Source organism: Arthrobacter sp. AD-310, assembly GCF_054656615.1.
Window position 1 is genome coordinate 80,352 of record NZ_BAAHNO010000009.1, and the last position, 56,003, is coordinate 136,354.

The following is a 56,003-nucleotide window of genomic DNA, read 5'->3' on the forward strand; positions in this document are numbered from 1 at the left end:
GATTGCCGGCGGCGGAGGTTTCAGGGTGCCGCTGATCTACCGGGCACTGGTGTCGGGCCGCTTTTCCGGGCTGGTCACCGAGCTGGTTCTGTACGACGTCGACGCCTCCCGGCTCGACGCCGTCACCGCCGTGCTCCGCAGCATGCCCTCGGGGCCGGGCGTCCGCCTGCCGGTTCAGTCCACCACTAATCTTCCGGAAGCCCTGGCCGGGACCTCAATGGTGTTCGCCGCCATCCGGCCGGGCGGCACAGCCGGGCGGATGGCCGATGAAAAGGTGGCCCAGGACCTGGGACTGCTGGGCCAGGAGACCACGGGTGCCGGCGGCATCTCCTACGCGCTGCGGACCATCCCGCACATGCTGCACCTGGCCCGCCTGATGCGGGAGCACTGTCCGGAGGCCTGGCTGATCAACTTCACCAACCCGGCGGGCATGGTCACCGAGGCGCTGGTGCCTGTGCTCGGCCGCCGGGTCATCGGGATCTGCGATTCCGCCGGCGCCCTGGTACAGCGGGCCGCGCGCGCCGCCGGGGTCCCCCTGCCCGAGGGACGGCTCGACGGCGCGGGCTACTACGGGCTGAACCACCTGGGCTGGCTGTACAAGCTGGAGTCCGGCGGCCGGAACGTGCTGCCTGACCTGCTCGCCGACCCGGCTGCCCTGAAGACCTTTGAGGAGGGGCGGCTGTTTCCGCAGCCCTTCCTGGCTTCATTGGGCGCGCTGCCCAACGAATACCTCTACTACTATTACCGGCTCGACGACGCCCGGCTGGCGATGCGGTCCATGGCCAGGACACGCGGGGAAACCATCCATGACCAGCAGGCCGAACTGTACCCGCGGCTGGCGGCTGCAGGCGGGGAGGCGTTCCGGCTGTGGGAGGAGGCCCGGCGGTCCCGGGAGGAGGGCTACCTGGCCGAAGCCCGCACCGGGGGTGAGCAACGGGATGAGGACGACCTCGCCGGCGGAGGTTATGAGCGCGTGGCACTGGCCGCGATGAAAGCCCTCTCAGGTGCAGGGGACACGCAGCTTATCCTGAACACCCGCAACACCTTCCCGGACTCCCCTGCCGCCGGAAGCGAGCCTGCTGTCGAAAACAATCCCGGGGCTCAAGCACCCCCACCCACGCCGGCCATTCCCGGGCTGCCCGCGGACGCCGTCGTCGAACTACCCTGCACCGTGACCCGCGACGGCGCGCTGCCGCTGCCCCAAAAGGCGCCGCCGGAACCGCAACTGGGCCTGCTCCGGCGGGTCAAGGACGTTGAGCGCCTCACCGTCCGCGCCGCGACGCACGGCGACCGGGACGCCGCCGTTGCCGCGTTCGCACGGCATCCGCTGGTGGATTCGGATGACCTTGCCGCGCAGCTGCTGTCCGGGTATGAACGCGCCTTTCCGGCCCTGCGGCAGCTGTGGCAGGCCGGCGGGAGTTAACACACGCAGGCGGCCCCAGGGGAAGGAGTAGTGTTTTATCGGACACGCACTGATCCGGTGCAGATGAGACGCGCCGGTGGCCGGAAGGAGGTCCCGTGGCATTGATCCGCAGGGTCGCTTTACTCTCCCTCCACACCTCCCCCATGGAGCAGCCCGGGTCCGGTGACGCGGGCGGCATGAACGTCTACATCCGGGAACTGGCCTCCGCCCTGGCCGAAGCGGGCGTGGAAGTGGAAATCTTCACCCGCGCCACCTCCGCCCACCAGCCCGCCGTCGAACATCCCGACCCCGGCGTATGCGTGCACAACGTCCTCGCCGGTCCTCCGAAGAAAATTCCTAAAGAGGAACTGCCCGAACTGCTGCACAACATGGTGGCGGAGATCGAGGAGATCCGCCGCCGCCAGCCGCACGGCCGGTACGACGTCATCCATTCGCACTACTGGGTATCCGGAATCGCGGGCCTGGAGCTGTCGGAGCTCTGGGACGTACCGCTGGTCCACACCATGCACACCATGGCCAAGGTCAAGAACCTGCTGCTGGAATCCGGCGAACAGCCCGAGCCTCGGCGGCGTGAGCTGGGTGAGCACCGGATCGTGGACGGTGCCGCCCGGCTGATCGCGAACACCAGTTCCGAGGCCGCCGAACTCGTGTCGCATTACGGGGCCACTTATGACCGCATTGATATCGCCCCGCCGGGGGTTGACCTTAGTACCTTCACGCCCGCGTTCCGGGCCCGGTCCCGCTCCGGGCGCGGCATTGGCCCGGGCACGTTCCACCTGCTGTTCGCCGGCCGCATCCAGCGGCTGAAGGGCCCCCATGTCCTGGTCAAGGCCGCCGCGCTGCTCCGGAGCCGCCGCCCCGACATCGACCTGCGGCTCACGATTCTGGGGTCGTTGAGCGGGAACAAGGAGTTCAACCTGCGGCGGCTGGTCGCCGAGGCGGGAATGGACGACGTCGTCACGCAGCTTCCGCCGGTCAAGGCACCGGAACTGGCGGACTGGTTCCGGGCGGCCGACGTCGTAGTGATGCCGTCCTTCAGCGAGTCCTTCGGCCTGGTGGCCCTGGAGGCGCAGGCCTGCGGGACGCCGGTGGTGGCCACCCGGGTGGGCGGCCTTTCGCGGGCGATCTTCCACGGCCGGACCGGGCTGCTGGTGGATGGCCACCACGCCGCGGACTGGGCCGACGCATTTGAAGCCCTCTACGACGACCCCGTCACCCGCGAGGACATGGGGCGCGCCGCCGCCATCCGCGCCCAGAACTCCGGCTGGGCCCGCACAGCTGCCATCACGCTCGAAAGCTACCACGCCGCCGTCGACAACCATGTGGTGCCGCGGCTGGTGCCGGCCGTTCCCGCATCCTGAGTCTTTCTTGCGGCGGCGCTCTTTCTCGCGGCGGCGTTCTTTCTTGCGGCGGCGGGCCTGCGGGTACCGCAGCCGGGGTACGGTAGCTGTGACTGGCCAGGTACCAAGCCTGCGACGGACACGGCGCGGACAAAGGCCGCACCGGAAAGGACAAGGATGTCTGCTCTTCCCTCCGACCTTGAGATTGCACGCGCGGCCCGGATAAGGCCCATCGGTGAGATCGCTGCTGCTGCCGGTATCAACGGCGACGCCATTGAGCAGTATGGCCGGTACAAGGCGAAGATCGACCCGACCCGGCTGGACGCCCCGCCTCCTGGTGGAAAGGTGGTGCTGGTTTCCGCCATGTCCCCCACGCCCGCGGGCGAAGGGAAATCCACCACAACCGTTGGATTGGCGGACTCACTGGCCAGGGCAGGGCACAAGGTGATGATTGCCCTCCGCGAGCCCTCGCTCGGGCCCGTGCTGGGCATGAAGGGCGGGGCCACCGGCGGCGGAATGTCCCAGGTCCTGCCGATGGACGAGATCAACCTGCACTTCACCGGGGACTTCCACGCCATCACGTCCGCGAACAACGCCCTGATGGCCCTGGTGGACAACCACATCTACCAGGGCAACAAGCTCAACATCGATCCGCGGCGCATCACGTTCAAGCGCGTCCTGGACATGAACGACCGCGCCCTCCGCGAGGTCGTGATCGGACTCGGTGGGCCCCGGCAGGGGGTTCCGCGGCAGGACGGGTTCGACATCACCGTGGCCTCCGAAATTATGGCCGTCTTCTGCCTGGCGACGGACCTCGCGGACCTTCGCGGGCGCCTGGGCCGGATCACGTTCGGCTACACCTATGACCGGGTGCCGGTGACCGTGGCCGACCTGGGTGTGCAGGGGGCACTGGCCTTGCTGCTCAAGGAAGCCATCAAGCCGAACCTGGTGCAGACCATCGCGGGCACCCCGGCGCTGGTCCACGGCGGGCCGTTCGCCAACATCGCCCACGGCTGCAACTCGCTGATCGCCACCCAGACCGCCCGGCGGCTGGCGGACATCGTTGTGACCGAGGCCGGGTTCGGGGCGGACCTGGGGGCGGAGAAGTTCATGGACATCAAGGCGCGCGTCGGCGGCCTGGTGCCCTCCGCCGTCGTGGTGGTGGCCACCGTGCGTGCGCTGAAGATGCACGGCGGTGTGGCCAAAGACCAGCTGGCACGGCCGGACGTGGCCGCACTCGAATGCGGGGTGGAGAACCTGCGCCGGCACATCAGGAACGTCGAGAAGTTTGGCGTTGTCCCGGTGGTGGCTATAAACCGGTTCGATACCGATTCCGGCGAGGAACTCGACTGGCTCCTCGCATGGTGCGCGTCCGAAGGCGTTCCGGCCGCCGTTGCAGACGTCTGGGGACGCGGCGGGGGCGGGGACGGCGGCGACGAGCTTGCCGCCTTGGTGGCGGATGCGGTGGCCCGGCCTGACAGTTTCCGGCACCTCTACGCCCTGGGGCTCCCTGTTGAGGACAAGATCAGGACCATCGCGCAGGAGATCTACGGGGCCGACGGGGTGGAGTTCTCCGTCCCGGCCCTGAACCGCCTTGCCGAGATAGAACGGAACGGGTGGGGCAGGCTGCCGGTGTGCATGGCCAAGACACAGTACTCGTTCACCGACGATGCGACCCGCCTGGGCGCTCCGAAGGGGTTCACCATCCATGTCCGGGACCTGCTCCCCAAGACGGGTGCGGGGTTCATCGTGGCGCTGACCGGGGCGGTAATGACCATGCCCGGGCTGCCCGCCGTCCCCGCTGCACTGCGCATGGACGTGGACGACGCCGGCAACCCCATCGGCCTCGCCTAACCCTCGTTGCTCTATCACTTTTGGTCCCTAAACCCTGGTTTTAGGGACCAAAAGTGATAGAGCAACGAGGGGTGTGGATAACTTCAGCAGCGTCTTCCGGGGCCGGTAAGAATGTTGCCCATGCGATCAGTCGAACCGCTGCCGGCCCACCTGGCATCTGTTCCGTTTACAGTCCAAGAGGCGAAAGCGGCGGGCCTCAGCAGCGGACGCCTCCGGTCATCCGATCTGGCCTCCGCGGGTCGGCTCTTGTACCTGCCGTCGGGTTGGGAATACGAACTCCCAGGATTGGCCCGCGCGTTGTCCGCGGCGACGCCCGGGGCATGGGTTTCGCATCTGACGGCGGCAGTACTTTTGGGTCTGTGGCTCCCGTCCTGGTTCCAGGACTGCAGGGAGCTGCACCTGAGCAAACCAAAGTCTCTGCCGCCGGTCAGGCGCGACGGCGTGGTGGGTCATACCGTTCTCGCGTTCGACGAAGAGATCATGATTCATGAGGGCATCCGGATGTCCACTCCTGCCCGGACGTGGCTGGACCTTGCCCGGCTAGTTCCCCTGGAAGATCTGGTGGCGGTTGGCGACCAGTTGGTCCGGCAGCCCAGACCCGGCTTGGAGGTGCGGGCGCAACCTTGGTCAACTGTTTCCGGGCTTAAACAGATGGTGGCCAGGCATCCCAAGATGCAGGGCATTGTGAAGGCGCGCGCCGCCGTCGACCTTATCCGCCCGGGCGCAGACTCCGCACCCGAAACGTTTCTGCGACTGGCCCTCACCGCAGCGGGGCTCCCCGAGCCGGAGCTGCAGGTTCAGGTTAGCCCGGGAAATCCGTTCTCTCCTGCGGCCGATCTGGGCTACCGCCGGCAGCGGATCGCCATCCAGTACGACGGCGGCCATCACCTGACGAGGGAACAGCAGACCAGAGACAATCGGCGGGACGCCTACTTCCACGCGGCAGGCTGGCGCTACTTCAAATTCAACGCGGACGACCTCGCCCAGGACTTCCGGCGCGCGGTCCGGCAGGTCGCAGCTGCCCTCCGGAGACCCTAATCCCCCACTTGCTCTATCACTTTTGGTTGCTAACCCGGAGTTTTAGGGACCAAAAGTGATAGCGCAACGAGGTTAAACGCGTGTTGCCCTATCACTTCTGGTCGCTAAACCGGACGTTTAGGGACCAGAAGTGATAGGGCAACCGGCAGGAGGGGTTAGCGCTCGAGGTCGCCGCGGATGAAGGCCTCGACCTTTTCGCGGGCGAGGTCGTCGTTGAACTGCTCCGGCGGGGACTTCATGAAGTAGCTCGATGCGGAGAGCAGGGGGCCACCGATGCCGCGGTCCAGGCCGATCTTGGCGGCGCGGATGGCGTCGATGATGACGCCGGCGGAGTTCGGGGAGTCCCAGACTTCCAGCTTGTATTCCAGCGAGACGGGGGCGTCGCCGAAGTTGCGGCCCTCGAGGCGGACGAAGGCCCACTTGCGGTCGTCGAGCCACTGGACGTAGTCGGACGGGCCGATGTGGACGTCCTTGGCAGCCAGTTCGGCTTCAACGTTGGAGGTCACGGCCTGGGTCTTGGAGATCTTCTTGGACTCCAGGCGGTCGCGCTCCAGCATGTTCTTGAAGTCCATGTTGCCGCCGACGTTCAGCTGGTACGTGCGGTCCAGGGTGACACCGCGGTCTTCGAACAGCTTGGCCATGACGCGGTGCGTGATGGTGGCGCCGATCTGGCTCTTGATGTCGTCGCCCACGATCGGGACACCGGCAGCGGTGAACTTGTCAGCCCACTCCTTGGTGCCGGCGATGAAGACCGGCAGGGCGTTGACGAAGGCGACGCCGGCGTCGATGGCAGCCTGGGCGTAGAACTCTGCGGCTTCCTGGGAACCGACGGGCAGGTAGCAGACCATGACGTCGACCTTGGCGTCCTTGAGCGCCTGGACTACGTCAACAGGCTCTTCCGTGGACTGCTCGATGGTCTCGAGGTAGTAGCGGCCGAGGCCGTCGAGGGTGTGCCCGCGCTGGACGGTGACCCCGGTGGGCGGGACGTCGGCGATCTTGATGGTGTTGTTTTCGCTGGCCGTGATGGCGTCGGCGAGGTCGTGGCCGACCTTCTTGCCGTCGACATCGAACGCGGCGACGAACTCGACGTCGCGTACGTGGTACGGGCCGAACTCAACATGCATGAGGCCCGGAATGGTGGCCTGGGGGTCGGCGTCCTTGTAGTAGTGGACGCCCTGGACCAGCGATGCGGCGCAGTTGCCTACGCCGACGATGGCAACACGGATCGGATGTGAAGACACGGAACTCCTTTGAGGACAAACATCAGCCGGCCGGTGGTGCGGCAGGGAGTGCGGTGGCGGCTGGCTGGCACGGCGCCGCGCGGCGCCTCTTCATAGTACCCAACAGAGCGGGGCCGGGTATTGTTCCGCCGGCCCCGCTCCGTAATCAGGGGAATTCTCAGACGGGCTGTTTCCACAGGTTAATGTCCGATTCCACCGCGAACTCGTCGATGGCGGTCAGTTCATCGGGGGTGAAATCCAGGTTGTTGATTGCGGCAAGGGAGTCCTCCAGCTGCCGGACGCTGGATGCGCCGATCAGTGCGGAAGTGACCGGCGGCCCCTTGGGCTGGTCACGGAGGACCCACGCGATGGCCATCTGTGCCAGCGACTGCCCGCGGCCTTCCGCGATCGCGTGCAGCCCGCGGATGCGGTCCAGCTTCTCATCAGTGATCAGGCCCTGGTCCAGCGATTTGTGCTGCGCGGCCCGGGAATCGTCGGGAATGCCGTTGAGGTAGCGGTTGGTGAGCATGCCCTGCGCCAGCGGTGAGAAGGCGATGGAGCCCGCACCCACCTGGTCCAGGGCCTCGTAGAGGTTGGGTGATCCGTCTTCCGTCCAGCGGTTGAGCATGGAGTAGCTGGGCTGGTGGATCAGCAGCGGCGTCCCGAGGTCCTTGAGGATCCTTGCGGCCTCGAGGGTCTGCTCCGGCGTGTAGGAGGAGATGCCGGCGTAAAGGGCCTTGCCGGAGCGCACGGCATAGTCCAGGGCGCCCATGGTTTCTTCCAGGGGCGTTTCGGGATCCGGCCGGTGGCTGTAGAAGATATCCACGTAGTCCAGGCCCATCCGCTGCAGCGACTGGTCCAGGCTGGAAATCAGGTACTTGCGGGAACCCCACTCGCCGAACGGGCCAGGCCACATGTAGTACCCGGCCTTGGTGGAGATGACGAGCTCGTCGCGGTACGGCTTGAAGTCGTCACGCAGGTGTCTGCCAAAGTTGGTTTCGGCCGATCCGGCGGGCGGGCCGTAGTTGTTGGCAAGGTCGAAGTGGTTAACGCCGAGATCGAAGGCGCGGCGGAGGATGTCGCGCTGCTCGTCGAAGCGCTTATCGTCGCCGAAGTTGTGCCACAGGCCCAGCGAGATGGCCGGAAGCTTCAGTCCGCTGCGGCCGACGCGGCGGTAGGGCATGGAATCGTAGCGGTCCTCCGCTGCTGAATAGGTCATGGGTTCCATCCTGCCAGCTGTGACGGGCGCTACATTACAACGTAGGAAAAATTACGCCGCGGGCTGACAGTTGCAGCCCGCGGCGTAACGTGGATGGTGCATTCTCAGGACTTGACGATGGCCGCGCTCCAGGGAGCCAGGGCGAGGGTTTCGCCTTCCAGGCCGGTCCCCTCATCCGTGGAAAGCAGGACGGAACCGGGCACAGCATCCAGCCGGACTTTCGCGCCGGAGAAATTCAGGAGTACCTCAACGCTCCCCCGCCGGAACCGCAGCCAGCGCTCGTCGTCGTCGAACCTTACCTCTGTCTCCCTAAACCCAAGACCGGCCAGTTCGGGATGCTCGCGGCGCAGGGCCGTCAGAGACCGGTACAGCTCCAGGAGCCGGGCGTGGTCTCCGGTGGACGCCTCGTCCCAGTTAAGCCTGGACCTGCGGAAGGTTTCCGGGTCCTGGGGGTCGGGCACGACGGCGGGATCCCACCCCATGCGTTCGAACTCCTTGATGCGCCCTTCCGCGGTGGCCTTGCCGAGCTCGGGTTCGGGGTGGGAGGTGAAGAACTGCCATGGCGTGCTGGCGGCGAACTCCTCCCCCATGAACAGCATCGGCGTGAACGGCGAGGTGAGGGTCAGGACCGCAGCGACGGCCAGCTGCCCGTGGGACAGCGACTGGGAGAGCCTGTCGCCTGTGGCACGGTTGCCGATCTGGTCGTGGTTCTGGTTGCACACCACCAGCGCGGCCGGGTGGACCAGCGAGGTGTTGATGGGCCGGCCGTGGTGGCGGCCGCGGAAGCTGGAATAGCTGCCGTCGTGCAGGAACCCGTCCCTGAGGACCTTCGCCAGGACGGCCAGGGTCTGGAAGTCCTCATAGTACCCGGTGGTCTCACCGCTGACATTGACATGGACGGCGTGGTGGAAGTCATCGCTCCACTGCCCTGCCAGCCCGTAGCCGTTGGCGTCCCGCGGATACAGCAGACGCGGGTTGTTCAGGTCCGACTCCGCGATGAGCGTCCTGGGCAGCCCGGTCTCGGCAGAAACCGCGTCACCCAGGGCACCGAGCTCCTCGAGGATGTGCACAGCCCGTTCGTCCCGCAGCGCGTGTACGGCGTCGAGGCGCAGGCCGTCCACGTGGTAGTCCCGCAGCCAGAGCGCCGCGTTGTCCAGGATGTACTCGCGGACCACGTCCGAGCCGGGGCCGTCCAGGTTGACGGAGTCGCCCCATGTGTTGGCGTCGCCCTGTTTCAGGTACGGCCCGAACCTGGGCAGGTAGTTGCCGCTGGGCCCCAGGTGGTTGTAGACAACGTCCTGGATGACGCCCAAACCGGCGGCGTGTGCGGCGTCAACGAACCGCTGGTAAGCGGCAGGCCCACCGTAGCCTTCGTGGACCGCGTACCACTGGACGCCGTCGTAACCCCAGTTGTGGGTACCGTTGAACCCGTTAACGGGCAGCAGCTCGACGAAGTCGACCCCCAGGCCGGCCAGGTACCCCAGCTTTTCCGCCGCTGCGTCCAGCGTGCCCTCCGGGGTGAAGGTGCCCACATGGAGCTCGTAGATGACCGCGCCCTTGAGTTCCTTGCCCTTCCACCCTGAGTCCTGCCAGTCATGGGCAGCGGTATCAAACGTCCGGGACAGCTCGTGGACACCGTCCGGCAGGCGCCGGGACCGCGGGTCAGGCAGCGGGTGGCGGTCGCCGTCGAGCAGGTAGCCGTAGTCCACCTCGCCCTCCGCCGGAGCGTCCGGGGCCGTCCACCACCCCTCCGCGCCTGGTTGGGCCTGCTTCTGCTGCATGGGGTACTGCCGTCCGTCCGCCAGCAGGGTCACGGACGTGGCGTCCGGTGCCCACACATCAAAGCGCCCGGAACCACGATTGGCCAAGGTCATGCGTTTTCTCCATCCACCGGTACCAGCAAGGCCACCGGGTAGGTACCCAGCACGTCCGCCACCAAAACGCCGCCCGGACCGTAGCTGGCGCCGGTGAGCTCGTCGCGCATGGGGGCGGGCAGTTCGACGGCGGTGTCCCGCCATCCGCCGGCTGCTTCCAGTCCGGCGGGGAGCCGGGTGGCAAGGGTAAGGGCGCCCGGGGCACCGTCCCCTGCGCCGCGGTTGAACGCCAGCAGGTGGGCTGATGCGGCGTCGACGGCCGTCACGGCGCTATAGCCCTGGAACAGTTCCGGCCTGTCGCGGCGGAGGCGGAGGGCGCGGGAAGTGACCAGCAGTTTGCTGGCCTCCGTACCCGACTCAGGCAAGGTGCCGGCGTCGATCGTCTCCAGTTCCTGCTGCCGCAGCTTGAAGTCCACCGGCCGGCGGTTGTCGGGGTCGGTGAGCGACCGTTCCCAGAACTCGCTCCCCTGGTAGACGTCCGGGACGCCGGGCATGGTCAGCTGGACCAGCTTGGCTGACAGCGAGTTGGAGGCGGCGTAGGCGTCGATGCGTGCGACGAAGTCCTCCACCACCTTGGTGACGCGGGGGTCGTCGAACGCCGCGTCAACCGCCGCCGCCACGGCCGACTCGAACTCCTCGTTAGGCTCCGTCCAGGTAGTTGAGTTGCCGGCTTCCCGGGCCGCCTTGGAAGCGTAGCCCTGCAGCCGTTCCCGGCTGGCGGGCCAGGCGCCCACAACGGCCTGCCACAACAGGTTCTCGTAGGGGCCGTCCGGTATGGGTGCCAGCCCCCGCAGTTCTCCCAATGTGTCAGTCCACTCCTGGGGAAGCTCGGCGATCACGGAAATCCGGGCCCGCGCGTCCTCGCTGCGCTTGGTGTCGTGCGTGGACATGGTGGTCATGGACAGCGGCAGGTCCTGCTGACGACGCCGCATCCGCTGGTGGAACTCGTCCGGGGACACAGCGAATTCGGTGGGTTCGGCACCCACCTCGGTCAGCGTGCCCAACCGGGTGTACCGGTAGAACGCGGTGTCCTCCACGCCCTTGGCCATGACCATGCCGGAGGTCTGCTGGAACCGGATGGCGATGGGGTTTGCCGGGTCGAGCAGCAGCGGCAGGAGGGTCCCGACGGCGACGGCGAGGTCCGGCCGGTGTTCGGCAGCGGATTCGCAGGCTTCCTTGAGGACCTCGGCGCCGGTGGGCAGGTAGGTCCGGTAGACGGGGAAGGAGGCGATGATCTCCGCGAGCGCGTCGGCGGCGACCTCGAGGTCCAGCCCGTGGGATTCGGGGACCAGGCGCGCCAGGCGCAGGACCTCGGATCGGAGGATACCGTCGGCGATCATGCGCTTGGTGCCGCGGATCATGTCCGCGTAGTCCGCGGGACCGGAGGTACCGCGGAGGGAGGCGTCCAGCTTGTCCAGGGTGGCCTGCCCGGCAGGGTCCACGAACACCCGGTCCACGTCCGCCAGGGCGTCGTAGCCGGTGGTGCCCTCACAGGCAAAATCCCCGGGCAGCACCTCGCCCGGCTCCAGGATCTTCTCCACCAGCACATAGGCTCCGTTGGTCAGGTCCTTGAGCCAGCGGAGGTAGCCGGCGGGATCAGCCAGGCCGTCCGGGTGGTCCACGCGGAGCCCGTCCACCAGGCCTTCCCGGAACCAGCGGCCGATCTCGGCGTGGGCTTCCTCGAAGACCTGCGGCAATTCGACACGGATCCCGGCGAGGGTGGTGACGGCGAAGAAGCGCCGGTAGTTGAGCTCCGCGTCGGCCCGGCGCCAGCCCATCAGCTGGTAGTGCTGCCGGCTGTGGACCTCCTGCGGAGAGTCCCCCTCGGAGAAGGTGCCGGCGGCGATGGGAAAGCGGTGGTCGTAGTACCGCAGCTCACCGTCCTCGATGGCCAGCTTGTCCAGGTCGTCATCGGAGCCCAGCATGGGCAGCCGGATTTTGCCGCCGCCCAGGTCCCAGTCGACGTCGAACGCTTCGGCGTAGGGCGAGCCGCGCCCTTCCTTCAGCAGCGACCACCACCATGGGTTCTGCACCGGGGTGGCCACGCCCACGTGGTTGGGGACGATGTCCACCAGCACGCCCATCCCGTGGTCGCGGGCGGCACGGGACAGCGCCACGAGCCCTTCCGGTCCGCCGCGCTCGGGGTCAACGGCGGACGGGTCGGTCACGTCGTAGCCGTGGTCCGAGCCCTGCTCCGCCGTGAGGATGGGTGAGAGGTACACCCAGTCCACGCCCAGCGACTTCAGGTACGGCACCTGTTCGGCAGCGTCGAAAAGGGTGAACCCGCGGCGGATCTGCAGCCGGTAGGTGGATGCCGGAGCCCTCACTTCTTTTGGTCCTTCCGGGCCCCGATCTTCGTGGTCTTGCCGGGCTCGGCCACCACGGGGGTGCTGATGGACTCCGCCTCGCTGGTGGTCGCCTGGGTCAGCGCGGCGAGGGAGGCGGCCACGGAGTGGTCCGGTTCCACTTCTTCGACGGTGTGGGCCCGCAGGACCACCAGGGACTTTGCCTCCACGGGCAGCGGCTCGCCGGCATTGACGGGCTCGGTGTCGGCGTTCTGCCCGGCGGTGTCGATGATGACATCCCAGGCGGGGGCATACTCGTCGGTCGGGAGTGTGAACTTAACGGTGTCGTCGTGGGCGTTGAAGTACAGCAGGAAGTTCACGTCGGTGATCCTGCGGCCGCGGCTGTCCTTGCCCTGGATCCCGTCGCCGTTGAGGAACACGCCAACGGAGCGGCCGAACCCGTTGTCCCAGGCTTCGGGCAGCATGGTTTCGCCGGAGGGGTCCAGCCAGACGATGTCCGGCAGCCGCTCGCCCTCGCCCCGCCGGACCGGCCGTCCGTCGAAGAACCGGCTGCGGCGGAAGGTGGGGTGTTTGGCGCGGAGGGCGTTGACAGCGGCGGTGAACTCGACCAGCGGCTGGTCAATGGCGTCCCAGTTGATCCAGGTCAGTTCGGAATCCTGGCAGTAGCCGTTGTTGTTGCCCTGCTGCGTGCGCCCCATCTCGTCACCGTGCAGGATCATGGGCACGCCCTGCGACAGGAGCAGTGAAGCGATGAAGTTCCGCTGCTGGCGGGCCCGCAGGGCGAGCACGTCGGGATCGTCCGTGGGGCCCTCCACGCCGCAGTTCCAAGACCGGTTGTGGGATTCGCCGTCGTTGTTGCCCTCGCCGTTGGCCTCGTTGTGCTTCTCGTTGTAGGACACCAGGTCCGCCAGGGTGAAGCCGTCGTGCGCGGTGACGAAGTTGATGGACGCCACGGGGCGGCGGCCTGAGTGCTCGTACAGGTCGGCGGAGCCGGTGATGCGGGAGGCGAACTCGCCCAGCGTGGCCGGTTCACCGCGCCAAAAGTCGCGGACAGTATCACGGTACTTCCCGTTCCATTCCGTCCACTGCGGCGGGAAGTTGCCCACCTGGTAGCCGCCGGGCCCAACGTCCCACGGTTCGGCGATGAGCTTGACCTGCGAGACGACCGGGTCCTGCTGGATCAGTTCGAAGAAGGTGGACAGCTTGTCCACGTCGTAGAACTCGCGGGCCAGGGTGGAGGCGAGGTCGAAGCGGAAGCCGTCCACGTGCATCTCCGTGACCCAGTAGCGCAGGGAGTCCATGATGAGCTGCAGGGAGTGCGGGTGCCGGACGTTGAGCGAATTGCCGGTGCCGGTGTAGTCCATGTAGTACTTTTCGTCGCCGTCCACCAGCCGGTAATAGGCGGCGTTGTCGATGCCCTTGAAGGACAGCGTGGGGCCCAGGTGGTTGCCTTCGGCGGTGTGGTTGTAGACCACGTCCAGGATCACTTCAATGCCGGCCTTGTGCAGCGCGCGGACCATCGCCTTGAAGTCCTGGACCTGCTGGCCGGAATCGCCAGTGGAGCTGTAGGTGTTCTGCGGCGCGAAGAAGCCGATGGTGTTGTAGCCCCAGTAGTTGTTCAGGCCCTTGTCCTCGAGCGTGCCGTCGTTGACGAACTGGTGCACGGGCATCAGCTCGATGGCGGTGACACCGAGCTTCTGCAGGTGCGAAATGACGGCCGGGTGCGCCACACCGGCGTACGTGCCGCGCTGTTCCTCCGGGATGTCCGGGTGCAGCTGCGTGAGTCCCTTGACATGTGCTTCGTAGATGACGGACTGGTGGTAGGGGATCCGCAGTTGCTGGTCGCCCTCCCAGTCGAAGAACGGGTTAATCACCACGCCCTTCATCATGTGCTTGGCGGAATCGTGGTTGTTGACGGTGTCCTCTTCGCCCAGGTTGTAAGTGAACAGGGCGGGATCCCAGTCGATCTGCCCGTGGACAGCTTTGGCGTAGGGGTCAAGCAGCAGCTTGTTGGGGTTGAAGCGGTTGCCGGACGCGGGATCGTAGGGGCCATGGACGCGGTAGCCGTACTTCTGGCCCGGCTGGATCTGCGGGATGTAGCAGTGCCACACGTACCCGTCCACTTCGTCCAGCGTGATGCGGGTTTCCTTGCCGTCGTCGTCGAAGAGGCACAGTTCCACTTTTTCGGCGCGTTCGCTGAACAGGGCAAAGTTGGTGCCGGTTCCGTTGTACGTGGCGCCCAGGGGATAAGCCGATCCAGGCCAGACTTCCATAATGCTCCTCATCGTTGGTCGGCAGCGGTTTGATACCGCTCCCCGCTGCCGGTGCGAACTATGCCTACCGTAGCGGGTGGCTGTGACTATTACGTTTCCGGCCACCCGTGATTGCTAAGCATGCTGACTTTACCCCAGACCTCTGGTATTGCGTCGGCAATTACGCCAGCAGTGATCGGGCCGCCGGCCCGGAGGCCCGACGCCCACCTCCCGGCCTTCCCGTGCAAGGCCGCTCCCAGCGCGGCGATGGCAGCCCAGCGGCCGTCTTGGCCGGAGTGCAGGAAGTGGAAGCGCCCGACGTCGTCCCCCGCCTGGGCCAGCAGCGCGCCGATAACGCCGGCCAGGACGTCCCCGCTGCCGGCGGTTGCGAGCCACGGCGTCCCGTCGGCCTGGCTGTAGACGTCGCCGGAGGGAGCGGCCACGAGGGTGGTGGCACCTTTGAGCAGGACCGTGGCACCGGTCCGGGCGGCAGCGCTCCGGGCGGCGGCGAGGGTTGCCGCTTCCACGCCGTTCCGCTCCTCCGCTCTCCCGAGCCGTTGGAGGAGCGTAGCCAGTTCCCCGGCGTGCGGGGTCAGGACAACGTGCGGGCCGAGCCGGTCAGGAAGTGCCGGCAGCGCACCGGCGTCGGCGACGGTGGGCAGTCCGGAGTCAATGGCGTCCCGCGCCCGTTCCAACTGGTCGTGGTTGTCCGGCCCCATCCCCGAGCCCACGAGCCAAGCCTGGACCCGGTTCTCCGCCACCGGACCGGTGCTGCAGACCACCTCGGGGCAGGACTGCCGGACAAGGTCTGCGACCTCGGGCGGGCCCAGGTACCGGACCATGCCCACACCTGCGGCAAGGGCGCCCCGGCAGGCCAGGACGGCAGCACCGGGGTATTCCGGGGAGCCGGCCACCACGCCCAGCACGCCGCGGGAGTATTTGTGCGCCCGGCGGGCAGGAAGCGGCAGGAGCGCGGCCATGTCCCGTTCCTCCAGGCGCCGCAGTCCCGGTGGCGGGAAGTTGTCCTCGATGCCGATGGGGACCACCTGGACGCGGCCCGCGTAGTCGGCTCCGGGATCGGCGAGCAGGCCGCTTTTGGCAGCGCCGAAGGTGACGGTCAGGTCCGCGGGAAGCACCGGCCCGGCGGCTTCGCCCGTGTCCGCGTCAATGCCGCTGGGCAGGTCACAGGCGACGACCAGCGGCTGCCCGCCGGCCTTTAGAATGGCCTCGACCAGCGCTGCGGCACTTCCCCGCAGCCCGCCTTTTGCCCCTGTTCCCAGCACGGCGTCAATTACGACGTCGGCGCCCGCGGCTTCCGCGCCGAGCCCGCCGAGTGCCGCTTCGGTGAGGTTCTCCACCCGGCCGCCGGCACGTTCAAAGGCTGCCCGGGCCTGCGGGTGCGCCGCCCCCGAGGTGAGCACCGCCGTCGTACGCATCCCCCGGGCGGCGAGGAATGCGGCGGCATACAGGCCGTCACCGCCGTTGTTGCCCTTGCCGGTGAGGACCAGCACGCGGCACCCGTAGAGGCGCCGCCCGCGGGACCTCAGCTCCGTGACAATTGCACCGGCCAGGCCGTGGGCTGCGCGCTGCATCAGGGCGTCACCGAACCCGGTAGCCAGGAGCGGTTCCTCGGCAGTGCGGACCTGCGTTCCTGTGTAGGCGCTGATCATGTCAGTCCCGGGGCGGCCGGGATCAGCCCTCGGCCAGGACCGTGGCGGTGGCGATGCCGCCGTCGTGGCTGATGGACAGGTGCCAGCGCTTGACGCCCTTGCTCTCGGCGACTGCCAGGACGGTGCCCTTGACCTGGACGGTGGGGCCGTTCTGGTCAAGGCCGATCCAGCAGTCCTGCCAGTTCATTCCGGCCGGCGCGCCCAGGACCTTGGCCACGGCTTCCTTGGCAGCGAACCGCGCCGCGAGGGACCGGGTGTTCAGTTCACGCTCCGCAGGGACGAACAACCGGTCCCTCAGGCCCGGGGTGCGCTCAAGCTGGCGGCCGAACCGCTCGATGTCTACAACGTCTACGCCTATGCCAACGATCATGGCACTACTCTACGGTGGCGCTCCGACACTTCAGGGCACCGCGCGCCCGCAGGGAGGTTAAACGGGAAACCCCGGGCTGGTAGGCCCGGGGTTCCAACTGCGGAGGGTTATTCGACGGTGACGCTCTTGGCGAGGTTGCGGGGCTGGTCCACGTCGTAGCCCTTGGCCGCGGCGAGTTCGGCGGCGAAGATCTGCAGCGGGACGGTGGTCAGCAGCGGCATCAACAGCGTCGGGGTCTCGGGGACGTAGAAGACGTGCTCGGCGTAGGCCTTGACCGCTTCGTCGCCTTCCTCGGCGATGACCAGGGTGCGGGCGCCGCGGGCGCGGACTTCCTGGATGTTGGAGACCACCTTGGCGTGCAGCGAGTCGCGGCCGCGCGGGGACGGGACCACCACGAACACCGGCTGGCCCTCGTCGATCAGCGCGATCGGGCCGTGCTTGAGCTCACCGGCAGCGAAACCCTCGGCGTGGATGTACGCGATCTCCTTGAGCTTCAAAGCGCCCTCAAGCGCCACCGGGTAGCCCACGTGGCGGCCCAGGAACAGCACGGACTTCTCATCCGCCATGGACCGGGCGAGCTCGCGCAGGGGTCCGGCGTTGTCCAGGATGGTCTGGATCTTCTTCGGGATCTTGTTCAGGTCCGCGAGGACGTCCTTGATCTGGCCGGAGAAGATGTTGCCGCGAAGCTGTGCCAGGTACAGCCCGAGCAGGTACGCCGCCGTGATCTGGGCCAGGAACGCCTTGGTGGACGCCACCGCGATCTCCGGGCCGGCGTGCGTGTACAGCACGGCGTCGGATTCACGCGGGATGGTGGAGCCGTTGGTGTTGCAGATCGAGATGGTCTTCGCGCCCTGTTCCCGGGCGTACCGGACGGCCATCAGGGTGTCCATGGTCTCGCCGGACTGGGAGATGGACACCACCAGGGTGTTCTCGTCCAGGATCGGATCCCGGTAGCGGAATTCGTGGGCGAGTTCGACCTCGGTGGGGATCCGGCACCAGTTCTCGATCGCGTACTTGGCCACCGTGCCGGCGTACGCGGCGGTGCCGCAGGCCAGGACAATGATCTTGTTGACCTTCTTCAAAAGCTCCGGATCGATCCGCAGCTCGTCCAGGGTCAGCTTGCCCTTGATGTCCGAACGGCCGAGCAGGGTCTGCGCCACGGCGTCGGGCTGGTCATGGATTTCCTTCTCCATGAACGAGGAGAACCCGCCCTTTTCAGCCGAGGCAGGGTCCCAGTCCACGTGGTATTCCTTGCCGGCGGCCGGGTTGCCATAGAAATCGGTGATCTCCACCGTGTCCGCGGTGATCGTGACGATCTGGTCCTGGCCCAGCTCCACAGCGCGGCGGGTGTAGTCGATGAACCCGGACACGTCAGATCCGAGGAAGTTTTCGCCCTCGCCCAGGCCCACCACCAAAGGTGAGTTGCGGCGGGCGGCAACGACGACGTCGGGCTGGTCAGCGTGCACGGCAAGGAGCGTGAAGGCTCCCTCGAGGCGCTGGCAGGCGAGCTCCATCGCCTTGGTCAGGCCGCCGTTGGACGTGTCCCCGCCCAGCTTGTTCCGGAAGATGTCCGCCAGCAGGGCCGCGGCGACCTCGGTGTCCGTCTCGGACAGGAAGGTCACGCCCTTCTCCAGCAGCTCCACCTTCAGCTCGGCGAAGTTTTCGATAATGCCGTTGTGGATCACGGCAAGCTTGCCGTCATCGGCCAGGTGCGGGTGCGCGTTCCGGTCCGTGGGGCCGCCGTGCGTGGCCCACCGGGTGTGCCCGATACCGGTAACGGTCTCCGGCAGCGGCCGGGCCTCCAGCTCGGCCACCAGGTTGCTCAGCTTGCCCGACTTCTTCCGCGCCTCAATGGACCCCTGGGTCACCACAGCGACACCGGCGGAGTCGTAGCCCCGGTACTCCAGGCGGCGCAGTCCTTCAAGGACAACATCCAACGCGCTGTGACCGGCAATCACGCCGTCAACAGGACGGCCCACATATCCCACGATTCCACACATGGGCTTAAGACTATCGGCTGCGGGCTGCTACCTCTAAACTGTGCAGGGACCGGCCCCGGGAGCCGCCTGTGTTGCGGAGGCCGCCGCGCGCTCAGGGGCCCTGCATTTCGCTATGTGCCGGGCGAGGGGCAGAATCGCTACGTGACTTTGCAACGCAATGAGGCGAACGGAGAGGGTGTTTCCCCGTTCGTGGAGCTTGACCGGCAGACCTGGTCCCGGCTGGCCGACGAGATGGAACAGCCTCTGAATGAAGAGGACATCGACCGTGTCCGTGGCCTGGGCGATCCCCTGGATTTGAACGAGGTCCGGGAGGTCTACCTGCCGCTGTCCCGGCTGCTGCACCTCTATGTTGAGGCTGCCGGGCAGCTGCACGCCGCCACCACAACATTCCTGGGCGAACACACCCAGCGCACCCCGTTTGTGATCGGTGTGGCGGGGTCCGTGGCCGTGGGCAAGTCCACCATTGCGCGTGTGCTCCGGGAAATGCTGCGCCGCTGGCCGGGTACGCCCAATGTTGAGCTGATCACCACCGACGGTTTCCTCTATCCCCTGGCGGAGCTGAAGCGCCGCCAACTGCTGGACCGCAAGGGCTTTCCGGAGTCCTACGACCGCCGTGCGCTGCTCCGGTTTGTGAGCGAAATCAAGAGCGGCGCCGAGGAGGTGCGTGCGCCCTGGTATTCGCACGTCACCTACGACATTGTGCCGGGCAAGGAAGTGGTGGTGCGCCGCCCGGACGTCCTGATTGTGGAGGGCCTGAACGTGCTGGCACCGGCGCGTCCGCGGCATGACGGGCGGCAGGGCCTGGCGCTGAGCGACTTCTTCGACTTCTCCATTTATGTGGACGCCAAGACCTCCTACATCGAGGAGTGGTACGTGGACCGGTTCCGGAAGCTGCGGAGCACCGCGTTCGCCCAGCCCGAGTCCTACTTCCACCGGTACGCCAGCCTCTCCGACGACGAGGCCGAGACCACCGCCCGGGATATCTGGAAGCGGATCAACGAGCCGAACCTGGAGGAGAACGTGCTGCCCACCCGGGGACGGGCGCAGCTGGTGCTGACCAAAGAGGCGGACCACACCATCCGCCGCATGCTGCTCCGGAAGGTGTAGCACAGGTGTGCCACGACTGTTCGGCGGCAGCGGCTCCTCGGGATCCCAGCCGGCGCAGCTTCGCCCGCTTTCTCGCTTTGGGGGCCGGGCTGACTGTACTGAGCGCCTGCACACCGGGGGCACCCGGGGCGGCGGCGCCGTCGTCGGCTGCTCCGTCTGCCGCCCCCTCCCCCGCGGCCGTCACGGCGCAGGCAACCACGACGGCGGAGGCCGCCACGGTGCCGCCGGCGCCTCCTGAGCCGGTACAGTCGCCGTCGCCCTCCGCAGCGCTGCCGCGGCAGTTTTCGCTGACGGACCCGTCGAGCCCGTGGCTGATCGTCAACAAGCGCCGCCCGCTGGTTCCCGCTGCGTACGTGCCGGCGGACCTGGTGCAGCCCGCCGTGACGATGACCGCGTCCGGTGAGTCGGCGCTGCTGAACAGCACGACGGCGGCCGCGGCCGAGGCGATGTTCGACGCCGCCGCGCAGGATGGCGTGGCCATGGTGCTGGCGAGCGGCTACCGCTCCTACACGACGCAGGTGGCGACCTACAACGGATATGTCGCCACGCGGGGCCAGGCCGACGCCGACACGGCCAGCGCCCGGCCGGGCTACTCCGAGCACCAGACGGGGTGGGCGTTCGATATTGCCGACGGCGGCGGGGCATGCGGGTTCCAGCCGTGCTTCGCGGACCAGCCGGCGGCGGTGTGGGCGAAGGCGAACGGGCACCGGTTCGGTTTTGTGGTGCGGTACCCGTGGATGTTCCACCCGGTCACCGGGTACTACTACGAGCCGTGGCACCTGCGCTACGTCGGGGTGGAGGCGGCCACGGACATGTTCACCCGCGGGATCTCCACACTGGAGGAGTACTTCGGTGTGGAGGCGGCGCCGGGGTACCTGTGAGGCGATGGGCTAGCGTGGTGTCCATGCTGACTGGATTTAAGAACTTCATCATGAAGGGCAACGTGGTTGACCTTGCCGTCGCCGTTGTCATCGGCACCGCATTCGGATCGGTGGTGACGGCGCTGGTGAACAAGGTGCTGATGCCGTTTGTTGCCGCCGTTGTGGGGTCGCCGAACTTTGACAGCTTCGCTCGGCTGGACCTGAACGGGAACGCGATTGAGTTTGGTGTCCTGCTGACCGCGATCGTGAACTTCCTGCTGATTTCCGCCGCCATCTACTTTGTGGTGGTCATGCCGATGAACCTGATGATCGAGCGTCGCAACCGCCGGCTGGGGATCGGCCAGGACGTCAAGAAGGAGTCGGCCGAGGATCCGCAGATCGCGCTGCTGACTGAGATCCGGGATGAGCTGCGAAGCCGCGCATCCTGACATTCAACTCTTCAACAGTTGAGGCCCGCTTTCCCTTTTGGGAAGCGGGCCTCATTTGTTTGCTGCGGGCTTATTCGCTGACGAGTTCCAGGGCGAGCTCCGCACGGACCACCTGGGCGAGGTGCTCGGCGGTGGCCTGCGCGGTTTCTTCGTCGGCGGCTTCGACCATGACGCGGACGACGGGTTCGGTGCCGGAGGGGCGGAGCAGCACGCGCCCGGTCTCCCCGAGGGCAGCTTCGGCGGTGGCGACTGCCTGTGCCAGGACGTCGCTGCTGCCGACCTTGCTGCGGTCCACGCCTTTGACGTTGATGAGGACCTGCGGGAGCTTGGTCATGACTGTGGCCAGTTCCTTGAGCGGCTTGCCGGTCAGGGCGACCTGCGCGGCGATCTGGAGTCCGGTGAGGAGTCCGTCGCCGGTGGTGGCGTGGTCAGCGAAGATGACGTGGCCGGACTGCTCACCGCCGAGGCTGAAGCCGCCGTCGCGCATGCTTTCGAGGACGTACCGGTCCCCCACCGCAGTTTCGCGGATGGTGATGCCGGCGTTCCGGAGCGCGATTTTGAGGCCGAGGTTGCTCATGACGGTGGCGACCAGGACGTCGTCCTTCAGCTTGCCGGCGTTCTTGAGCGCGACGGCGAGGATGGCCATGATCTGGTCGCCGTCCACTTCGTTGCCCTCATGGTCGACGGCGAGGCAGCGGTCGGCGTCGCCGTCGTGGGCGATACCCAGGTTGGCGCCGTGCTTGACCACTGCTTCCTTGAGGGGGCCGAGGTGTGTGGAGCCGACGCCGTCGTTGATGTTGAGGCCGTCCGGTTCGGCACCGATGACGATGACGTTTGCACCGGCGTCCTTGAAGACCTGGGGCGAGCAGCCGCTGGCGGCGCCGTGGGCGCAGTCCAGGACCACGGTGAGGCCGTTCAGGTTGTGCGGAAGGGTGCTGAGGAGGTGGACGATGTAGCGGTCCTCGGCGTCGGAGAAGCGCTGGATGCGTCCGACGTCGGCGCCGGTGGGCCGGAGTGCCTCGTTCCTCATCTGGGCCTCGATGGCGTCCTCGACGTCGTCGGGGAGCTTCTGGCCGCCGCGGGCAAAGAACTTGATGCCGTTGTCGGGGGCCGGGTTGTGGGACGCGGAGATCATGACGCCGAAGTCGGCGTCCAGGTCTGCCACCAGGTAGGCCGCGGCGGGGGTTGGGAGGACGCCGGCATCGTAGACGTCGATGCCCGAACTGGAGAGCCCTGCCTCGACCGCGGCGGCGATGAACTCGCCGCTGGCGCGGGGGTCGCGGGCGACCACGGCGCGGGGCCGGGAGCCGTTGGAGTTGCGGTCGTGGCCGAGTACGACGGCGGCCGCCTGGGCCAGCTGCATGGCAAGCTCTGCTGTCAGCAGGCCGTTGGCCAGCCCCCGGACACCGTCAGTTCCAAATAATCTAGACACCGGTCAAGTCTAGAGGATGGGGATGCTGAGAACCTGCGTAGACCACTTCCTCGGGCCTGTCCTACTTGGTGAGTACCTACCTGCTTTCGACGGTAAATACGCGAACTACTTGGTTTTTTTTGTTCCTACCTGTCTTTCCCCAAAAGCCTCGCCAGCCCTATTTGGCCACCCCTACGATCCATGCATGACACCTAGCTATGGGGGCTTGGCGCTCGAAATTGTTGTACCGGTCTACAACGAAGAAGCGGTACTCGAAAGCAGCATCACTAGGCTCGCCGAATATCTGACGCACGAAATGCCATCGACGTGGAAAATTACCATCGCCGATAATGCAAGCACCGACCGGACTCCGGTGATTGCCGCTCGACTCAGCGAGCACATGCCAAACGTCGACTACCGCCGCCTTGAGGTCAAAGGCCGCGGCTTCGCGCTTAGGGATGCCTGGGGCGCCTCGGAGGCAAAAGTCCTCGCTTACGTGGATGTGGATCTGTCCACGGATCTAGCCGCACTTCCACCGCTGGTCGCGCCACTCCTTTCGGGACACTCCGATATTTCCATCGGCACGCGGCTGGGGCAAAACTCGCGGGTGAGCCGTGGACCCAAGCGGGAGTTTATTTCCCGCTCCTATAACTTTCTGCTTCGCCGGACCATGCAGGTGCGTTTTTCCGACGCTCAGTGCGGTTTCAAGGCAATCCGGGCAGACGTTGCCAATCGCCTGCTTCCCCATGTGGAGGACAACGGCTGGTTTTTCGATACCGAACTGCTGATTATCGCGGAGCGCTCTGGTCTCAGAATTCATGAAATTCCCGTGGATTGGGTGGATGACCCTGACAGCCGAGTGGACATCAAACAGACTGCCCTGGATGACCTGCGCGGGATGGCACGTGTAGCTGGATCCCTGGTAAAGGGGGTTATTCCAGTGCAGGCGATCTATGCCGAGCTTGGACGACGGCCGATCGTGCCCGCCGGCAGGCCCAGCTTCTTTGGGCAGGTCCTACGCTTCGGTGTGGTAGGCGTCGCCTCGACGCTCGCGTTCGCGCTGCTGTACCTGATTCTGCAAGGCCCCTTTGGCTCACAGGAAGCGAATTTTCTCTCGCTTCTTCTGACAGCCGTGGGTAATACGGCTGCCAACCGCCGCTTTACTTTCGGAATCAGCGGACCGGAAAAGCTCTTCACACATCAGTTGCAGGGTTTCATCGTCTTCTTGCTGGCATGGAGTATTACTTCGTCCTCGCTGCTTGTTCTGCACAGCGTCCATCCTGACGCCGCGCCAAACCTCGAGTTGCTGATCCTCACGTCAGCAAATGTCCTCGCCACGCTGATGCGATTCGTCCTTCTCCGGCTTTGGGTGTTCCGCGTGCGGCGGAGCGGTGAAGGGTCCTTCGCTGCCGGGCTTCAACCTGCTGGCGAGCCAGTTCGGTGAGTGTGGCAGAGGCGGGCCGGCTATCGGCCCCCACGCTAAGCCGTGCAATCCGAAAATCGCTGCCTTGGGAGCAGATCGGCCTGGCGGTTCTGCTAGTCGGAACCGCTACGTCCTTTCTTTGGGGACTTGACCGGAACGGTTGGGCCAACCCTTACTATTCAGCGGCCGCCCAGGCAGGTTCACAGGACTGGAAAGCATTCTTCTACGGCTCCCTCGACGCCGGCAACCTCATCACCATCGACAAACCACCTCTGAGCATCTGGATCATGTCCCTCTCGGTCCGGCTGTTCGGACTGAACTCCTGGGCCATCCTCGTACCCCAAGCACTCATGGGCGTGGCCACAACCTGGCTTATCTACAAAATCATCCGCCGCAGCCACCCTGCCGCGCCGGCGCTCCTCGGCGGCCTCATCTACGCAACCACACCCGTCGTCGTGCTCATGTCCCGCTACAACAACCCCGAACCGCTCATGGGGCTGCTCACCGTCGCCGCCGCATACTTCATCATCAGGGCAATCGAGGACAACCGCTGGAGCTGGTACCTCCTCGGCGGGACCGCCCTCGGCCTTGGATTCATGGCCAAACAAATCCAGGCCCTCCTGCCCATCCCAGCCCTCGTACTCGCCGTCCTGCTCTTCGGTGCAGGCACCCTTGCATCCAGACTTTTCCGACTCCTCGGATCGCTCGCCGCACTGGCCATCAGCGGAGGCTCGTGGATGACCGTCGTACAACTTACACCAGAATCAAACCGCCCCTACATCGGCGGATCTGCAACAAACAGCATCCTCGAACTCACCCTCGACTACAACGGCCTCGCACGCTTCCTGCGTTTCAGTGCTGATCCACAAGGAGGAGGAGCCGCCGCCCCGGCTGCTTTCGAGTATGACGGCGGGTTTAGCCGGCTGTTCAATGCAAACTTTGCTACCGAAGGGGCGTGGCTCCTCTTTACGGCGGTGGCCTGTTCGCTCACATTGACACTGCTTTGGCAGCAAGCGGGGGTAAGCCGCCGGACGAAAGCTTTGATTTCTTGTGCGGTGCTTTGGCTCCTGACCGCTTTTATTGCGGTGAGTTTCATGGGCAACATGACTCACACCTACTACATCTTTTCGCTCGCAGCCCCGATGGCTGTGGTTGTCGCCTTGGGAACACGGCTTCTGTGGAGCCAACGGCACCGAATTGTGCCCCGGTGCTTGGGCGCGGTGCTCCTTGCCGGTAATGGTTACGTGGCGGCTCGAATTTTCCAGTACAGCGATGCTTGGGGAGCTTGGCCGGCCGTTCTGCTCGGTGTAACGCTCCTGGCCGTGGCGGGGTGGCTATACACCGGGCCAAGACACTTTGAGATCCTCACTACAGCGGTGGTGGTATTGGCCCTGGGGCTCGGCCCTCTCGCAACGAATGTGATAACCCTCCCTAAAGCACACTCCGGTACTAATCCTCTATCAGGGCCGGTAGGGAACAATCCAGGCTCTTTATCGGCCCACTTGGACGCCGCCCGTCGGGGCGACCCCCCGCTTGCCAGGCATCTGGGATTCGGTGTTGAGCCGTCTGACGGAATCACGTCCCTTCTTCGCGAGGCTTCCTCACAAACATGGGCTGCGGCGACATACACCGCACAAAACGCAGCACAGTATCAGCTCGCTTCAGGACGGCCGGTTATTGCCCTGGGAGGCTGGCTGGGCAACGACCCAGCACCAACAATCGACCAATTCAAGGCCCTAGTGCTGCAGGGGCGCATCGCATACTTTATCTGGCAGCAGCCAATTCTGGATGAAGTACCGCTGGGTCAGGACGTAATCGACATCACTGACTGGGTGCGCACCAACTTCAAGGGGGAGAACATTGACGGCTCTACCATCTACGACCTACGAACCTGACGGAAAAAGGAGCCTAGGTGACGCGGTCTCCAGCATATGGAGAGGCAGGCTCGAGGATCCCCGATGGGAGCGTCCAGCCCTCATCCTAGTGCTGGCCCTAAACAGCGCTCTTTATTTCTGGAATCTAGGCATTAATGGATGGGCTAATGCCTATTACAGCGCGGCGGTTCAGGCCGGAGCGACCGACTGGAAAGCATTCTTCTTCGGCTCCCTCGACTGGGGCAATGCCATCACCGTAGATAAGCCCCCGCTAAGTCTCTGGGTTATGGGGATATCTGCTCGGATTTTCGGATTTTCACCAGTAAGCATCATGGCACCACAAGCTGCAATGGGAGTCTTGACGACGTTTCTCATCTACGCCCTACTGCGTAGAAACTTCTCAGCTATCGCGTCCCTCACCGCTTGTGTAGTGTTTTTCACCACGCCCATAATCACGTTGCTTTCGCGGTACAACAATCCTGACCCCCTGATGCTTTTCCTGATGGTGGCGGCTGTATACCTTGCTGTCCTGGGTCTGGAAAAGAAGAGCGACAAGGCGCTTTTCATGGCGGGAGTCTTACTGGGTCTAGCTTTCATGACCAAGCAATTGCAAGCGCTCCTCTGTGTTCCCGCCTTGGGGATTGCCATCCTTACTGCAGGGAAGACCAGCCTCTGGCACCGACTGCGAACCGGAACGTTAGGACTCACTGCAATGGCTATTTGTGGCCTGTCCTGGATGCTTCTCGTAGAACTGATCCCTTCTGATAGCCGCCCTTACGTTGGCGGCTCGCCAACCAACAGCGTTTTGCAGCTAACTCTCAGGTATAACGGGATAGACCGCGTTATCAGCACGCAAGAAGACCCGACAATCCAACTGATCGATGAGAAGTACCGATCAGAAGAAAGCGATATTGGATTCTTTCGCCTATTCAACGCCAACTTTGGCCAAGAAGCTTCGTGGCTTCTGATCGTCGCCCTCGCAGCCTGCTTGATCATCGCTATCCGATGGCAAGCTGTAACACGGACTCATGGTCGATTGGTCACCACAATAGTTGTAGTTGGATGGTTCCTCACTACTTACCTGCTGCTCAGTTTCATGGGTAATGGGATACACACCTACTACAGTGCAACGATGGTACCTCCGTTAGCCCTCCTTATAGGCATAACGGTTGACATACTTGTGGCGCACCGCAATAAGGCAAGTGTACGGATAACTGCGTCCATAGTCGGGATTATGGGCACAGTTTTTGCTGCGGCACTGCTAAATTTGGGGGCCGGATGGCCGGACTTTCTCATTCCAGGAATCCTCATCGCAGGATTCGCGGGGTCAGTGCTAATTGCGGTTAAGCCACCGTTCAATGTAGTAGATGGACTTGCCATCGCCCTGCTGGCTTTTGCCCTCCTTGCAGGGCCGGTCCTCATCTCTGTATTCAACGTCCTGTCACCGCACCATGGTTCAAATCTCCTCTCGGGCCCCGTGACAAAGAGCAACGTAACCATAAGCCACTTCCTGGCTGGTGCGGAGGAAGGCAAGCCAGTGTGGGCAAAGGAACTCGGCTACGGATTAGTGCCCGGTCCCAACTTGGCAGCACGTCTCGCCCAGCCTGGTCCATGCAAATGGGCGGCTGCAACGTACCCAGGCCAAACGGCAGCCCAATTTCAACTCGCTGTCCAAAAACCTATCATGTCTTTGTCTGGTTTCATGGGAGTGGATCCCTACCCGACTCTGGAACGATTCCAGAGAGAAGTAGACTCGGGAAGCATCTGCTATCTCGTGTGGCAACAAAGCCATCTCGACGTGCCGGGAAGAAGTGAATCTCTCGTACAAATATCTGATTGGGTCAGGGCAAACTTTCCATCGGAGGAAATAGATGGGTCGACAGTCTATGATCTCCGGAAAACCGAGAAAACCGTCAATTGAATCCAATTCAGCGAAAGATGCGCGAAAAACCACCGTTAGCAAGTGATGGCTATCTTGGCCGGCAGTTTCATCAACTTTCGGTGAGCCCCATCACTCGATGCGCGTTGTTGGGAGTCGCGACCTCAGCGACGGCTTGTACTGGGACACCCGATGTCGGCATAGAGGTAGGCTATAGCAGCAGAAAGCCCGCCCCGCAATGGCGGGACGGGCTTCTGCGCAAGCGGGATTAGCGCTTGGAGTACTGCTGTGCCTTGCGGGCCTTCTTTAGACCGGCCTTCTTACGCTCGATGACACGGGCGTCGCGGGACAGGTAACCGGCCTTCTTCAGGGTGGCGCGGTTGTTCTCAACGTCGATCTCGTTCAGCGAACGGGCGATGCCGAGGCGAAGGGCACCGGCCTGGCCGGAAATGCCGCCACCGTGGATGCGGGCGATGACGTCGTAGGCGCCTTCAAGATCCAGGATCTTGAAGGGCTCGTTGACGTCCTGCTGGTGCAGCTTGTTCGGGAAGTAGTTCGCCAGCTCGCGGCCGTTGATGGTCCACTTGCCGGTGCCAGGCACAACGCGGACGCGTGCAACAGCTTCCTTGCGGCGGCCAACTGCAGCGCCGGCAACGGTCAGAGCCGGGCGTTCCTTCTTGGGAGCAGCTTCAGCAGCAGAGCTCTCAGAGGTGTAGCTGGTCAGGTTTTCCTCGGCCTCAGCGGCCTCGGTGGTCAGTTCTTCGTTCTGAGCCACGATTCTCCTTGTTAAGTAAGTTGTTTGGTGGCCAGGACTACTGGGCGACCTGGGTAATTTCGAAAGTCTTGGGCTGCTGTGCGGCGTGGGGGTGCTCAGCACCGCGGTACACCTTCAGCTTGCCCAGCTGCTGTGCAGCCAGGGAGTTCTTGGGGAGCATGCCCTTGATGGCCTTCTCCACGGCGCGGACCGGGTTGGATTCCAGCAGTTCCGCGTAGTTGACGGAGGTCAGGCCGCCCGGGTAGCCGGAGTGGCGGTAAGCGCGCTTCTGGTCCAGCTTGGAACCGGTCAGGGCGACCTTCTCAGCGTTGATGATGATGACGAAGTCGCCCATGTCCATGTGGGATGCATAGGTGGCCTTGTGCTTGCCGCGCAGCAGGATTGCGGTCTGGCTTGCAAGACGGCCAAGGACAACGTCGGTGGCGTCAATGACGTGCCACTGGCGGTTGATATCGCCGGGCTTCGGGGTGTACGTACGCACGGTGTTTGCCTCGTTCTTGTTCTGGCGTTCTTGTTTAGGCGCCACACAGCGGTGGACACCTACTTTCTGCGCGCTACCGGAGCAGAGGTGAGGGCTCTATGTAACCAGTCATCCTGAAGTTCCGAATGTGACCGTCGAGTAGTTATCCTGCAACCGGATTCTCAAACGGGCACGCACCATCGGACTAGGACACGCACAACGACTACCAAGATTAGCGCGTCAGGGGGTTCAGGGTCAAAATGGGGTAGCCGGGGGACGCCAGTGCCTGCGGCTTCACGGACGCAGGGGGTCGCGGTGTTGGCAGCAGCTCTGGAGAGTTCCATGGAATGGAGCCTCCTCGTGGGAACCTTCTTCTTGGGCTGCCTCCTCGCCCCCGCCGCCGAATCCCTCATCGCGAAGCGTCTTCCACGGTTCGGCGGGTTGCCTTCCCTGCCGACACGGATAACGACGGCGGCACTCACCGGCATTCTCTGCTTCGCCTTTAGCTTGCGGTTTGGAATTGCCCCCTATCTCCCCGCATTTATCCTCCTGGCCATCCTCGGCGTGCAGCTTGCGCGGATCGATATAGCACTGCATTTGCTGCCCAATCCTCTCGTACTGCTACTACTCGTGGGCGGCATTTTCCTATTCGTGACGCCTCACCTGCTGGGCCAGCCGACCGGCAGCACACTGCGCGCGGCGCTCGGTGCCGTCATTTTGTTTGCCGGCTACCTTGTATTGGGCCTAATCTCGCCGGGAGGCATCGGGATGGGCGACGTTAAGCTGGCAGCCCCAGTTGGCCTCTATCTCGGGTACCTAGGGTGGAGCCAGTTGCTCTACGGGGGCCTGCTGGGATTCATCCTGAACGGCGTGGTTACCCTGGCAGTAGTAGGTCGAAAAGGCCGGAAAAGCACCGCAGAAGTCGCCCACGGACCTACTATGCTCGGCGCTCTGGCGGCCACGACGCTGTTCATGTCTTAGCCAATTCGGCGTTCTTTCAGCGTCAGCCTCACCTGGCAAGTAGTTCCTGACCCAAGTAGTGGGCCGAGCGCCCGCGCTACTTCCTAAGTACTCCACCCCGCCTTCGAGTACGTACTTCTTTGACGCGCCCAAAAAATCGAGTACCACTACGCATTGTTGCTGCAATCCCCCAAATGACAACCTCTTCTTAGCGAAGTCCAGCCGCTAAAAATGTTTATGGGGGCAGCTGGAAATTCGTTGAAATAAAACCAATCCATTTCACCGAATTAAGGAAAATACAATGACTTCTCTTATGGTCTCGATGATGGCATTCATTGCCGGCGTCAAGGATCGTTTCTCCTCCGAAAAGGGCGCAACCGCGACTGAATACTCGCTTCTCGTTGCCTTCATTGCACTCCTGATCATCCTGGGTGTCACTGCATTCGGAACCGCACTGAACAACTGGTTCTCCAGCCTCGGCTCCCGCGTCGGCACCTGGTAGGAGCTGCCTCGCAGGTGCGCCGCGCAATGGCATACGGAACAGGGCGGCGCACCTCGGCTGGCAGCAGACGGCTAAATCCTGCAGGGCCAGCAAATCGATCGCTTGGGGTGATCAGCTGTTCGTGACCGCGACGGCACCTCTACTGACAAAAGGGAAATGAAAATGACTTCTTTCATGGTCTCAATGCTTGCCTACGTAGCCGGCGTTAAAGATCGCTTCACATCCGAAAAGGGCGCAACCGCAACCGAGTATTCACTCCTCGTTGCCTTTATCGCCCTCCTCATTATTCTCGGCGTCACCGCCTTCGGAACCGCGCTGAACAACTGGTTCTCCAGCCTCGGCTCCACCGTCGGAACCTGGTAACCCAACCAACTCCGAATGTGCCGTGCTAACTCTGCACGGCACATTCGGTTTCCAACCATCCTCGGGGGATCCGTTGAAGAAGACCCGCAAAGAAAGCACGGAACACAAGAGCCGTGGCGCCATAGCTGTGGAGTTCGCACTAGTTGCTCCCGTGTTGCTGGCACTCGTCATCGGCATCGTCGAATTCGCCAACGCGTACAACGCTCAAATTTCGGTAACCCAGGCAGCCCGCGAAGCGGCCAGGACCATGGCAGTGAAAAACAGCCAGACGGACGCTAAAGCAGCGGCCGTTGCTGGCGCTCCTGGTGTCAACTCGGGCGCATTCAGCTATTCCTTCAGCCCTGCAGCCTGCACGCCCAACGCTACTGCTCAGGTAACAGTGACCTACCCGGCAGCAACTCTGACTGGGCTTTTTGGCAGTTCTGTAACTCTCACTGGAGTAGGAGCAATGCGATGCAACGGCTAGGAAAGGCCAAAGACCGTGAGCGGGGAGCTGCCGGAGTCCTGGTTGCCGTCATGATGGTCGTACTGATCGGTGCCGGCGCCTTGGCGGTGGACACGGGCCAAATCTATGCCGAGCGAGCCCAACTCCAAAACGCAGCAGACGCAGGAGCACTGGCGGGCGCCGACCTCTGCTCCGTCACTGGAGGTTGCACGCAAGCCCAGGCGGACGCTGTTGCGGCTGCCCTAGCCAACAGCAACTCCAATGACAACAGCTCCACCGTCCAATCGGTGGATCTGTCTGTCCCTGGGGAGGTGTCCGTTACAACGTCCACAAAGAACGGGACTACCAACGCCGGCTTCCTGAGCAAGATGTTTGCGAGTGCACTCAACGCCCCTGCCGTCACGGTGGGTGCTACAGCCACCGCCAAATGGCTCTACCCGACCAAAGGCGTCACGGTCCTCCCGCTGACGTTCGCGCCATGCGAATTCAAGGATGACGGGCTGCCACACAAGATCCTCACCCAGGGTGGAGGCGGCGGGGCCACGGACTGCAACGGGCTCAATCCGTCCAACCAGATCATTCCCGGCGGGTTCGCCTGGCTCGATCCCGATGGGACAAGTGGCTGCAAAGTTACAGCTGAGGTCGGGGAATGGAGTGCGACCAGCGCCGGCGCTGCAGTACCCAACGGTTGCATCGATCTCTTCAATCCATCCGTAAACCCTTCCTTGGCGAATTCGACCGTGGCGTTGCCCGTCTACAAGTACACCTGCGCCGGTATGCCGGCGGCGCAGTTCGGCAGCTGCCTTGGAAGCTCTGTCCAGTACTTCATTGAGAAATGGGCGGGCTTCAAGATCCAGGCCTGGAACTTGGGTGGTCAGGCCAAGTACGACCCAACCAACGTTTTTGGCGGCAGCGAAAAAGGCTTGTACGGAACGTTCGTCGGATACTCCGCAGATCCCAGCCTCTTCACCGGAGGCACAACCACTCCCACGGGCAACGTTGTTGTCCTCGGGCTGATCAAGTAAGCATCATCAAAGGGGAAAACAGTGAAAGCACGCCTACTGGGAGGCATAGCCGCGCTAGTTATCGCGATAACCGGCACAGTCCTTCTGATCACTTACGTACAAAGCGCCGACGCCCGTGCGATGGCCGGAACCGAAACTACGGAAGTCTTCGTGGTTCAGACAGCCATCGCAGCGGGAACTCCAGCCAGTGAGATCGGAGGAGCAGTCGCCAAGAAACCGCTACCGAAGTCGGCAGTCACGGGCGACAGCGTCACTGAACTCAGTGAGCTGGGAAATAAGGTAACAGCCGTATCCCTGGTCCCCGGCGAACAGCTCCTGGCCAGCAGGTTGGTGGAACCGGAATCTTTCCTTGGCCCCTCGCGCGTGCCCGTTCCCGATGGGATGCAGGAGATCTCGCTCAAGCTGCCGATCGAACGAGTTGTGGGTGGAAAGGTTACGGCCGGCGATACCGTGGGCGTCTTCATTTCGCTTACCGAAAGCACAGGATCGGGCGAAAACGCCACCCAGTCCGCGGGCACGCAACTCACCTTCCACAAAGTTCTTGTCACCGCCGCCCAGTTCAGCAACGGCAGCCCAGCACAACCTGATGCCGCCCAGGAAGGTGAGTCCGACGGCGCCCTCGCATCTGGCGAGAACCAGAGCGACGGCACGTACCTCATCACCGTAGCCCGCAACTCTGTTGATGCGGAGCGCCTGGTATACGCTGCCGAGTTCGGCAAAATCTACCTTTCCAAGGAGCCCAGCGAAGCAACGGAAGGTAACACCGGCGTGGTGGACAAGACGAAGGTATTCCGATGAGTCGCTTCATATTGATCACCCCAAGCACGGATTTCGAACGTCGGGTACGGATGGCAGTCGCCGGGATGCCCGGATCACTCCAGTTCTTCCAAGCCGATTACCTTCCACAAGGGCCTGAAGAAGTCCTAAAGCAGCTTCTTGGTGAACCACCGGAGGTCTTTATCCTCGGCCCGGGTCTGCCGGCAGAAGAAGCCCTGAAGTTTGCGGCGGTCATGGATCTCCAGTATCCCGAAATCAGCATGATCCTGGTTGCCGGTGAAACCTCGGATGTCGCCGTTCAGGCTATGCGCGCCGGCATCCGGGATCTCCTCGATCCTGCCGCGGAAGTCGACCACATCCGCATCATCGTGGAACGTGCCAGTTTGGCCTCCGCCGGCCGCCGACGGGGGCTTGCCCCCAGCAGCTCAGAGCATCACGAGCACGCCGCAGGTGGCCGCATCATCGCTGTAATTTCTCCTAAGGGAGGGGTCGGCAAGACCACGGTGGCAACCAACATCGCCGTAGGCCTTGGCAAGATCGCCCCAATGGGCGTGGTCATTGTGGACCTGGACCTGCAGTTTGGTGACGTGGCCAGCGGATTGATGCTGGAGCCGGAGCACACCATCACAGACGCTGTCGTCGGGGCAGCGAGCCAGGACTCCATGGTTTTGAAGACATACCTCACCGTGCATCCGGGCGGTATTTACGCCTTGTGCGCGCCAAAGAATCCTGTCGAAATGGACAGGATCAGCGGGGAGAATGTCAGCCATCTGCTGTCCCAGCTGCGCCAGGAGTTCCAGTACGTGGTTGTTGACACCGCGCCGGGGCTTGGTGAGCACGTCCTGGCGACGCTCGACATGGCATCCGACGCTGTCTGGATTTGCGGTATGGACGTTCCAAGCATCCGCGGCCTCCGCACCGGCAACCAGATCCTCGCGGAACTGAACCTTTTACCCGAACGCAGGCATGTAGTCCTCAACATGGCCGACCGCCGCAGTGGGTTGACACTTCAGGATGTCGAAGCCACGATCGGCGCGCCCATTGATGTAGTACTCCCCCGATCGCGAACACTGCCCTTCTCCACAAACAAGGGTGTGCCGCTTCTCCAGGACGGAGCCCGGGATCCAGCTGCCAAAGGGCTACGGCAGTTGGTTGAGCGGTTCAAACCCAATTGGGAAGACAGACCACACAAGAAGTTGCACAGAAGGGCGGTTGTCCAGTGAACCTCTCACGCAGGCTTGAAAAGGCACGCGGCATCGAGTCGTCAGTGCCGGCGGCATCAGACAACCAGCATGAATCCTTCCTGTCCCAGGTTGTACCCCTTGAACCCGTCACCTTGGGACGTATCCACGAGGCAAAGGCGGCCGAACCGGCTGAGGTGGTCGAGCTTGCCCCAACGGCAGCCGTCGCCAGCGGTGCGCTGGGTGCCCTGAAAGAGCGGGCGAGCCAAGCACTTTACGAACGGCTGGGAGCACGCATCACTGACTCCTCACTCGAGGAATCCGAGCTCCATCAGTACGTCAAAGACGAACTGAAGGCGGTCGTCGATGAGGAACAGGTACCACTCACCTCCAGTGAGCGGCAGCGGCTCATCCGGGAAATCATCGACGACGTCCTTGGGCACGGACCCATCCAGCGCTTTCTCGATGATCCGTCAATTACTGAGGTCATGGTGAACCGCTTCGATCAGGTCTACATCGAGAGGGCGGGCAAACTAACGCTGACGGACACGAAGTTCGCGTCGGACGAGGCGTTGCGGCGCGTTATCGAACGCATCGTCTCGAAGGTCGGCCGCCGTATTGACGAGTCGTCCCCGCTCGTGGATGCGCGCTTGGCCGACGGGTCCCGTGTGAACGCCATCATCCCGCCGCTTGCAGTGAACGGCCCTGCGCTTACGATCCGCAAATTCGGAGGTGATGCTCTCACGGTCGATAAGTTGATCTCGTTCGGCAGCCTGTCTCCCGAGATGGCAGAACTTCTCCAGGCGTGCGTTCTTGCCCGGATGAACATCATTGTTTCCGGCGGTACGGGCACCGGTAAAACCACACTGCTCAACGCACTTTCGTCGTTCATTCCTGCAGCCGACCGAATCGTCACAATCGAGGACGCCGTAGAGCTCCAACTTCAACAGGACCACGTTGTGAGGCTCGAAAGCCGTCCTGCCAACATCGAGGGCAAGGGGGAGGTGGCCATCCGCGACCTCGTTCGAAATTCACTTCGCATGCGTCCCGATCGCATTGTGGTCGGCGAAGTCCGTGGCGGGGAATGTCTGGACATGCTCCAGGCAATGAACACGGGTCATGACGGTTCCCTTTCCACTGTTCACGCTAACTCCCCGCGAGACGCGATAGCACGCCTTGAGACTCTGGTGTTGATGGCTGGCATGGACCTACCGCTGCGTGCAGTCAGGGAACAAGTGGCATCAGCCGTAAACCTCATTGTTCATATTTCCCGGCTTCGGGACGGCACCCGCCGCGTTACGCACATAACCGAAGTGCAGGGTATGGAGGGCGATATTGTGACTCTCCAGGACGCCTTCGTCTTCGACTACGCAGCGGGCGTTGACGCCAACGGTAGGTTTCTGGGCAAGCCCATCCCGACGGGCGTTCGCCCCCGCTTCACGGACCGCTTCGCGGAGCTTGGCATTCGCATCTCTCCCCACGTTTTTGGGGCAGATCCGGTCCGAGGCAGGTAGAAATGGGCAACGACACTCCAGTTGTCCTCTTCATGGGCGGGCTGTTCCTGGTCTACATATCGCTGGCACTGTTCTTTGTCTTTGTCTGGAAGGGCAATTCAGGCGTTCCACTGTCCCGACGGCGACCAGACAGTGTCCAGCATTCGTCAGGCCTCACCCGCCTCACCAACCAGGCCGTAGGCGCCCTGAACCGCAGCCTGAAAAAGCGCCCCACCGGCATCTTCAACCGGGAGAAACTCGAACAAGCCGGCCTTAACAAGGAACCCGGTGATTACCTTCTGATGGCCGGTGCGATCACCCTCGTGGCAGGGGTGATGGGCTTCTTCCTCGGCGGACTCGGCATCAGCATTCTCTGCCTCATCCTGGCCCCCTTCCTTCTGTATCTCGTGCTGAACTTCCTTATCGCGCGCCGGAGAAAAGCCTTTGACGCGCAGGTGCCCGACACACTCCAGATGTTTTCCGGCGGTCTCCGCGCGGGACACAGCCTCCTCCGGGCCATTGATGCTGCAGCACAGGAAAATGACGGGCCGATGGCAGAGGAGCTCAGCAGGATCGTCAACGAGACCCGGATTGGACGGGACCTCGGTGAGTCGATGGCTGACGTCTCACGAAGGACGGCAAGCGAGGACTTCTACTGGATCGCACAAGCTATCGAAATCCACCGCGAAGTCGGCGGTGACCTTGCAGAGGTCCTGGATCACGTCGGCGAAACCATTCGGGATCGGAACCAGGTAAAGGGACAGGTAAGGGCGCTGAGCGCAGAGGGCCGAATCTCGGCTTTGGTTCTCATGGCACTCCCCATCCTGATGTTCATAGGTCTGGTTACCTTCAATCCCACATATGCGCGGGTCTTCACCACGACCTTTATCGGGTTCGTTATGTTGGCCGCAGCGATTGCCCTTCTATCCGTCGGCGGTCTCTGGCTCAGCCGTATCATCAAGCCGAAATACTAGGGGGCAGACGACATGCAACCCATCGCATTAGCAGCCATTCTGGCCATTATCGTTCCCATCTCCGGCATGGTCTGGCTCTCCTTTACGGGGGACCGTGCAGGCCTACGACGCATCAAAGCAAATCTTGGTGGCCGGCCAAGCCAAGCCGTGCAGTCGCTAAACGTCACACAGCAACTGTCGGATTTGTCCAAGCGCGTGATGCCACGCGGCTACGAGGCATGGCTCGACAAACAGTTGGCGGGGGCAGGCAGGCCCAAGCAGTGGCCTCTAGCTCGGATCATCATGGTGAAACCGATGCTCGCATTCGGCGGGGCACTGCTGGGACTGCTGGTCTTCATGGGCGCACCGTCAGCCGGCAGGTTCCTGCTTGCGCTCCTCATCGTCGCACTGGCCTATTTCATTCCCGATCTGCTCCTCCGCAACTTTGCGCAGAAGCGTAGGGAAGCGATCCGGCTGGAACTCCCAAATGCCTTGGACCAGATGCTCATCTCAGTGCAGGCCGGCCTTGGTTTTGAAACCGCCATGGGACGTGCTGGTGAAAACGGCCGCGGTCCCCTGGCTGATGAACTGATCCGCACTCTGCAAGACATTCAGGTCGGCCGCTCGCGCAAGGAAGCCTACCTGGCACTTTCGGAACGAGTGGATGTTCCTGCTGTTCGTACCTTTGTGCGGGCGGTGGTTCAGGCCGACACGTACGGAATCGCGATCGCGGGTGTTCTTAAGACACAAGCCAAGGACATGCGCATCAAGCGCCGGCAACTCGCGGAGGAGCATGCAATGAAGATGCCTGTCAAGATGCTTTTTCCGCTTATCTTCTTCATCCTCCCGACTCTCTTCATCGTCCTGCTGGGCCCTGCTGTCCTGCAGATCATGTCGGTGTTCTCCTAGGTGAAGTCATGCTGAATCGCACCGATCTGAACTTCGGAATCGCTCATGTGCTTAGGTCCTTCACAAGGAATGAGCGCGGAGCGACAGCAACGGAATATGGGATGCTGGTCGGGTTCCTGGCCCTCGCCATGGTGCTTGGAGTAACTGCTTTCGGCCAGGCGCTCAACACCCATTACCAAGGGCTGGCAACGGCAATCGGCACAGCCCTGGGAGTCCCATAGCTCTCCTCGCTTGCGGCGTACCGCGCCATCCGGCGCCCATAGACCGGACCCCCTCGGCACCCAGAACCGAGGGGGTCCGTTTGTGTGCCCTCCCCGGCCCAACCCCAGCGTTTGCGCAGTAAAAGCCACGCATAAACGCAGGAAAAAACCATGTACGAAAGCCTTTGCGCAGGATGTCCCAAGATCCGGATTTAGTGACATTTTCCGTTGCTAACTTCGTATCAGTGCTGGTGCAGGACCAGCCATCCGTCTCGCTCAGGAGTCACAAAATGCTTTCTCTCTACACCAACCTCATGATCCGTCTTCGCCGCGACGAAAAGGGTGCCACCGCCGTCGAATACGGCATCATGGTCGCACTCATCGCTGTTGTCATCATCATTGCCGTCTCCCTCCTCGGCAACAACCTGAGCAGCATGTTCAATAACGTAGCTGGCAAGGTTCCGGTGCCCACGACTGCTGCAACCACCGCGCCGTAATACCGCACCCCACCCCAAGTCCGGTTCCGGCCCCCCATATCGGAACCGTCCCCCAACAAGGGCCAGCAAGAACAAAATCAAGAGGAGGTGCAGCAGGTGCGGAACGATTCGGAGCGCGGAGCAGCCGCCGTCGAATTCGCCATCCTGTTGCCCCTCCTCTTGATGCTGGTCCTGGGAATCATCGAATTCGGCCGCGCCTACAACGCCCAGATCACCCTCACCAATGCAGCCCGCGACGGTGTCCGCGTAATGGCCATCGCCAACGATCCCACCGGTGCCAGGGCGGCGGCCAGGAACGCGGCCTCGTCCGTCAGCAGCACCATCCCCGATTCAGACATCACCCTCAGCACCACCGCCTGCAGCACGGGCAACCAGGTGACGCTGACCATCAAGTACAACCTGTCCACGATCACCGGCATCGCCGGCCCTTTCCCGATGACCGGCAAAGGAGTCATGCTGTGCGGCGGCTGACCGGAAACAAGGAGCAGGGTGCGGTGTCCGTCATCGTCGCCATCCTCCTGGTGACCCTCCTCGGCTTCGCGGCCATCGCCGTCGACGTCGGGGTCATCTACTCCGAACGCGCGCAGCTGCAGAGCGGCGCGGACGCCTCCGCCATCGCCCTCGCACAGAAATGCGCGAAGGACGCCACGGACGAGCAATGTTCGACGACGGCGACGCTCGCCGGGAGCCTCGCCAACCAGAACGCCCTGGACGGCATGAGCAAGGTGTACAGCATCCAGCTCGACAAAACCGCCAGAACCGTCGCCGTCACCACCAGCGCGAAAGAAACAGGCGGCAAAGACAACTCTGTCTCCCTCTTCTTCGCCAACGCCCTCGGCATCCCCAGTAAGGAAGTCGGCGCCAGGTCATCCGCCGCGTGGGGCAGTCCCAAAGCCGGCCGCACCGCGTTTCCCCTGGCGTTCTCCATCTGCCAGGTCAAGGACAACATTGGCGGCGCGCTCCAGCTCCTCCAGGAACATGGCAAGAACCAGAACGCCGACTGCAACTACGGCCCGTCCGGCGCCGCGGTCCAGGGCGGCTTCGGCTGGCTGGTCCAGGACACCGGCAAGTGCGGCGGCACCATCGACCTCGCCGTCAGCGAAGGTGGCAGCGACCCAGGCAACAACGCCCCGGGCAACTGCTCCGACACACTGACCAAGTGGGCCACCGACATCAATGCCGGGCGGAAGGTCACCGTCCTCCTCCCCGTCTTCAACAAAGTCACGGGAACCGGCGCCGGCGCCATCTACGGCCTGGTGTCCTTCGCCGCCTTCGACGTCACCGGCTGGAAGTTCAGCGGCGGCACGGGCCTCCCCTACGAGTTCCGCAGCGAAAAAAGCACGACGACGGGCGTCACCACCGCCACCGAATGCAAGGGTGAGTGCCGCGGAGTCATCGGCAAATTCGTCAAATACGTTTCCCTCGCCGACGGCTACACCCTCGGCCCGGTGGACCAGTACGGCGCCACCATCGCCCGCCTCACCCTCTAACGAACCCCTCGGAGTACACCAGTGAAGTCTCGCCTGCTCGCCGGAACGGCCGCCGTCGCCCTGGCGCTCGTGGGAGCGATCCTCATCATCGTCTACGCCAACGGCGCGGACCAGCGGGCCCTCGCCTCAACAGAACCGAGGGAAGTCCTGGTGGTCAAGGAAGCCGTCCCCGCCGGCACCCCGGTCAATGACATGGCCGCCAAGTTGACCGTCGAAACAGTCCCCTCCGCCGGCGTCTCCGCCTCCGCCCTCAGCACCTTGGACAACAAGGCCGGCACGGTCGCCGCGGTCGACCTCGTTCCGGGCGAGCAGCTCCTCGCCGAGCGCCTCGTCGCGCCGGAAGACGTGAAGAAGCAGGGCGGAGTGGAAGTTCCCGCCGGCCTCCAGGAGGTCTCCTTCCAGCTGGAGCCCCAGCGCGTGGCCGGCGGCCGGATCAACGTGGGCGACCACGTGGGCATCGCCCTGAACTTCGAAAACGGGGCGTACAAGGCAAAGCTGGAGGACGCCACCACCCAGCTCACCCTCCGCAAGGTCCTGGTCACCGCCGTCCAGCGCGCGCCGGGGGCTGCGAGCGCCGAGAAAGCCGAAGACGGCACCAACCCGCAGGACACCACCCTCCCCGAGGGCTCACTCATGCTCACCGTTGCCGTCAGCGACGTGGACGCCAGCAAGATCATCTTCACCTCAATCAACGGCAGCCTCTGGCTCACCAAGGAACCCCTGGACGCCCAGGACAACGGACCCCGGACCGAACGCAAGGAAGGAGTGTACAAGTGAGCCGCTTCGTCCTCCTCTCCCCCAACGGCGAGTTCGACCAGAAGCTGCGCGCCGCCGTCGCCAACGGCCTCCGTGGAAGTGTCCAGACCATCGCCTCGGACATCCTCCCGGCCGGCCCGGCCGAACTGTTCGCCCTCCTCAACCAGGAGCAGCCCGAGGTCCTCATCATCGGCCCGGACGTCCCCTACGAAGAGGCCCTGCGGTTCGCCAAGGTCTTCGACGTCCAGCTCCCCGGCCTCAGCCTGGTCCTGGTCAGCGATGTGCAGCCGGAGTTCCTGCTGCACGCCATGCGCGCCGGCATCCGGGACATCCTCAGCCCGCAGGCGGACGCCGCGGAAATCCGGGTCCTGCTCGAACGCGCCTGCCAGTCCTTCGCCACCCGCCACCGCAGTCCGGAAACGCAGCAAGCAGAAAACGGCGGCAAGGGCCTGGTCATCGGCGTCTTCTCCCCCAAGGGCGGCGTCGGCAAAACCACCCTGGCCACGAACATCGCCATCGGCCTGGGCCAGGTCGCCCCCATGAGCGTGGTGATCGTGGACCTGGACCTGCAGTTCGGCGACGTCGCCTCCGGCCTCTACCTCAACCCGGAGCACACCGTCACCGACGCCGTCACCCCGGCCGCAGCCCAGGACTCCCTGGTCCTCAAAGCCTTCCTGACCGTCCACCCGGCCGGCATCTACGCGCTCTGCGCCCCGCCCAACCCAGTGGACGCGGACCACATCACCCCGCAGCAGGTCACCCGCCTGCTCGAACAGCTGGCCCAGGAATTCCAGTACGTGGTCCTCGACACCGCTCCCGGCATGCCCGAAATCGGCCTCGCCGCCATGGAACAGTGCACCGACGTGGTGTGGGTCAGCGCCATGGATGTTCCAAGCCTCCGTGGCCTCCGTTCCGGCCTGGACGTCCTCCGCCAGCTTGAGATCATGCCGGAATCCCGGCACGTGGTCCTCAACATGGCCGACGCCAAAGCCGGCCTCACCGTCCAGGACGTGGAATCCACCATCGGCGCACCCGTGGACGTCAGCGTTCCCCGCTCCCGCGCCATCGCCCTGTCCACCAACCGCGGCATCCCCGTCCTCCAGGAATCCCGGAAGGATCCCGCGGTGAAAAGCCTCCGCCACCTTGTTGAACGCTTCAACCCGGCATGGCGGACCCAGACCCAGCGGAAGCTTCACCGAAGGGTGGTCATCTGATGAAACTCTCCGAACGGATCAGCGCGGCCCAGGAACGCAGCCAGCCGGCCGGCACCGGCACGGCCCTGCTGGAACGGCCCGCCACCGCTGCGCCTTCCCCAAGCACGACGGCGGACGGGCACCTTTCCGGGCCGCCCGCCGTCGTGCCTCCAGCGCACGACGCCGGCGCACAGCAGGTGCCCCACGCACCCAAGGTGGACGTCTTCGCAGCCATGAAGCTGCGGGCGGCGAACGCCCTGTTCGAGAAGATGGGCGCCCGCTTCAACGACGCGGCCGTCACCGAACAGGAGCTCCGCAGCACCGCCAAGGAAGAGCTGTCCCGCATCATCGACGCCGAGCAGGTGCCGCTGACCGCGGACGAACGCGTCCGCCTGGTCCGCGATGTCGCCGACGACGTCCTGGGCTACGGCCCGCTCCAGCGGCTGCTGGACGATCCGGCCGTCACCGAAATCATGGTGAACCGGATGGACCAGATCTACGTGGAGCGCAAAGGCAAACTGACGCTCAGCGAATCCCGGTTCAGCTCGGAGGAACACCTGCGCAAGGTCATCGAGCGGATTGTCTCCAAGGTGGGCCGCCGCATTGACGAGTCCTCCCCGCTGGTGGATGCCCGCCTCGAGGACGGTTCCCGCGTGAACGCCGTCATCCCGCCGCTGGCAGTGGGCGGGTCCTCGCTGACCATCCGTAAATTCAGCAAGACCCCACTGACCGTCAGGAACCTGATCGACTTCGGCACCCTGACCCCGGAGATGGCCGAGCTGCTCAACGCGTGCGTGAAAGCCAAGCTCAACATCATCGTTTCCGGCGGTACCGGTACCGGCAAGACCACGCTGCTGAACGTGCTGTCCTCCTTCCTCCCCTCCGACGAGCGGATCGTCACCATCGAGGACGCCGTGGAACTGCAGATCCAGCAGCAGCACGTGGTCCGGCTGGAAAGCCGTCCCCCGAACACGGAGGGCAAGGGCGAGGTGACCATCCGCGAGCTGCTCCGGAACTCGCTGCGTATGCGTCCGGACCGGATTGTGGTGGGCGAGGTCCGTGGCGGTGAGTCGCTGGACATGCTCCAGGCCATGAACACCGGCCACGACGGGTCGCTGTCCACCGTGCACTCCAACTCGCCCCGCGACGCCGTAGCCCGCCTCGAAACGCTGGTCCTCATGGCCGGCATGGACCTGCCGCTGCGCGCCATCCGTGAACAGATCGCTTCCGCCGTGAACCTGATCGTGCAGATTTCCCGCCTCCGTGACGGGTCCCGCCGCATCACCCACGTCACCGAAGTCCAGGGCATGGAAGGCGACATCGTCACCCTCCAGGACGCCTTCGTTTTCGATTACTCCGCCGGCGTTGACGCGCAGGGCAAGTTCCTCGGAAAGCCCGTCGCCACCGGCATCCGGCCCCGCTTCATCGACCGCTTCGAGGACCTGGGCATCCATGTCTCACCCGCCGTTTTCGCCACCCCGCAAAACCCGACCGGAAGAACGTCGTGATTCTCGCTGCCGGAGCCGTCATCATGCTCACTGCCGTCTGCCTCCTCGGCGTCGCCGTGATCCTGCCGGGAGCCCCCGCCGTGCCGTTGGACCGCCGTCGTCCGTTTGAAACTGAGCCGGCGTCGTCCCTGGCGCGCTTCGCGTCCTCTGCCGTGCGTTCCTTCGAACGCGTCCTGGCCGGGCGGAGCGTCACGCTGTTCTCCCAGGCGCAGCTTGAGAACGCCGGGCTCCGGCTGAGCCAGGCGGAGTTCTTCCTGCTGGTCGGCATCGGCGCAGGGGTGGGCATGCTGGTGGGCACCGTGACGGTCAACCCGCTGGTGGGGCTGCTCCTTGCCCTGCTGGCCCCGTTCGCCGGCAAGCTTGTCCTCGGGTTCCTCGCCGGGAAGCGCCGGGCAGCCTTCGACGGGCAGCTGGGCGACACCCTGCAGCTCCTCTCCGGCGGCCTCCGCGCCGGCCACAGCATCCTGCGCGCCATCGACGCCGCAGCATCGGAATCGCAGGCACCCACGTCCGAGGAGATGCGCCGGGTGATCACCGAAACCAGCCTGGGCCGCGACCTGCTGGCGGCCCTCAACGACACCGCGGACCGGACGAAGAACGAGGACTTCGTCTGGATTTCCCAGGCCATCCAGATCAACCGCGAAGTGGGCGGCAACCTGGCCGACGTGCTGGACCAGGTCAACGAGACCATCCGCGAGCGCGCGGAGATCAAGGGCCACATCAAGGCACTGGCGGCCGAAGGCAAGTTCTCCGCCTACATCCTGATCGCCATGCCGTTCGGCATCGTGGCCATGCTGCTGGCCGTGAGCCCCAACTACATGAACTCCATGTTCACCCATCCGCTGGGCTGGGCCATGATCGGCGCCTCGTTTGTGCTCATGACCATCGGCGCACTGTGGATGCGCAAGATTATCGACCTGAAGTTCTGAGGAACCCGTGAACCTGATCATCCTCGCCGCCGTCGTGCTGGTATGTGTTCCGGTGGCCGGGCTCGCCTGGTCCGCCCTGACCGTGGACCGGCAGGGCCGGCTGGCCGTCAACGAACTCCTGGCCCGCGGAGCCGCTCCCGTCGCCATCGCTGCCGAAACCAGGCCCGGCCTGCTGGAGGCCGTTGGCCGGCGCCTCACTCCCCCTGCCTACGTTGCGTTCCTGGACCGGCTGCTGGCCCTTGCCGGCAGGCCGGTGTCGATGCCGCTGGGCAAGGTGCTGGGATCCAAGCTCGCCATCGGCCTGGCCGGTATCGGCATTGGGGTCTACCTCACCGCCATTGGCAGCACGCCGCTGATGAAACTGGCCGGGCTGTTCGTCCTGTTCCTGGGCTACTTCATCCCGGACCTCCTGCTCTACAGCAAAGGACTGGAACGGCAAAAGGTCATCCAGCTGGAACTGGCCAACACCCTGGACCAGATGCTCATCTCGGTGGAGGCCGGGCTCGGCTTTGAAGGTGCCATGGCCCGTGCCGGGGACAACGGCAAGGGTCCGCTCGCCGAGGAGCTGGTGCGGACGCTGCAGGACATGCAGGTGGGCCGCAGCCGCCGCGAGTCCTACCTCGCCCTGGCCGAGCGGACCAACATTCCGGAGCTGCGCAGCTTCGTGCAGGCCGTGGTGCAGGCGGACACCTACGGCATCGCCATCAGCCGGGTGCTGCGGGTGCAGGCCAAGGTCATGCGGGTCAAGCGCCGCCAGCGGGCCGAGGAAAAGGCCATGAAGCTTCCGGTGATGATCCTTTTTCCGCTCCTCTTCTTCATTTTCCCGGTCCTCTTCATCGCAATTCTGGGCCCGGCGGTGGTTAACACCGTGATGACGTTCAGCGGCCAATAGGACCGACGGCAGCAGCCAAAGGATGGGTCAAGGTTTACACAGGATCACCCGAAATAGGACCATAAAAGAATTCCAGGAAGTAGCCTTGAACAATGCACAGTCAAGATTCCGGCTCCAGCATCGAGGGCCCAGCTGCGGGCCTCGCCCGCGCCGGAATCACCGCCCCTGCACAGCAATCTCCAGCCCAGCACTCCCACGCACAGGAAGCGGCCGGTCTCTTGCCGCTCGTTGACGGCGCCGTCCTCCAGGAGCTGGAGGAAGAGCTGGCCGGCACCGGCCTCGCCCAGCGCTTTGCACGTGACTATACGGCCATGTGGGACCAGCGGTACTCGCGCCTTGCAGCGGCCGTGCACCAGCAGGACAGCGACTCCGCCCTGGACGCAGCCATCAGCCTGAAGATCAGTTCCGCCATGGTGGGCGGGCTGCGCCTGGCCAGGCTGGCGGAACTGCTTGAAGCACTGATCCGGCAGGGCGAGTTCGGTCAGGGCCAGGTGCTGATGGAGCGGGTTGCCGCCGACGGCGGCCTGACCATCTCCGAGCTCCAGAGCACCTACATCCTGGAAACAGACTAGGACTTCGCCGCCGGCCTCGCGGGGGCGAGCCGGTACCCGACGCCGCGGACTGTTTGCAACCAGCGCGGCGACAACTGGTCCTCCTTGAGCTTCCGCCGCAGGTTCCCGATGTGGACCTCGACGGCGCGCTCGTCCGCTTCGCTGATGTACGTGTCCTCGTCATAAAACTCGCCGCGTACGGCCCTCACGAGGTCCGCCCGGGTGCACACCGCTCCCCCGCCCTTCAGCAGGACATGGAGCAGGTCGAACTCGCTGCGGGTCAGCGCCAGCGGTTCCCCCAACATCTCCACGGTACGGGTGCGGTGGTTGAGGACCAGCCCGTTGTGCCGCAGGACGCCGGACTCCTGCTGGGCGGCGGCGGGAGCCGTTGATGCCATGCCCGGGGATGCTGCCGGCCTCTGGCCGTTGGCTTCGTGCCGGGGCCGGCGCATCATGGCCGCCACCCGTGCCCGCAGTTCCCGCGGCCGGAAGGGCTTGGCGATGTAGTCGTCAGCTCCAGCATTCAGGGCGGACAGCAGGTCCGGCTCCTCCGTCCGGCCCGTCAGCATCACCACGTAGGCATTGCTGAAATGGCGGATTCTCCGCAGGACCTCCAGCCCGTCGATATCGGGCAGGCCGATGTCCAGCGTCACCACGTTGGCCTGCTTGTTGCGGACCACTTCTACCCCGGCCCGTCCGTCGGCGGCCGTGTGCACCTCGAAGCCGGCCTGGCTCAGAACCCCTTCAAGGAGGTTCCGAACGTCGGCGTCGTCTTCGATGACCACTGCCACACCAAGTTCGTCGTCCATTACAACCCCTGCGCCAGGCGGAACACGGCCCCCCATTGGCCCAGCGCCAATGCCGTATCCGCTCCAACTCTTTATACGCTACAAGTAAGCCGGGCTGATCACATCTGTTTCTGCATTGATTTCCGAAAGTCAATTATCATGACAACACATGTGCATTATTTGGCTGGGAAAGGATGTGCATGACGGTGACCTGCAGGAATTCTGCTGCCCATAAACCTATTACCCCGAACGCGATGGCTACCGGGAGCGCGCCGTACGGCCCGATGGGCTTCCATGGCTGAACCCCTGTTCCGGCGCGGTCCGCTGCGCTTCTTCCGGGAATTGGGGACCCGGTGGCAGGTGGCCCTGTGCCAACTGCCGCTCACACAGGTGGTGGCTGTCCTGGCTGTGGCCACCCCTTTCGCCTGGCCAACGCTGCTGCACAATGGCTTCTACGCCGCCGGCCTGGTAATGCATGCCGTTTTGTTTGCGGCGTGTCTCATGGTGCCGTGGGAACGGCTACCGCACCGGCCATACCTGCTGATTCCGGTCCTGGATTTCGTGGCCATCGGCCTGCTCCGCAACGGCGCCGCACCGCTGCTTCCCGGGCTCGCTGTGCTGGTGGTGTTCCCGGTGATCTGGCTCTCGGCGTCCGGGATGCTCGCCCGCAGCAGCCTGGTCCTCAGCTTTGCCGGGACCATGTGCATCATGCTGCCACCGGTCATCGCCCGGTTCCCCCAGCTCGCCGCAGCGGACGTCACCACGGTCTTCCTGTTTCCCCTTATGATGCTCGCGGTCTCCCTGGCCATCCGCTTCGCGAGCATGAACCTCCGCCTGCAGCAGAAGGAACTGGCGGACAAAGACCGCGAACTTCGGCGCCTGCTCGCCCAAAGCCGGGAGCGGGAGAAGCTGCTCGAAACCGTCCTTGACGCCACCGACGTCGGGATTGCCGCCGTAGACAAGACCGGGCGCTTCCTCGTCTCCAACCTCCAGCAGCGGAACTTCCGCCGGGCCACCCGGGCGGACGACGCGGCCCCGGGACAGGGGCACCAGCTGATCTTCGGGCAGGATAGGCGGACTCTGCTCCCGCCGGAGAAACGGCCCATCAGCCGCGCCATGGCCGGTGAGTCCTTCGCGGACTACCTCGTGTGGGCCGGCGAGGGGTCGGAGCAACGCGCAGTGTCGACGGCGGCCCGGCCCTTGGTTGCCGAGGACGGCACGCTCACCGGCGCGGTGGTCGTGTACAGCGATGTCACCGGCTGGGTGGAGGCGCTTGCGGCGAACCAGGAACTGGTTTCCAACGTCTCGCACGAGTTCAAGACGCCCCTGAACTCGATCATCGGCAACGTGGACCTGGTGCTCGACGATGACGCCGGTCTGCCGCCGCAGGTCGTCCGCCGGCTGGAGGTGGTGCAGCGCAACGCGGAGCGGATGCTGGCCCTGGTCTCGGACCTGACGGCCTCGGCATCAACGGCACTGAACGTCCACCCGAAGCGGACGGACCTGGCAAGCCTGGTGGAGACGAGTGTGGGCTCGGCGCAGGCACAGGCTGAACAGGCACATATCGAACTCACCGCCGACGTCCCTTCCCCCCTGTGGGCGTACGCAGATCCGATCCGCATCGGGCAGGCCCTGGACAACCTCGTCTCCAACGCCATCAAATACTCTCCCGACGGCGGCAAGGTCAGCATCAAGGCGTGGGCCGGGAACGATTGGGTGCAGCTGAGCGTAAGCGACACCGGGATGGGGATGAGCACAGAGGACACGTCCCGCGTGTTCCGGCGGTTCTTCCGTTCCGAGGCGGCCCGCGCCGCCGCCATCCCGGGCGCGGGGCTCGGCCTGTCCATCACCAAAATGATTGTGGAACGGCACGGCGGCAGCATCACGTGCGTCAGCGGCCGGGGCGAAGGAAGCACCTTCACGCTTACGCTGCCCGCGGACGGCCCGCCGCCGTCGTTCTAGCTCTCCCGGACTGCCCGGGTGAGCTCCGCCCGGGCTGCCAGGCCGGCGTCCGACGGGTAGGCCACTTCCTCCAGGACCAGCGGGTGCGGCGCCGCGAGGACCGACTTGGCGTCCCGCTTCCGGGCGAGCAGCCGCTCATACAGCCAGCCGGGCTCCACAGCCCCCTCCCCGACATACAGGGCAGAGCCCACGAGGGCGCGCACCATGTTGTGGCAGAACGCATCGGCCTGCACGGTGGCCACAATAACGCCGTCCTCACCCCGCGCGAATTCGAACCGCTGCAGGTCGCGGATGGTGGTGGCGCCTTCCCGCGGCTTGCAGAACGCGAGGAAATTCTGCAGCCCCAGCAGCCGGGACGCGCCGGCATTGAGCAGGGCAACATCCAGCGGGTTCTTGTGCCACAGCGTGAAATAGCGCTCCAGCGGGTCCCACCGGTCCGCGCCGTCCGCGATCCGGTAGCTGTAGCGCCGCCACAGGGCTGAGAAGCGGGCGTCGAACCCTTCCGGAGCAAGGGAAATCCGGTGGACCTCGACGGCGCCGTGCAGGTCCCCGAGCACCCGGTTCAGTGCGCCGCGGATCCGGCGCATCATGGCGACGGCGGGATCAACCTCGTGCCCGCGGGCCAGTCCCAGCCACTCGGCTTCGGCCAGGTCCAGGTGGACCACTTGGCCGCGGGCGTGCACACCGGCGTCGGTGCGGCCCGCGACGGTGACGCGCACGGGACGGCGCACCAGCAGCTCCAGGGCTTCCTCCAACACACCCTGGACAGTGCGCAGGCCTGGCTGGACTGCCCACCCGCTGAACGGGCCGCCGTCGTACGAAAGATCAAGCCGGATACGCAAAAACCCGCCGCCCCCCAAAACGGGGGCCGCGGGTTTTTGGTGGTTCATAGACCCAAGTCTATGCGAAGCAGGTCAGCGAATTACTTCGCGTCCTTCTCCTCGGCAGCCGGAGCTTCGGCAGCTTCCTCAGCGGCAGGAGCCTCTTCGGTTGCAGCTTCCTCAGCGGCAGGAGCCTCTTCGGTTGCAGCCTCTTCAGCGGCAGGAGCCTCTTCAGCGGGAGCTTCCTCGGCGGCCGGAGCAGCCTTAGCAGCAGCCTGGGTTGCTTCAGCAACTACAGCCTGCTTGGCGGAAACCGGCTCGAGGACCAGCTCGATGACAGCCATGGGAGCGTTGTCGCCCTTGCGGTTGCCGATCTTCGTGATGCGGGTGTAGCCACCGTCGCGGTTCTCCACTGCCTGGGCAATGTCGGTGAACAGCTCGTGGACAACGCCCTTGTTGCTGATCAGGCCCAGGACGCGGCGGCGGGAAGCCAGGTCGCCACGCTTGGCGAAGGTCACCAGGCGCTCTGCGTACGGCTTCAGGCGCTTGGCCTTGGTCACCGTGGTGGTGATCCGCTTGTGCTCGAACAGGGATGCTGCCAGGTTCGCGAGCATCAGGCGCTCGTGAGCCGGGCCGCCTCCGAGGCGCGGACCCTTAGTGGGGGTAGGCATAATTGTTTCTCCTCATGTGGAAGCCGTGGGCGGCACACCATGGTGCTGCCCGGACGGCCAAGGTCTGGTTTAGAGTTCGTCGTCGCCGTAGGCGGCGTCGTCCTCTTCGATTGCTGCGGCGCGTGCTGCGAGGTCAAAACCGGGAGGCGAGTCCTTGAGGGACAGGCCCAGTTCAACCAGCTTTGCCTTGACCTCGTCAATGGACTTTGCACCGAAGTTGCGGATGTCCATCAGGTCAGCCTCGGAGCGGGCAACGAGTTCACCCACGGTGTGGATGCCCTCACGCTTGAGGCAGTTGTAGGAACGGACGGTGAGGTCCAGATCCTCGATCGGCAGTGCCATGTCGGCTGCCAGGGCAGCGTCGGTGGGCGAGGGGCCGATCTCGATACCTTCAGCTGCGGTGTTCAGCTCACGGGCCAGACCGAACAGTTCCACCAGGGTGGTGCCTGCGGAAGCAACGGCATCGCGCGGGGCGATGGCCTGCTTGGTCTCGACGTCGACAATCAGCTTGTCGAAGTCGGTGCGCTGCTCAACACGGGTCGCTTCCACGCGGAAAGTAACCTTCAGCACCGGCGAGTAGATGGAGTCGACCGGGATGCGGCCGATCTCTGCGTCGCCGGACTTGTTCTGAGCTGCCGAAACGTAGCCGCGGCCGCGCTCGATGGTCAGTTCGAGCTCGAACTTGCCCTTTGAGTTCAGCGTGGCGATGTGCAGATCCGGGTTGTGGAATTCGACGCCGGCCGGCGGAGCGATGTCCGCGGCGGTGACGACTCCGGGACCCTGCTTGCGCAGGTAAGCCACAACAGGCTCGTCGTGCTCGGAGGAAACCGACAGGTTCTTGATGTTCAGGATGATCTCGGTGACATCTTCCTTGACACCCGGAACCGTGGTGAACTCGTGCAGCACGCCATCGATCCGGATGCTGGTTACAGCGGCACCGGGGATGGACGAGAGCAGGGTACGGCGGAGGGAGTTTCCGAGGGTGTAGCCGAAGCCCGGTTCCAGCGGTTCGATAACGAAACGCGAACGGTTTTCGGAGACTACCTCTTCGGAGAGGGTGGGGCGCTGTGCAATGAGCACTTAGGTTTCCTTTCGGCGAGCATCCGCTATATGACGCAACACAGGTGGTGGAAATTCGGTCTGAAGACTTAACGCGCTGGGCTTGCCCGGACCATTGCTGGTCCGGGCAAGCTCCTGCTGCGGAAAGTTACTTAGACGCGGCGGCGCTTCGGCGGGCGGCAGCCGTTGTGCGCTGCGGGGGTGACGTCCTGGATGGAGCCAACCTCGAGGCCAGCGGCCTGCAGCGAACGGATTGCGGTTTCGCGTCCGGAACCCGGTCCCTTGACGAAAACGTCTACCTTGCGCATGCCGTGCTCCTGCGCACGCTTGGCAGCCGCTTCGGCAGCCATCTGCGCAGCGAACGGGGTGGACTTGCGCGAGCCCTTGAAGCCGACCTCACCAGAGGAAGCCCAGGAAATAACAGCGCCGGTCGGATCCGTGATGGAAACGATGGTGTTGTTAAAGGTGCTCTTGATGTGCGCCTGGCCAAGCGCGATATTCTTCTTGTCCTTCTTACGCGGCTTGCGGACCGCGCCACGAGTCTTCGGGGGCATTTCTTCTCCTACAGAAAGTTATTGGGGAAAGCTCCGTCAAAATCCCGACCGGGGATTTTAGCGGGCCTTCTTCTTGCCGGCGACGGTACGCTTCGGGCCCTTGCGGGTACGTGCGTTGGTCTTCGTACGCTGACCGCGTACGGGCAGGCCCTTGCGGTGGCGCAGGCCTTCGTAGCTGCCGATTTCAACCTTGCGGCGGATGTCAGCTGCTACTTCGCGGCGAAGGTCACCCTCAACCTTGTAGTTGCCTTCAATGTAGTCACGCAGCTCAACCAGCTGGGCATCAGTCAGGTCCTTGACGCGGACGTCGGCGCTGATGCCAGTGGCAGCCAGGGTTTCGTGTGCACGGGTCTTGCCCACGCCGTAGATGTAAGTAAGCGCAATTTCCAGCCGCTTTTCGCGGGGAATGTCTACGCCAGCGAGACGAGCCATAGTGGCAGTACTCCTTGAATAAACCGGAGGTCGTAGGCAGTACACCCGCACGTTCGGTGCGGCCCCAGCCTCCGACCGGGGGTTAGCTGTCCGGACTCGTTGAAGCTCAATGTTCCAGATCAGCTTGTGCTGCCTTTATTTACTTGCGTGGGTTAGCAACCCAGGATTTTCCCTCGGGAGGGAAATTAGCCCTGGCGCTGCTTGTGGCGCGGGTTCTCGCAGATCACCATGACCCGGCCATTACGGCGGATCACTTTGCACTTTTCGCAGATCTGCTTGACGCTCGGCTTGACCTTCATGGCATTCCTTTGCGTGTAACAGTGGTCAACTGGAGCAGCCGTCAGCTCGCGCTGAAGCCGCCCAGCAATTTACTTGTAGCGGTAGACGATACGACCACGGGTGAGGTCGTACGGGCTCAGCTCCACCACTACGCGGTCCTCGGGGAGGATTCGAATGTAGTGTTGACGCATCTTTCCAGAGATGTGTGCCAGGACGATGTGCTTGTTGGTGAGCTCAACGCGAAACATCGCGTTAGGCAGCGCCTCGGTCACAACGCCTTCGATCTCAATGACCCCGTCCTTCTTGGCCATACCCTCCGCTAACTGTTGTTGCCGCAGCCCTGCCGGATTGCACCGGGCATTGCCACGAACGTTTTTGTTGGATCGATTGCCTGCCCCAGGCCCAAAAGGGCGCGGCAGTCCAGACAACCAACAAACAACACTACGCCATTGGGCGGCGAAAGTTAAATCCAGCCATGCTAGCGCATCCGCCCGCCATACGCACCATAGTCACCCGTCGGGGTGCTTACGGGCGCGGCGCTTGCCACGCCGTCCAGGACGGCCAGGCGTACGACGTCGGCTGCCGCGCTTTGCAGCGTCACAAGGCTGATCTGCCGGGCGGTTTCGTCGCTGCGGTCAAGTGCCACGGCCCCGGTTGCGAGGCAAAAGACGGTGTCCCCGTCAGCAAGGGTGTGTGAAGGATTGAGCGCCCGGGCAATGCCGGCATGTGATGCCGAGGCGGTCCGCTTGCATTCGGCCACATCAAGCACGGCATTGGTGGCGACGACAACCAGCGTGGTGTTGAACCCCGGGCCGGGTCCCGGCTCAACGACTGATTCCTTCAGCAGTGAATGCTCTGCCACCGGCAGCCCCAGCGCGTTGACCACCGCCAGCGCTCCGACAACGGCACCATTGTCCAACGTGACGGAAGCCGTACCAACGCCACCCTTGTAGGTCCGCCCGATGAGTGCGCCGGCGCCGGCACCGACGTTGCCGCGTCCGACGTCGTGCCCATCCTTTTCAGCCGAAGCGGCGACCGTTGCCTGGTAGCCCATGTCCGGCGTCGGGCGGGCGGAAAAGTTTCCGCCGCGGCCCAGGTCGAAGATGGCGGCGGCCGGGACGATCGGCACTACTCCCCCGGGCACGGCGAAACCGCGGCCGTTTTCCTCGCACCAGCGTTGGGCCCCGCCGGCTGAGGCGAGGCCGTAGGCACTTCCCCCGGTAAGCACCACCGCATCCACCTGGCTGACCAGGCTGGTGGGGTCGAGCGCGTCCGTCTCATGGGTGGCGGGGCCACCGCCCTGCACGTCCACGGAACCGACAGTGCCTGGCGGCGGAAGGACCACCGTGACTCCGGTGAGCCAGCCGCCGTCGGTCTTCTGGACGTGCCCCACCCGGATACCCGCTACATCGGTCAGTGAACCCATGGTGTCTATTCTGCCCCTTGCCCAACCTATTGAATATCGATAGCATCCACTTGTTGTTCGATAGAGGAGAGCTCATGGGAAAACTAACGGTCCTCGCGCTGCGCTTAGTGATTGCCCTGGTCCTGGCCGGGTCGCTGTTCGTCCAGGTCCGGATGGTGCCGCTGGTGTCCGTGGACCTGCAGAACGCCGGAGCACCGGACGGGCCCAGGATTGCGTTCCTCGCGATTGTGGTCCTGGGGATAGTGTGCGTGCAGGTGACTTCCGTCTGCGTCTGGCGGCTGCTGACCATGGTGCGGCGCGGAACAGTCTTCTCACACGGCGCGTTCCGCTACGTGGACATCATCTTTGGCGCCATCTCGGTGGCGGCGGTGCTGGTGTTCGGAATCGCGGTGCTGCTGGCCCCGGGTGACGTTGCGCCCGGCATTGTCCTGCTGATCTGCGGCGGCGCCCTGATGATCGGCGGTGTCGCGCTGATCGTCCTGGTGCTGCGGAAGCTCCTGGCCCAGGCCGTTGCCCGGGATGCCGAGGCCAGGCACCTGCGGTCCGAACTCGATGAGGTGATCTGATGCCCATCATCGTTGACATCGACGTGGTGATGGCGAAGCGGAAGATGCCGGTCGGGGTACTGGCCGAACGCATCGGCATCACGCCCGCCAACCTGGCAGTCCTGAAGAACGGCCGGGCCAAGGCCGTACGGTTCACGACCTTGGAAGCGCTCTGCGAAGTGCTTGAGTGCCAGCCCGGCGACCTGCTGCGGTGGGAACCGGAGGATCCCTCAGCAGGCGAAGACCCCCGCTCCCCCAACTAGGTAGCAGTAGGTGTCGTTCTGAAGGTCCAAAACGACACTTACTGCTAGTCAGTTGGGCTAGGGAATCGGCACGGGGGTGACGCCGAGGGGCACCAGGTGCTCCGCGCCGCCGTCGGGCGCCGACAGCACCCAGATGCCCTTTTCGTGGACCGCGACGGAGTGCTCCCACTGGCAGGAACGCTTGCCGTCCGTGGTGACCACCGTCCAGTCGTCCTCCAGCACGGCCGTGTCGATCCCGCCGCGGACCAGCATGGGCTCGATCGCGAGGCACAGGCCGGGCTTGATCTTGGGGCCGCGGTGGCTGGTGCGGTAGTTGAGGACGTCCGGCGCCATGTGCATTTCGGAACCGATGCCGTGGCCCACGTAGTCCTCCAGGATACCGAGCGGCTTGCCGGGGACGGAGGAAACGTAGTCGTCGATGGCAGCGCCGATGTCCCCCACATGGGTTCCGGTGGCAAGTGCGGCGATTCCCCGCCACATTGCTGCGTGGGTAACGTCGGAGAGCCGCTGGTCCTCTGGGTCGGCGGTGCCCACGATTACGGTGCGTGCCGAGTCGGAGTGCCAGCCGTCCACGATGGCCCCGCCGTCGATGGAGATGATGTCCCCGTCCTCGAGGACGCGGCTGCCCGGGATGCCGTGCACCACTTCCTCGTTAACCGAGGTGCAGATGGTGGCCGGGAAGCCGTGGTAGCCGAGGAAGTTGGACTTGGCTCCGGCCTCGTTGAGCACCGCAGCGAAAACGTCGTCGAGGTGCTTGGTGGTGACACCCGGAACCGCGGCGGCCACGGCGGCGTCCAGGGCGCGGTGCAGGACCAGTCCTGCCTCGTGCATGGTGCGCATCTGGGCGTTGTTCTTGAGTTCGATGCGGGGCTGGCCGAAGGCCATGGTGTTGTCCTTTCAAATGGCTGAGGCTCCTCCCGTATGCCGGGAGGAGCCTCGGAAAACAGTGCCTGGATCAGGCTGCCTGTGCCGCCTTGATGGCCTGCATCACGCGGTCGGTCACTTCATCGATCGGGCCGATGCCGTCGACCTGGGTGAGGATGCCACGTTCGGCGTACTTGGCCACAACGGCCTCAGTCTGCTCGTGGTACAGGTCAAGGCGGTGGCGGATGACGGCTTCATTGTCGTCGCTCCGGCCCGTTTCCTTGGCCCGGCCCAGGAGGCGGTGCACCAGTTCCTCGTCGTCGGCCGTCAGCTGCAGGACGACGTCGAGCTTCTCCTCGCCCTTGGCGAGGATCTCGTCAAGGTAGTCCACCTGCGCGGTGGTGCGGGGGTAGCCGTCCAGCAGGAAGCCGGACTCGACGTCGGACTCGCTGAGGCGGTCGCGCACCATCTTGTTGGTAACGCTGTCCGGCACGAAGTCCCCGTTGTCCATGTACTTCTTGGCCTCGATGCCAAGCGGCGTTTCGCCCTTTACATTGGCACGGAAGATGTCGCCGGTGGAGATTGCCACAACGCCGAGGCGCTCTGAAATCCGCTCCGCCTGCGTTCCTTTTCCGGAACCGGGAGGTCCAATAATCAGCATTCTCGTCATCGCAAAAGCCCTTCGTAGTGACGTTGTTGTAGCTGCGCATCAATCTGCTTGACGGTCTCCAGACCAACGCCCACCATGATCAGGATCGAGGTGCCACCGAACGGGAAGTTCTGGTTCGCGTTGATCAGTACCAGTGCCACCAGCGGAATCAGTGCCACGAAGCCCAGGTAGAGGGCGCCGGGCAGGGTGATCCGGGAGAGCACGTACTGCAGGTAGTCAGCGGTCGGTTTGCCGGCGCGGA

At 64.2% G+C, this 56,003-nt stretch carries 56 protein-coding genes (2 of these 56 cut by a window edge); 33 read left to right on the top strand and 23 right to left on the bottom strand.

The window, feature by feature from the left end; translation table 11 throughout:
- The 4 genes from ACYQ1Z_RS06120 to ACYQ1Z_RS06135 form a co-directional block, all read left to right on the top strand.
- Positions 1-1,423, top strand: the 3' portion of a protein-coding gene (locus tag ACYQ1Z_RS06120) for a family 4 glycosyl hydrolase (protein WP_459791612.1). Its footprint begins 11 nt before the window's first position; the window shows 1,423 of its 1,434 coding nt (coding positions 12-1,434); the start codon falls outside the window, past its left edge; its stop codon occupies positions 1,421-1,423.
- 95 nt (positions 1,424-1,518) lie between these two features.
- Positions 1,519-2,784: a D-inositol-3-phosphate glycosyltransferase gene (gene mshA, locus ACYQ1Z_RS06125; protein ID WP_459791613.1), complete on the top strand. Its 1,266-nt coding sequence runs from the start codon at positions 1,519-1,521 to the stop codon at positions 2,782-2,784.
- 156 nt (positions 2,785-2,940) lie between these two features.
- The gene (locus tag ACYQ1Z_RS06130; protein WP_459791614.1) at positions 2,941-4,617 is read left to right on the top strand and encodes a formate--tetrahydrofolate ligase; all 1,677 of its coding nucleotides are present in this window, start codon (positions 2,941-2,943) and stop codon (positions 4,615-4,617) included.
- A gap of 120 nt (positions 4,618-4,737) precedes the next feature.
- Entirely contained in the window at positions 4,738-5,655 is a 918-nt protein-coding gene (locus tag ACYQ1Z_RS06135; RefSeq protein WP_459791615.1) for a DUF559 domain-containing protein, read from the top strand.
- A gap of 155 nt (positions 5,656-5,810) precedes the next feature.
- Here the strand turns inward: ACYQ1Z_RS06135 and ACYQ1Z_RS06140 are convergent, their stop codons facing one another.
- The 8 genes from ACYQ1Z_RS06140 to glmS form a co-directional block, all read right to left on the bottom strand.
- Positions 5,811-6,896, bottom strand: a complete 1,086-nt coding sequence (locus ACYQ1Z_RS06140) for an inositol-3-phosphate synthase (RefSeq protein ID WP_459791616.1) — start codon at positions 6,894-6,896, stop codon at positions 5,811-5,813.
- A gap of 157 nt (positions 6,897-7,053) precedes the next feature.
- Entirely contained in the window at positions 7,054-8,094 is a 1,041-nt protein-coding gene (mgrA, locus tag ACYQ1Z_RS06145; protein ID WP_459791617.1) for an L-glyceraldehyde 3-phosphate reductase, read from the bottom strand.
- A gap of 104 nt (positions 8,095-8,198) precedes the next feature.
- Positions 8,199-9,968 carry a malto-oligosyltrehalose trehalohydrolase gene (gene treZ, locus ACYQ1Z_RS06150; RefSeq protein WP_459791618.1) on the bottom strand — a complete coding sequence of 590 codons (1,770 nt, stop codon included), beginning with the start codon at positions 9,966-9,968 and terminating at the stop codon, positions 8,199-8,201.
- A complete protein-coding gene (gene treY, locus ACYQ1Z_RS06155) occupies positions 9,965-12,295 on the bottom strand; it encodes a malto-oligosyltrehalose synthase (protein WP_459791619.1) in 2,331 nt (776 codons plus the stop codon). Before treY ends, treZ begins: the two co-directional genes overlap by 4 nt.
- Positions 12,292-14,547, bottom strand: coding sequence for a glycogen debranching protein GlgX (gene glgX / locus ACYQ1Z_RS06160; RefSeq protein WP_459791620.1), 2,256 nt, complete (start codon positions 14,545-14,547; stop codon positions 12,292-12,294). The genes treY and glgX overlap by 4 nt, the downstream gene beginning before the upstream one ends.
- A gap of 89 nt (positions 14,548-14,636) precedes the next feature.
- Complete coding sequence (locus ACYQ1Z_RS06165) at positions 14,637-16,196, bottom strand: NAD(P)H-hydrate dehydratase (RefSeq protein WP_459791621.1); 1,560 nt, start codon at positions 16,194-16,196, stop codon at positions 14,637-14,639.
- A 22-nt stretch (positions 16,197-16,218) separates the two neighbouring features.
- A complete protein-coding gene (locus tag ACYQ1Z_RS06170; RefSeq protein WP_138136235.1) occupies positions 16,219-16,566 on the bottom strand; it encodes a holo-ACP synthase in 348 nt (115 codons plus the stop codon).
- Between the two features lie 107 nt (positions 16,567-16,673).
- On the bottom strand, positions 16,674-18,566 hold the full coding sequence (glmS, locus tag ACYQ1Z_RS06175) for a glutamine--fructose-6-phosphate transaminase (isomerizing) (protein ID WP_459791622.1): 1,893 nt from the start codon (positions 18,564-18,566) through the stop codon (positions 16,674-16,676).
- A gap of 141 nt (positions 18,567-18,707) precedes the next feature.
- Here glmS and coaA point away from each other — a divergent pair, with 141 nt between their 5' ends.
- The 3 genes from coaA to mscL are packed head-to-tail and all read left to right on the top strand — an operon-like array spanning position 18,708 to position 20,982.
- Complete coding sequence (gene coaA, locus ACYQ1Z_RS06180) at positions 18,708-19,673, top strand: type I pantothenate kinase (protein ID WP_459791623.1); 966 nt, start codon at positions 18,708-18,710, stop codon at positions 19,671-19,673.
- A gap of 5 nt (positions 19,674-19,678) precedes the next feature.
- Positions 19,679-20,554, top strand: a complete 876-nt coding sequence (locus tag ACYQ1Z_RS06185; protein WP_459791624.1) for a M15 family metallopeptidase — start codon at positions 19,679-19,681, stop codon at positions 20,552-20,554.
- Positions 20,555-20,577: 23 nt separating this feature from the next.
- Entirely contained in the window at positions 20,578-20,982 is a 405-nt protein-coding gene (gene mscL, locus ACYQ1Z_RS06190; protein ID WP_459791625.1) for a large conductance mechanosensitive channel protein MscL, read from the top strand.
- 70 nt (positions 20,983-21,052) lie between these two features.
- Here mscL and glmM read toward each other — a convergent pair whose 3' ends face one another.
- Positions 21,053-22,414 carry a phosphoglucosamine mutase gene (gene glmM / locus ACYQ1Z_RS06195; RefSeq protein WP_459791626.1) on the bottom strand — a complete coding sequence of 454 codons (1,362 nt, stop codon included), beginning with the start codon at positions 22,412-22,414 and terminating at the stop codon, positions 21,053-21,055.
- Between the two features lie 184 nt (positions 22,415-22,598).
- Here glmM and ACYQ1Z_RS06200 point away from each other — a divergent pair, with 184 nt between their 5' ends.
- Genes ACYQ1Z_RS06200 through ACYQ1Z_RS06210 form a run of 3 tightly spaced genes read left to right on the top strand, consistent with a single transcriptional unit; the run spans position 22,599 to position 27,611 of the window.
- Entirely contained in the window at positions 22,599-23,837 is a 1,239-nt protein-coding gene (locus tag ACYQ1Z_RS06200) for a bifunctional glycosyltransferase family 2/GtrA family protein (protein ID WP_459791627.1), read from the top strand.
- A 2-nt stretch (positions 23,838-23,839) separates the two neighbouring features.
- Positions 23,840-25,711: a glycosyltransferase family 39 protein gene (locus tag ACYQ1Z_RS06205; RefSeq protein WP_459791628.1), complete on the top strand. Its 1,872-nt coding sequence runs from the start codon at positions 23,840-23,842 to the stop codon at positions 25,709-25,711.
- The gene (locus ACYQ1Z_RS06210; protein ID WP_459791629.1) at positions 25,677-27,611 is read left to right on the top strand and encodes an ArnT family glycosyltransferase; all 1,935 of its coding nucleotides are present in this window, start codon (positions 25,677-25,679) and stop codon (positions 27,609-27,611) included. Before ACYQ1Z_RS06205 ends, ACYQ1Z_RS06210 begins: the two co-directional genes overlap by 35 nt.
- Positions 27,612-27,837: 226 nt before the next feature.
- On the opposite strand, the gene rpsI is transcribed toward ACYQ1Z_RS06210, so the two are convergent.
- Both rpsI and rplM read right to left on the bottom strand, forming a co-directional pair.
- Entirely contained in the window at positions 27,838-28,344 is a 507-nt protein-coding gene (gene rpsI, locus ACYQ1Z_RS06215; RefSeq protein WP_459791630.1) for a 30S ribosomal protein S9, read from the bottom strand.
- Between the two features lie 37 nt (positions 28,345-28,381).
- Complete coding sequence (gene rplM / locus ACYQ1Z_RS06220; RefSeq protein WP_459791631.1) at positions 28,382-28,825, bottom strand: 50S ribosomal protein L13; 444 nt, start codon at positions 28,823-28,825, stop codon at positions 28,382-28,384.
- Between the two features lie 321 nt (positions 28,826-29,146).
- On the opposite strand from rplM, the gene ACYQ1Z_RS06225 reads away from it, so the two are divergent.
- The 20 genes from ACYQ1Z_RS06225 to ACYQ1Z_RS06320 all read left to right on the top strand — a co-directional run bounded on the left by ACYQ1Z_RS06225 (position 29,147) and on the right by ACYQ1Z_RS06320 (position 45,449).
- Positions 29,147-29,785, top strand: coding sequence for a prepilin peptidase (locus ACYQ1Z_RS06225; RefSeq protein WP_459791632.1), 639 nt, complete (start codon positions 29,147-29,149; stop codon positions 29,783-29,785).
- Positions 29,786-30,065: 280 nt separating this feature from the next.
- A complete protein-coding gene (locus ACYQ1Z_RS06230; RefSeq protein WP_459791633.1) occupies positions 30,066-30,266 on the top strand; it encodes a Flp family type IVb pilin in 201 nt (66 codons plus the stop codon).
- A 162-nt stretch (positions 30,267-30,428) separates the two neighbouring features.
- The gene (locus tag ACYQ1Z_RS06235; protein WP_459791634.1) at positions 30,429-30,629 is read left to right on the top strand and encodes a Flp family type IVb pilin; all 201 of its coding nucleotides are present in this window, start codon (positions 30,429-30,431) and stop codon (positions 30,627-30,629) included.
- A gap of 73 nt (positions 30,630-30,702) precedes the next feature.
- Positions 30,703-31,095, top strand: a complete 393-nt coding sequence (locus ACYQ1Z_RS06240; RefSeq protein WP_459791635.1) for a TadE/TadG family type IV pilus assembly protein — start codon at positions 30,703-30,705, stop codon at positions 31,093-31,095.
- Entirely contained in the window at positions 31,083-32,099 is a 1,017-nt protein-coding gene (locus tag ACYQ1Z_RS06245; protein WP_459791636.1) for a pilus assembly protein TadG-related protein, read from the top strand. Before ACYQ1Z_RS06240 ends, ACYQ1Z_RS06245 begins: the two co-directional genes overlap by 13 nt.
- 150 nt (positions 32,100-32,249) lie before the next feature.
- Positions 32,250-32,897, top strand: coding sequence for a Flp pilus assembly protein CpaB (gene cpaB / locus ACYQ1Z_RS06250; protein WP_459791637.1), 648 nt, complete (start codon positions 32,250-32,252; stop codon positions 32,895-32,897).
- Complete coding sequence (locus ACYQ1Z_RS06255) at positions 32,894-34,099, top strand: AAA family ATPase (protein WP_459791638.1); 1,206 nt, start codon at positions 32,894-32,896, stop codon at positions 34,097-34,099. Before cpaB (ACYQ1Z_RS06250) ends, ACYQ1Z_RS06255 begins: the two co-directional genes overlap by 4 nt.
- The gene (locus ACYQ1Z_RS06260; RefSeq protein WP_459791639.1) at positions 34,096-35,571 is read left to right on the top strand and encodes a CpaF family protein; all 1,476 of its coding nucleotides are present in this window, start codon (positions 34,096-34,098) and stop codon (positions 35,569-35,571) included. Before ACYQ1Z_RS06255 ends, ACYQ1Z_RS06260 begins: the two co-directional genes overlap by 4 nt.
- A gap of 2 nt (positions 35,572-35,573) precedes the next feature.
- Positions 35,574-36,524, top strand: a complete 951-nt coding sequence (locus ACYQ1Z_RS06265; protein WP_459791640.1) for a type II secretion system F family protein — start codon at positions 35,574-35,576, stop codon at positions 36,522-36,524.
- 12 nt (positions 36,525-36,536) lie between these two features.
- On the top strand, positions 36,537-37,412 hold the full coding sequence (locus tag ACYQ1Z_RS06270) for a type II secretion system F family protein (RefSeq protein ID WP_459791641.1): 876 nt from the start codon (positions 36,537-36,539) through the stop codon (positions 37,410-37,412).
- 8 nt (positions 37,413-37,420) lie between these two features.
- On the top strand, positions 37,421-37,633 hold the full coding sequence (locus ACYQ1Z_RS06275; protein WP_459791642.1) for a Flp family type IVb pilin: 213 nt from the start codon (positions 37,421-37,423) through the stop codon (positions 37,631-37,633).
- Between the two features lie 269 nt (positions 37,634-37,902).
- Positions 37,903-38,109 carry a Flp family type IVb pilin gene (locus ACYQ1Z_RS06280; protein ID WP_459791643.1) on the top strand — a complete coding sequence of 69 codons (207 nt, stop codon included), beginning with the start codon at positions 37,903-37,905 and terminating at the stop codon, positions 38,107-38,109.
- A 96-nt stretch (positions 38,110-38,205) separates the two neighbouring features.
- Positions 38,206-38,580: a TadE family protein gene (locus tag ACYQ1Z_RS06285; RefSeq protein ID WP_459791644.1), complete on the top strand. Its 375-nt coding sequence runs from the start codon at positions 38,206-38,208 to the stop codon at positions 38,578-38,580.
- Positions 38,568-39,599, top strand: coding sequence for a TadE/TadG family type IV pilus assembly protein (locus tag ACYQ1Z_RS06290; RefSeq protein WP_459791645.1), 1,032 nt, complete (start codon positions 38,568-38,570; stop codon positions 39,597-39,599). Before ACYQ1Z_RS06285 ends, ACYQ1Z_RS06290 begins: the two co-directional genes overlap by 13 nt.
- Positions 39,600-39,620: 21 nt before the next feature.
- On the top strand, positions 39,621-40,376 hold the full coding sequence (cpaB, locus tag ACYQ1Z_RS06295; RefSeq protein WP_459791646.1) for a Flp pilus assembly protein CpaB: 756 nt from the start codon (positions 39,621-39,623) through the stop codon (positions 40,374-40,376).
- Positions 40,373-41,569: an AAA family ATPase gene (locus ACYQ1Z_RS06300; RefSeq protein WP_459791647.1), complete on the top strand. Its 1,197-nt coding sequence runs from the start codon at positions 40,373-40,375 to the stop codon at positions 41,567-41,569. Before cpaB (ACYQ1Z_RS06295) ends, ACYQ1Z_RS06300 begins: the two co-directional genes overlap by 4 nt.
- The gene (locus tag ACYQ1Z_RS06305) at positions 41,569-43,056 is read left to right on the top strand and encodes a CpaF family protein (protein ID WP_459791648.1); all 1,488 of its coding nucleotides are present in this window, start codon (positions 41,569-41,571) and stop codon (positions 43,054-43,056) included. Before ACYQ1Z_RS06300 ends, ACYQ1Z_RS06305 begins: the two co-directional genes overlap by 1 nt.
- On the top strand, positions 43,053-43,985 hold the full coding sequence (locus ACYQ1Z_RS06310) for a type II secretion system F family protein (protein ID WP_459791649.1): 933 nt from the start codon (positions 43,053-43,055) through the stop codon (positions 43,983-43,985). Before ACYQ1Z_RS06305 ends, ACYQ1Z_RS06310 begins: the two co-directional genes overlap by 4 nt.
- Positions 43,986-43,992: 7 nt before the next feature.
- On the top strand, positions 43,993-44,877 hold the full coding sequence (locus tag ACYQ1Z_RS06315) for a type II secretion system F family protein (protein ID WP_459791650.1): 885 nt from the start codon (positions 43,993-43,995) through the stop codon (positions 44,875-44,877).
- 92 nt (positions 44,878-44,969) lie between these two features.
- Positions 44,970-45,449 carry an Hpt domain-containing protein gene (locus tag ACYQ1Z_RS06320; protein WP_459791651.1) on the top strand — a complete coding sequence of 160 codons (480 nt, stop codon included), beginning with the start codon at positions 44,970-44,972 and terminating at the stop codon, positions 45,447-45,449.
- Here the strand turns inward: ACYQ1Z_RS06320 and ACYQ1Z_RS06325 are convergent.
- Complete coding sequence (locus tag ACYQ1Z_RS06325) at positions 45,446-46,237, bottom strand: response regulator transcription factor (RefSeq protein ID WP_459791652.1); 792 nt, start codon at positions 46,235-46,237, stop codon at positions 45,446-45,448. The genes ACYQ1Z_RS06320 and ACYQ1Z_RS06325 overlap by 4 nt on opposite strands.
- 273 nt (positions 46,238-46,510) lie before the next feature.
- Between ACYQ1Z_RS06325 and ACYQ1Z_RS06330 the strand changes: the two genes are divergently transcribed.
- Positions 46,511-48,178, top strand: a complete 1,668-nt coding sequence (locus tag ACYQ1Z_RS06330) for a sensor histidine kinase (RefSeq protein WP_459791653.1) — start codon at positions 46,511-46,513, stop codon at positions 48,176-48,178.
- Here ACYQ1Z_RS06330 and ACYQ1Z_RS06335 read toward each other — a convergent pair.
- The 8 genes from ACYQ1Z_RS06335 to ACYQ1Z_RS06370 all read right to left on the bottom strand — a co-directional run bounded on the left by ACYQ1Z_RS06335 (position 48,175) and on the right by ACYQ1Z_RS06370 (position 53,420).
- Positions 48,175-49,068: a tRNA pseudouridine synthase A gene (locus ACYQ1Z_RS06335; RefSeq protein ID WP_459791654.1), complete on the bottom strand. Its 894-nt coding sequence runs from the start codon at positions 49,066-49,068 to the stop codon at positions 48,175-48,177. The genes ACYQ1Z_RS06330 and ACYQ1Z_RS06335 overlap by 4 nt on opposite strands.
- Positions 49,069-49,100: 32 nt before the next feature.
- Positions 49,101-49,670 carry a 50S ribosomal protein L17 gene (rplQ, locus tag ACYQ1Z_RS06340; RefSeq protein ID WP_459791655.1) on the bottom strand — a complete coding sequence of 190 codons (570 nt, stop codon included), beginning with the start codon at positions 49,668-49,670 and terminating at the stop codon, positions 49,101-49,103.
- Between the two features lie 69 nt (positions 49,671-49,739).
- Positions 49,740-50,750 (bottom strand): DNA-directed RNA polymerase subunit alpha, encoded by a 1,011-nt coding sequence (locus ACYQ1Z_RS06345; RefSeq protein ID WP_459791656.1) that lies wholly within the window; start codon positions 50,748-50,750, stop codon positions 49,740-49,742.
- Between the two features lie 131 nt (positions 50,751-50,881).
- The gene (gene rpsK, locus ACYQ1Z_RS06350) at positions 50,882-51,283 is read right to left on the bottom strand and encodes a 30S ribosomal protein S11 (protein ID WP_009358720.1); all 402 of its coding nucleotides are present in this window, start codon (positions 51,281-51,283) and stop codon (positions 50,882-50,884) included.
- Positions 51,284-51,340: 57 nt separating this feature from the next.
- Positions 51,341-51,715, bottom strand: a complete 375-nt coding sequence (gene rpsM / locus ACYQ1Z_RS06355) for a 30S ribosomal protein S13 (protein ID WP_003803743.1) — start codon at positions 51,713-51,715, stop codon at positions 51,341-51,343.
- A 185-nt stretch (positions 51,716-51,900) separates the two neighbouring features.
- The gene (rpmJ, locus tag ACYQ1Z_RS06360) at positions 51,901-52,014 is read right to left on the bottom strand and encodes a 50S ribosomal protein L36 (protein WP_009358722.1); all 114 of its coding nucleotides are present in this window, start codon (positions 52,012-52,014) and stop codon (positions 51,901-51,903) included.
- A 69-nt stretch (positions 52,015-52,083) separates the two neighbouring features.
- Positions 52,084-52,305 carry a translation initiation factor IF-1 gene (infA, locus tag ACYQ1Z_RS06365; RefSeq protein ID WP_009358723.1) on the bottom strand — a complete coding sequence of 74 codons (222 nt, stop codon included), beginning with the start codon at positions 52,303-52,305 and terminating at the stop codon, positions 52,084-52,086.
- Between the two features lie 167 nt (positions 52,306-52,472).
- Positions 52,473-53,420 (bottom strand): P1 family peptidase, encoded by a 948-nt coding sequence (locus ACYQ1Z_RS06370; protein ID WP_459791657.1) that lies wholly within the window; start codon positions 53,418-53,420, stop codon positions 52,473-52,475.
- A gap of 74 nt (positions 53,421-53,494) precedes the next feature.
- On the opposite strand from ACYQ1Z_RS06370, the gene ACYQ1Z_RS06375 reads away from it, so the two are divergent.
- On the top strand, positions 53,495-53,986 hold the full coding sequence (locus ACYQ1Z_RS06375) for a DUF2975 domain-containing protein (protein WP_459791658.1): 492 nt from the start codon (positions 53,495-53,497) through the stop codon (positions 53,984-53,986).
- A complete protein-coding gene (locus ACYQ1Z_RS06380) occupies positions 53,986-54,228 on the top strand; it encodes a helix-turn-helix domain-containing protein (RefSeq protein WP_459791659.1) in 243 nt (80 codons plus the stop codon). Before ACYQ1Z_RS06375 ends, ACYQ1Z_RS06380 begins: the two co-directional genes overlap by 1 nt.
- Before the next feature lie 57 nt (positions 54,229-54,285).
- Here ACYQ1Z_RS06380 and map read toward each other — a convergent pair whose 3' ends face one another.
- The 3 genes from map to secY all read right to left on the bottom strand — a co-directional run.
- Positions 54,286-55,113 carry a type I methionyl aminopeptidase gene (gene map, locus ACYQ1Z_RS06385; RefSeq protein ID WP_459791660.1) on the bottom strand — a complete coding sequence of 276 codons (828 nt, stop codon included), beginning with the start codon at positions 55,111-55,113 and terminating at the stop codon, positions 54,286-54,288.
- A 70-nt stretch (positions 55,114-55,183) separates the two neighbouring features.
- On the bottom strand, positions 55,184-55,753 hold the full coding sequence (locus tag ACYQ1Z_RS06390) for an adenylate kinase (protein WP_459791661.1): 570 nt from the start codon (positions 55,751-55,753) through the stop codon (positions 55,184-55,186).
- Between the two features lie 5 nt (positions 55,754-55,758).
- On the bottom strand, positions 55,759-56,003 hold the final stretch of the coding sequence (gene secY / locus ACYQ1Z_RS06395) for a preprotein translocase subunit SecY (RefSeq protein ID WP_459791662.1). It continues 1,066 nt past the right edge of the window; the window shows 245 of its 1,311 coding nt (coding positions 1,067-1,311); its start codon lies off the right edge, out of view; its stop codon occupies positions 55,759-55,761.

What these genes read in the sequence shown, in the direction of transcription:
- ACYQ1Z_RS06380 (WP_459791659.1), top strand. Translation starts at nt 53,986, where the DNA reads ATGCCCATCATCGTTGACATCGACGTGGTGATGGCGAAGCGGAAGATG.
- mgrA (WP_459791617.1), bottom strand. Translation starts at nt 8,094, where the DNA reads ATGACCTATTCAGCAGCGGAGGACCGCTACGATTCCATGCCCTACCGC.
- infA (WP_009358723.1), bottom strand. Translation starts at nt 52,305, where the DNA reads ATGGCCAAGAAGGACGGGGTCATTGAGATCGAAGGCGTTGTGACCGAG.
- ACYQ1Z_RS06245 (WP_459791636.1), top strand. Translation starts at nt 31,083, where the DNA reads ATGCAACGGCTAGGAAAGGCCAAAGACCGTGAGCGGGGAGCTGCCGGA.
- rplQ (WP_459791655.1), bottom strand. Translation starts at nt 49,670, where the DNA reads ATGCCTACCCCCACTAAGGGTCCGCGCCTCGGAGGCGGCCCGGCTCAC.
- ACYQ1Z_RS06275 (WP_459791642.1), top strand. Translation starts at nt 37,421, where the DNA reads ATGCTGAATCGCACCGATCTGAACTTCGGAATCGCTCATGTGCTTAGG.
- ACYQ1Z_RS06335 (WP_459791654.1), bottom strand. Translation starts at nt 49,068, where the DNA reads ATGAACCACCAAAAACCCGCGGCCCCCGTTTTGGGGGGCGGCGGGTTT.
- rpmJ (WP_009358722.1), bottom strand. Translation starts at nt 52,014, where the DNA reads ATGAAGGTCAAGCCGAGCGTCAAGCAGATCTGCGAAAAGTGCAAAGTG.
- ACYQ1Z_RS06135 (WP_459791615.1), top strand. Translation starts at nt 4,738, where the DNA reads ATGCGATCAGTCGAACCGCTGCCGGCCCACCTGGCATCTGTTCCGTTT.
- glgX (WP_459791620.1), bottom strand. Translation starts at nt 14,547, where the DNA reads ATGGAAGTCTGGCCTGGATCGGCTTATCCCCTGGGCGCCACGTACAAC.
- mscL (WP_459791625.1), top strand. Translation starts at nt 20,578, where the DNA reads ATGCTGACTGGATTTAAGAACTTCATCATGAAGGGCAACGTGGTTGAC.
- ACYQ1Z_RS06390 (WP_459791661.1), bottom strand. Translation starts at nt 55,753, where the DNA reads ATGCTGATTATTGGACCTCCCGGTTCCGGAAAAGGAACGCAGGCGGAG.
- ACYQ1Z_RS06325 (WP_459791652.1), bottom strand. Translation starts at nt 46,237, where the DNA reads ATGGACGACGAACTTGGTGTGGCAGTGGTCATCGAAGACGACGCCGAC.
- treZ (WP_459791618.1), bottom strand. Translation starts at nt 9,968, where the DNA reads ATGACCTTGGCCAATCGTGGTTCCGGGCGCTTTGATGTGTGGGCACCG.
- rpsK (WP_009358720.1), bottom strand. Translation starts at nt 51,283, where the DNA reads ATGCCCCCGAAGACTCGTGGCGCGGTCCGCAAGCCGCGTAAGAAGGAC.
- ACYQ1Z_RS06265 (WP_459791640.1), top strand. Translation starts at nt 35,574, where the DNA reads ATGGGCAACGACACTCCAGTTGTCCTCTTCATGGGCGGGCTGTTCCTG.
- ACYQ1Z_RS06165 (WP_459791621.1), bottom strand. Translation starts at nt 16,196, where the DNA reads ATGATCAGCGCCTACACAGGAACGCAGGTCCGCACTGCCGAGGAACCG.
- ACYQ1Z_RS06235 (WP_459791634.1), top strand. Translation starts at nt 30,429, where the DNA reads ATGACTTCTTTCATGGTCTCAATGCTTGCCTACGTAGCCGGCGTTAAA.
- rpsM (WP_003803743.1), bottom strand. Translation starts at nt 51,715, where the DNA reads ATGGCTCGTCTCGCTGGCGTAGACATTCCCCGCGAAAAGCGGCTGGAA.
- glmS (WP_459791622.1), bottom strand. Translation starts at nt 18,566, where the DNA reads ATGTGTGGAATCGTGGGATATGTGGGCCGTCCTGTTGACGGCGTGATT.
- ACYQ1Z_RS06130 (WP_459791614.1), top strand. Translation starts at nt 2,941, where the DNA reads ATGTCTGCTCTTCCCTCCGACCTTGAGATTGCACGCGCGGCCCGGATA.
- ACYQ1Z_RS06375 (WP_459791658.1), top strand. Translation starts at nt 53,495, where the DNA reads ATGGGAAAACTAACGGTCCTCGCGCTGCGCTTAGTGATTGCCCTGGTC.
- map (WP_459791660.1), bottom strand. Translation starts at nt 55,113, where the DNA reads ATGGCCTTCGGCCAGCCCCGCATCGAACTCAAGAACAACGCCCAGATG.
- ACYQ1Z_RS06255 (WP_459791638.1), top strand. Translation starts at nt 32,894, where the DNA reads ATGAGTCGCTTCATATTGATCACCCCAAGCACGGATTTCGAACGTCGG.
- ACYQ1Z_RS06305 (WP_459791648.1), top strand. Translation starts at nt 41,569, where the DNA reads ATGAAACTCTCCGAACGGATCAGCGCGGCCCAGGAACGCAGCCAGCCG.
- ACYQ1Z_RS06320 (WP_459791651.1), top strand. Translation starts at nt 44,970, where the DNA reads ATGCACAGTCAAGATTCCGGCTCCAGCATCGAGGGCCCAGCTGCGGGC.
- ACYQ1Z_RS06330 (WP_459791653.1), top strand. Translation starts at nt 46,511, where the DNA reads ATGGCTGAACCCCTGTTCCGGCGCGGTCCGCTGCGCTTCTTCCGGGAA.
- ACYQ1Z_RS06280 (WP_459791643.1), top strand. Translation starts at nt 37,903, where the DNA reads ATGCTTTCTCTCTACACCAACCTCATGATCCGTCTTCGCCGCGACGAA.
- ACYQ1Z_RS06370 (WP_459791657.1), bottom strand. Translation starts at nt 53,420, where the DNA reads ATGGGTTCACTGACCGATGTAGCGGGTATCCGGGTGGGGCACGTCCAG.
- ACYQ1Z_RS06225 (WP_459791632.1), top strand. Translation starts at nt 29,147, where the DNA reads ATGGAATGGAGCCTCCTCGTGGGAACCTTCTTCTTGGGCTGCCTCCTC.
- ACYQ1Z_RS06230 (WP_459791633.1), top strand. Translation starts at nt 30,066, where the DNA reads ATGACTTCTCTTATGGTCTCGATGATGGCATTCATTGCCGGCGTCAAG.
- ACYQ1Z_RS06170 (WP_138136235.1), bottom strand. Translation starts at nt 16,566, where the DNA reads ATGATCGTTGGCATAGGCGTAGACGTTGTAGACATCGAGCGGTTCGGC.
- ACYQ1Z_RS06270 (WP_459791641.1), top strand. Translation starts at nt 36,537, where the DNA reads ATGCAACCCATCGCATTAGCAGCCATTCTGGCCATTATCGTTCCCATC.
- ACYQ1Z_RS06200 (WP_459791627.1), top strand. Translation starts at nt 22,599, where the DNA reads ATGACACCTAGCTATGGGGGCTTGGCGCTCGAAATTGTTGTACCGGTC.